Source organism: Methylosinus sp. (assembly GCF_036560965.1).
GTDB lineage: Bacteria > Pseudomonadota > Alphaproteobacteria > Rhizobiales > Beijerinckiaceae > Methylosinus.
Window position 1 is genome coordinate 57,672 of sequence record NZ_DATBQF010000004.1, and the last position, 41,087, is coordinate 98,758.

A 41,087-nucleotide genomic window follows, 5' to 3' on the forward strand; every position below is an offset into this window, starting at 1 on the left:
ACCGCCGAATCCTTGTCGGTGGAGGGCGCCTCGATATTATTGGCCAGCGGCGCGAGGGCGGCGATCGTCGATCGATGGGTCAGGAACTGGCGCGTCGCCTCGCCGGCGACGCTGGCGGGAATCGAGGAGCGGCCGACCAGCAGAACCGTGACGCTGGTGGTCTCGAGCGCCTGATCCGGGCGGGGCGGATCGCCGCCGAAGGCGCCGTGGACGATCTCGGTCTCCTCCAGCGTCGGATAGCGCTTGGCGATGGCCTTCGCCTCGGCGACCGGCAGGAAGACGGGCGGCTTCTTGGAGCCGGCGACGATCTGATGGATCACGTCGCTCGCCGGGCCGATCTGCGGAAGGGTCACGAGGAAGACGGCGTCGATCTTGCCCGCGCGCAGCGCCGCGCCGACCTCGGCGGGCTGGAGCGTGACTGTCGCAAAGCCCTGCTCGGGGATTTCATATTGAGCCAGGATTGTCTCGAGCAGCCGGACATTGCCGCGCGCGGCGACGATCTCCTGGACGACGCCGATCTTCTTGCCGCGCAGATCGGCGACGCGCTTGATCTTGGAGCCGCCGGGCGCGACCAGCAAGGCGGCGTTGCGGTGGAGGATGACGATCGCCTGCGCCGAGGGCGGCAGCGCGTCGCTGCGCGCCACCGCGAGCTCGGCCGAGCCCTGCTCGAGCGCGGCCGCCGCCGCGGCGGTGTCGACGACCGGCACGACCTTCAGCCGCACCGGCTCGTGCTGATGCGAGAAGGCCTGCGCCGCCGCGGTGAGCAGGCGGAAATCCTGCGTCCCCTGCGCGACGGCGACGCGCAGCTCCGCCGGTCGGTTGTAGAAATAGAGCGCCGTCGCCGCCCCGCCGACGAGGGTGAGGCAGGCGATCAGCACCGCGAGAATGGTTCGCAGCATGGGATCAGCCTCGGTTGCGAAGCCGAATGTGCTCATAGAGTGCGCCCGATTCGGGATTTCTCCGCGGCGAAGTCGTGGAGGCTAGGGCTTTTCCTTCGCGCCGCGGGCGCTGCGCTTGGCCAGCGTGCGCAGGCGCAGCGCATTGAGCTTGATGAAGCCCTCGGCGTCGCGATGGTCATAGGCGACGGCCCCCTCCTCGAAGGTGACGAGCTCCTTGTCGTAGAGCGAATAGGGGCTCTCGCGGCCGACGACATGGGCGCTCCCCTTGTAGAGCTTCAGCCGCACGCGGCCGGTGACCAGCTCCTGGCTCTTGTCGATCAACGCCTGCAGCATCTCCCGCTCCGGCGCGAACCAGAAGCCGTTGTAGATCAGCTCCGCGTATTTCGGCATGATCTCGTCCTTGAGATGCGCGGCGCCGCGGTCCAGCGTCACGCTCTCGATGCCGCGATGGGCGATGAGCAGAATGGCGCCGCCGGGGGTCTCGTACATGCCGCGCGACTTGATGCCGACGAAGCGGTTCTCGACGAGATCGAGCCGGCCTACGCCATGGGCGCGGCCGAGCTCGTTGAGCTTGGTCAGCAGCGCCGCCGGCGAGAGCGCGACGCCATCGACGGCGACGGCGTCGCCCCTGTCGAAGTCGATTGTCACATATTGCGCGACGTCGGGCGCCTTTTCCGGATCGACGGTGCGGGAATAGACATAGTCCGGCACTTCCTGCGCCGGGTCCTCGAGCACCTTGCCCTCGGAGGAGGTGTGCAGGAGATTGGAGTCGACCGAGAAGGGGGCCTCGCCGCGCTTGTCCTTGGCGATCGGAATCTGGTTCTTCTCGGCGAAATCGATGAGCGCCGTGCGCGAGGTCAGGTCCCATTCGCGCCAGGGGGCGATGACGGCGATATCCGGCTCCAGCGCGTAATAGCCGAGCTCGAAACGGACCTGATCATTGCCCTTGCCGGTGGCGCCATGGCAGACGGCGTCGGCGCCCATGCGGCGGGCGATCTCGATCTGCTTCTTGGCGATGAGCGGGCGGGCGATCGAGGTTCCGAGCAGATAGAGCCCCTCATATTGGGCGTTGGCGCGGAACATGGGGAAAACGAAGTCGCGGACGAACTCCTCGCGCAGATCCTCGATGAAAATATGCTCGGGCTTGACGCCGAGCAGCTCGGCCTTGGCGCGGGCGGGCTCCAATTCCTCGCCCTGGCCGAGGTCGGCGGTGAAGGTCACCACCTCGCAGCCATAGGTCATCTGCAGCCATTTGAGGATGATCGAGGTGTCGAGGCCGCCGGAGTAGGCGAGAACGACGCGTTTGATGTCTTTCTTGGAGCGGGTCATTCGAGGTTCTTCTTTCGGCGCCGCCTCGCGCGGGCGCGCATCGCGCCGCGACTATAGAGACGCCCCGCGCGCGCGCAAGCCGGAGCCCGACAGCCAACAGCGCTCCCCGGTCTCGTCATCGCCGCCGCGGCGCGCTACAATGGGGCATGACCACGAAGCGAGTCGCGCCCGGGACGGCGGCGCGGGGCCTCACGCCAGCGCGCCGCGCCGCGCTGGACATTCTCACCCGGGCGAACCGACCTGTCGGCGCCTATGAGATGATCGATCTTCTCGCCGACGAGAACGGCAAGCGGCCGGCCCCGATCTCCGTCTATCGGGCGCTCGGCTATCTGCTCGACCAGGGCCTCGCCCATCGGCTGGCCTCCCGCAACGCCTTCGTCGTCTGCGGCCACTCCCATGAGGCGGGCGAGCCGGTGATCTTTCTGATCTGCGACGAATGCGGCGAGGTGAGCGAGGCGACCAGCCCCGAGCTGACGCGCGGCCTCGCCGGCCTCACCGCGGCGGCCCGCTTCCAGCCGCGCACGCGCGTCGTCGAGATCGCCGGACTATGCGAGCGCTGCGCCGCCGCCGCCGCGCGAAAGGAGGCATGAGCCCGCCTCCCCGGCGCCGCCTACTCGAGAACTTTACCATCGGGCAAAGGATTAGTGTCGACGCCGACGCCGATCTTCGTCAATATCGTCGATCGCGCCCCAACTGATGGATCACGCCCCCAGTGACGAGGGAATCAACCGTTACGTCTACCCTGAGCACACATCGATGCTCATATGACAGGAGACGAGCTTCCCGCCGCGGCCGGCACAATCTTTGCCTCGCACTCCCTGAACTCGGTCTTAGACCAGTCGACAGGGGTGGGGCGGTCGACGGCGAAGACCAGAGGCGGCCCGATCGGTTTTCGCGCCGCCGGGATTCGTGAGCCATAGCGCTCGAGCCACAGGTGCCCCATGACGAACTCCGACGTTTTTGCGGATTTTGCGAGATCATACAGAGGCAGACGGGCCGTCGAGATGACGCTGTCCGACTATCTCGACCTATGCCGTGAAAGTCCGAAGACCTACGCGACCGCCGCGGAGCGTATTCTCGACGCCATCGGCGAGCCGGAGCTCATCGACACGTCGCGCGACCCGAGGCTGGGCCGCATCTTCATGAACCGCACCATCCGCGTCTATCCGGCCTTCGCCGAATTTTTCGGCATGGAGGAGACGATCGAGCGGATCGTGAGCTTCTTCCGCCATGCGGCGCAGGGGCTCGAGGAGCGCAAGCAGATCCTCTATCTGCTCGGCCCCGTCGGCGGCGGCAAATCCTCGCTCGCCGAGCGCCTGAAGGCGCTGATGGAGATCGATCCGATCTATGTGCTGAAGGCCGGCGAGGAGATGAGCCCGGTCTTCGAGAGCCCGCTCGGCCTCTTCGATCCGGCCACGGCGGGCGACATGCTCGAGCAGAGCTACGGCATTCCGCGGCGGCGCCTCAACGGGTTGATGAGCCCCTGGTGCCTCAAGCGCCTCGACGAGTTCGGCGGCGACATCACCAAATTCACCGTGGTGAAGATCACGCCCTCGCGCCTGCGCCAGATCGGCATCGCCAAGACCGAGCCGGGCGACGAGAATAATCAGGACATCTCCTCGCTCGTCGGCAAGGTGGACATTCGCAAGCTCGAGAATCTCGCGCAGGCCGATCCGGACGCCTACAGCTATTCGGGCGGCCTCAACCGCGCCAATCAGGGCCTTCTCGAATTCGTCGAGATGTTCAAGGCCCCGATCAAGATGCTCCACCCCCTGCTGACCGCGACGCAGGAGGCCAATTACATCGGCACGGAGAACATCGGCGCGATCCCCTTCTCCGGCATCGTGATGGCCCATTCCAACGAGGCGGAATGGCAGAGCTTCAAGAACAATCGCAACAATGAGGCCTTCATCGATCGCATCTATGTGATCAAGGTGCCCTACTGCCTGCGCGTGACGGAGGAGCAGCACATCTATGAGAAGCTGCTGCACGGCTCCGAGCTCGCCGAGGCGAGCTGCGCGCCGAGCACGCTGGAAATGCTCGCCCGCTTCATCGTGCTCTCGCGCCTGAAGCCGCATGAGAACTCCAACCTCTTCTCCAAGATGCGCGTCTATGACGGCGAGAGCCTGCGCGAGGTGGACCCGCGCGCGCGCAGCATGCTGGAGTATAAGGACGCGGCCGGCGTGGACGAGGGCATGGACGGCTGCTCCACCCGCTTCGCCTTCAAGGTGCTGGCGGCGACCTTCAACCACGATACGGTCGAGGTGGCGGCCGATCCGGTGCATCTCATGTATGTGCTGGAGCAGTCGCTGCGCCGCGATCAGATGCCGCCGGAGACGGAGAAGCGCTATCTCGAGTTCATCAAGGCCGAGCTCGCGCCGCGCTACGCCGAATTCATTGGCCATGAAATCCAGAAGGCCTATCTCGAATCCTATCAGGATTACGGCCAGAACCTCTTCGACCGCTATATCGACTACGCCGACGCCTGGATCGAGGATCAGGACTTCAAGGATCCGGACACCGGCCAGATGCTCGACCGCGATCTCCTGAACCAGGAGCTGACCAAGATCGAGAAGCCCGCCGGCATCGCCAATCCGAAGGACTTCCGCAACGAGGTGGTCAAGTTCGCGCTGCGCTGGCGCGCCGCCAACGAGGGGCGCAATCCCTCCTGGGCGAGCTATGAGAAGATCCGCGACGTCATCGAGCGGCGCATGTTCTCGCAGGTCGAGGAGCTGCTGCCGATCATTTCATTCGGATCGAAAAAAGACACTCAGACAGAAAAAAAACATGCAGAATTCGTAAGCCGCATGATGGCTCGCGGCTACACGGAGCGGCAGGTTCGCCGCCTGGTCGAGTGGTACATGCGCGTAAAACAAGCCGGTTGACCGTAAGGCGGCCGGCGAGAAAACGGGTGATGAAACGATGCACATCGTCGATCGTCGGTTGAACCCCGGAAGCAAGAGCTTCGCGAACCGCCAGCGCTTTCTCCGCCGCGCCAAGGATATGGTGGAGAAGGCGGTTCGCGAGGCGAGCAAGGACAGGGCGATCGGCGACCTCGAGAGCCCCGGCGAGATCTCCATTCCCTCCGAGGGCACGCGCGAGCCGACCTTCCGCCACACACAGGGCTCGCGGCGCGATCTCGTGCTGCCCGGCAATAAGGATTATGTCGAGGGCGACCTCATCGAGCGCCCGCGCGGCGACGGCGAGGGCGACGGAGCCGGCGGTCAGGTCGGCGGCGGCGACGGCCAGGAGGACGCCTTCCGTTTTATCCTCACGCGCGATGAATTTTTGAGCATCTTCCTCGATGATCTCGAGCTGCCCGATCTCGCCAAGCGGCGCGTCGCCCAGACCGAGAAAGAGGGGCTGCGCCGCGCCGGCTTCACCACCACCGGCACGCCGGCCAATCTCGCGCTCCACCGCACGCTGCAAACCTCGCTGTCGCGCCGCATCGCGCTGAAGCGCCCCAAGCAAGGCGCGCTCGACGATCTCGCGCAGCGGCTGGAGGAGGCGCAGCGGCTCGCAAGTCCCGAGGTCGAGCGGCTCGCCGCCGAGCTCGAGGCGCTGCGTCACAAGCGCGCGCGCATCTCCTATCTCGATCCGATCGATCTGCGCTATCGCCGTTTCGAGCGTTTTCCCAAGCCGGTGACGCAGGCGGTGATGTTCTGCCTGATGGACGTCTCCGGCTCCATGACCGAGCATATGAAGGATCTGGCCAAGCGCTTCTTCATGCTGCTGCATGTGTTTTTGACGCGCCGCTACAAGCGCGTCGAGATCGTCTTCATCCGCCACACGGATCGCGCCGGCGAGGTGGACGAGGAGACCTTCTTCCGCTCCGCCGAGACCGGCGGCACGATGGTCTCCTCGGCGCTGCAGGAGATGCTGAAGGTCATTCGCGAGCGCTATGATCCTGGCGTCTGGAACATATACGCCGCGCAGGCCTCGGACGGCGACAATCTCTCCAGCGACAATCCGCAGACGCGCGAGCTGCTGCAAAACCAGATTCTGCCGCTCTGCCAATATTTCGCCTATGTCGAGGTGAGCGGGCCCAACGCCGAGACGCATGGCTATGTGCCCCATCACGGCCAGAGCTCGCTCTGGCTCACCTATGCGGCGCTGCAAAAGGAGAATGAAAAATTCCAGATGCGGCGCGTCTCGCGGCGCGAGCACATTTATTCGGTGTTCCGGCAATTGTTCCAGCGGCGCGCCGCCAAGACCGCGGAGGCCAGCTGATGCGCGGCGAATTGCTCTATGAAGGCAAGGACTGGGATTTCGGCACGATCCAGCGCATCCATGACGCGGTCGCGGGAATAGCGCATAAGGAGCTCGGCCTCGACACTTTCCCCAATCAGATCGAGATCATCACCGCCGAGCAGATGCTCGACGCCTATGCCTCGACCGGAATGCCGCTCTTCTACAAGCATTGGTCGTTCGGCAAGCGCTTCGCCCAGCACGAAGGCGTCTACCGAATGGGGCTGCAAGGCCTCGCCTATGAGATCGTCATCAACGCCGATCCCTGCATCAGCTATATCATGGAGGAAAATTCCGCCACGATGCAGACGCTGGTGATCGCGCACGCCGCCTTCGGCCACAACCACTTCTTCAAGCACAATTACCAGTTCCGCCAGTGGACCGATCCCGAAGGCATTCTCGACTATCTCTCCTTCGCCAAGGCCTATATCGCCAATTGCGAGGAACGCTACGGCCATGCGGAGGTGGAGCGCCTGCTCGACGCCGCCCATGCGCTGATGCCGCAGGGCATCGACCGCTATCCGCGCAAGCGTCCGCTCAATCTGCATATGGAAGAGAAGCGCGAGCAGGATCGCAAGGATGAGCGCGAGCGTCTCTATGACGATCTGTGGCGCACTGTGCCGGGCCGCGCGCGCGGCTCCAAGCAGATGGCCGGCGACAAGCGCCGCGCGCTGCTCGGCCTGCCGCAGGAGAACATCCTCTATTTCCTGGAGAAGGCGGCGCCGCGGCTGAAGCCCTGGCAGCGCGAGGTGCTGCGCATCGTGCGGCTGATCGCGCAATATTTCTATCCGCAGCAGCAGACCAAGGTGATGAACGAGGGCTGCGCCACCTATTGCCACTATCGCCTGCTGGGTCGCCTGCACGAGACGGGGCGCATAGACGACGGCAGCTTCCTCGAGTTCCTCACCTCGCACACCAACGCGACGCGCCAGCCCTTCTACGACAGCCCCGCCTATAGCGGGATCAACCCTTACGCGCTCGGCTTCGACATGATGCGCGACATAGAGCGCATCGTGCGCGAGCCGACCGAGGAGGATCGCTATTGGTTCCCCGAGATCGCGGGAACCGGCGATGAGATGGCGGTGCTGCGCAATGTCTGGGAGAATTATCGCGACGACAGCTTCATCGCGCAATTTTTGAGCCCCAGGCTGATCCGCAACTGGCGGCTGTTCCATGTGGTGGACGATCGCGAGCAGCCGAATCTCGAGGTCTCGGCGATTCATAATGAGCGCGGCTATCGCGATCTGCGCCGCAGCCTCGCCGCCCAATATGATGTGGGCGGCTATGCGCCGGACATTCAGATCGTCGACGTCGATCTCGCCGGCAATCGCAAGCTGGTGCTGCATCACCGCGTCCGCGACGGCAAGATGCTCGAGCTCGCCAACGCCTCGATGGTGCTCGGCCATCTGGCCAATCTCTGGGGCTATGAGGTGCTCTTGCAGGAGATCGACGCCGGCACGGAGCAGGTGCTGAAAGAGCATATGGTGCGGCCGGAGCAGGGCTGAACGCGGCTTTCCGCCTTCTGGAGCCCCTCGTGCTTTTAAGACGCCCGCTATGCGGGCTCCTCGGCATGAGGGGGATTCGGGTTCTCCCATTCTCCCCCATGCCGAGGAGGGCCGCAGGCCGCGTCTCGAAGCGCGCCGGGCTCGACGGCTCTCCTCTCGCGCCTCCCACTTCCCTTCGACGCGAGACTGTGCGACGGCTGCGCGAGACGCCCCTTCGCCTCCACGCATGCCGCAAGAATGACCATCAAGCGCAAATATCACCATGGCGCCCTCAAGGAGGCGCTGGTCGAAGCTGCGCTCGAGCTGCTGGCGGAAGGCGGGCCGGCCAATCTCAGCCTCGGCGAGGCGGCCAAGCGCGTCGGCGTCACCGCGGCCGCGCCCTATCGCCATTTCGCCAGCCGCGACGAGCTGCTGAACGAGGTGGCGCGGCGCGGCTTCCTCTCCTTCGGCTCTGCGATCGAAAAGGCCTGGGACGAGGGACGCCCCGACGCGGCGGGCGCCATGTGGCGCATGTGCGCCGCCTATCTCGCTTTCGCCCGCGAGGAGCCCGGCCTCTACAGCGCCATGTTCGGCTCGGCGGCGTCGCTGGCGAGCGAGCCCTCCGCCGACGCCGCCGATCATGCGCTGGACATTCTCTGGCGCTCGGTCGTCGCTTTTCTCCAGCAGCGCGGCGCGCCGGCGCAGGGTGCGCGCAAGCTCGCGCTGCAGCTCTGGGCGCTCGCCCATGGCGTCGCCATGTTGTCGATCTCCGGCCATCTCGACGCCGCCAAGGGCCTCGATCCCGTCCCCGTGCTCGACGCCGCCGTGCGCAATCTGATGGAGGCCGCCGTCCGCCGCGCCGAGCCCGCGCAAAGCTGACCTCTATGTTTCCGCCCGCCGCGCGAGACGGGCGGAGCGATCCTTCAGCGCGTCATAGATCGGCTCGTTGTGGCACACAGCGGCGATCGCCATCGCCCCGAAGCAGGCCGCCAGCATGGGCAGCAAAAGCTCGGAGCTGTCGGTCATCTCGGTGATGAGGATCATGCCGGTGAGTGGCGCGCGCACCACGGCGGCGAAAAACGCCGCCATGCCGATGAGCGCGAATTTCATTCCCGTCGTCCGCGCGTCATCGCCAGAAATCAGCAGGTCCGGAATCAGCAGGCCGAAGAACAGGCCGATCTCGGCGCCCAGCGCCAGCAGCGGGGCGAACAGGCCGCCGGGCGTCCCCGCCGCATAAGAGACGACGCCGAGCGCGAAGCGCAGAGCGAAGACCAGCGGCAGCACCTCGAGCGAAAAGGCGCCGTCGAGCGTTTTCTGTGTGAGGAGATCGCCGCCGCCGACGAGATCGGGCGCAAAAAAGCCGAGCGCGCCGACGCCGGCGCCGACCAGAGCGGCCTTCGCCTCGGCCGCCCAGGGCGAGCGGTCGGCGATGTCCAGCGCGTGGAGAATGGCGCGATTATAGGCGAGGCTGACGAGCCCCATCGCCGCGCCGAGCAGGAGGCCGAGCGGAACATCGACGGGGCCGGTCGGATAATGCGCGGCGACGCTCAGCTCCGGCGTCGGCCCGTCGATGAGCCGCACCACGGAGATGGCGCCGACCGAGGCGCCGAGCGCGATGGTCGCATGGCGCATGTCGAAGCGGCGCAGCAGCTCCTCGAGCACGAAAGCGGCCCCCGCGAGCGGGGCGTTGAAGGCCGCGGCGAGCCCCGCCCCGGCCCCGGCGGCGAGCAGCGATTGCTGATCGCGCCAGTCGTAGCGGAAGAAGCGGCCGAACTGATGGGCGAGCGTCGCGCCCATCTGCACCGACGGTCCCTCGCGGCCGAGCGCGAGGCCGGCGCCGATCGCCAGAACGCCGCCGATGAATTTCACCGGCAGCAGCAGAGGCGACGATGGCGGCTCGCCGCCGTCGATGACCGATTCGACATGCGGAATGCCGCTGCCGACCGCCGCCGGAACGAAGCGGCGCACCAGATAAGCCGCGAGACCGGCGGCGACCGCCGCGCCGAGCGCCATCGCCGCCGCGCCGAGCGCCGGATTGGCCTGGAACCAGTCCGGGACCGCCGAACGCAAGCGCCCGGCCGCATCGAGGACGAGGCGGAAGACGCCGCAGAGCGTCCCCACCGCGACCCCGGCCGCGAGCGAGACGAGGCCGAGCGAAAACAGCCCGGCCAGCTCCGACGGCGCTCGCGGCGCCGGCGGCGCCGGCGCGGCGGCGGCAATATCGGCCTCGACGACCAGATCGCGCTTTTCGCCGAGCAGCAGCAGGCGCTCCGCCCCCGCGGCGCGGAGCAGAATGAGGCGGCGCGGCCGGCCGAGCGCCAATGCGACCGAAATGGCGGCGCGCGCGCGGCCTCGGCGGGGGCGGCGACGGCCGAAGGCGAGGCGGAACAGAAACGGCAACGCTCCGGCGCCGATGAGCGTCGCCAGAGCGAGGAGCGCGCGCGCGTCATCCTCGGAAATTTCGAACATTGAAGCGATTCGCCTGCCGGATCGGCGCAGGATAGCGCGCGGAGGCGCGAGAAACGAAATCGGCGCCGGACCCTTTCGAAGAGGGCCGCTTTCGAAGACGCCCCCTTGGCGAAACAGCAATGTTAATGTATATTACATTCACATTGCGGCGGCGTCGTTCGGATCGTCCGCGCGAGCCCGCGATGAGCGAAGGAACTGGAGAGTCCGAACATGGGCTGTCATCGTCACAACCGCATGGGCGCCGCCCCTGGCGGAATGGGCTACGACGCGCGCGATCGATTCGGCGACTGCGGACGGCCGTGGAAGCCGCTGGAGATTTTCGCCATGGTGCTCGGCTTCATCGTCTTCTGGCCGATCGGCCTCGCCATTCTGCTGTTTAAGGTCTGGCAGCGCAAACTCGGCTATGAGGGCGATCTCTTCGCCTTCGCGCAGGAGCGCGCCGCCGATGTGCAGGCGCGCTGGCAGGACGCCACGGGACAGCAGAGCGGCCGCTCTTCCGGCGGCTGGCGCGGTCCGGGCTTCATGCGCTCCTCGGGCAATGTCGCCTTCGACGACTGGCGCGAGAGCGAGCTCGCCCGCCTCGAGGAGGAGCGCCGCAAGCTCGCCGAGGCCGAGCGCGAGTTCGCCGATCATATCGACGAGCTGCGCCGCGCGAGAGACCGCGACGAGTTCGACTCCTTCATGCGCGCGCGCCGCGACCGCGGCCAGCCGCAGAGCTGAATTATTAGAAAAGACGAGACGGGCGCGTTCTTCGGACGCGCCCGTCCAAGATCCACAATGCCGCGGCTCGAAGCGTCGTTCATCGGCCGCCGCAGAAGCGCCGGCGGCGAGCAGACCCGTCAAAATCATCGTCGAAAATAGTCGCACCCCCGTCCCGAGCCGGACGCGCCACGCGCCACGCGCCCGAGCGCGAGCCGACTCGATTAAGACGCGCGCATGTCAGTGGGATGTCGGGCGGGAGACACGAGGGGCGCCGCCTCTATCGGCTTTAACCATATTCCTCGACCCTCCTTTAACTCTCCCGCGCCATTGTCGCGGCCATGGCTCGTCGCGTTTCGCCATTGCTGCTTCTCGCCCTGACGCCGCTCGCGGCGGCGGGACTGTCGGGTTGCGGATTCATGTCGAAGCCGCAGCGCCCGGCCTGGCGCGCCACCGCCGAGAACGCCTGCCTCGCCGAGAAGCGCGTGCAGCCCTCGGCCTATGTGCAATTCGCCCCCGAGATCGACGGTCCCGGCATATGCGGGATGACGCGGCCGCTGAGGGTCACGGCGCTGCAAGGCGGCGCGGTCGCCTTCAACGCCAGGGCGACGCTCGATTGCTCCATGGTCGCCGAGCTCGACCAATGGCTCGTCGATGTCGTGCAGCCCTCGGCCATGGCGCGCTTCGGCCAGCCGGTGGCGCAGATCAACTCCATGGGCTCCTACGCCTGCCGCGGCATGAACGCCCAGGCCGGCGCGCCGCTCTCGGAACATTCCTTCGGCAATGCGCTGGACATAGGCGGCTTCGTGCTCGCCGACGGACGCGAGATCTCGATCGTGCGCGATTGGACGCATGGCGATCAGCAGACCAAGGATTTTCTGGCCGAGGTGCATGGCGGCTCCTGCCGGCATTTCACCACCGTGCTGTCGCCGGGCTCCAACGCCTTCCACTACAATCATATTCACGTCGATCTCGCGATGCATGGGCGCAATGGCGACCGGCGCATTTGCAAGCCGGTCCCGCATGATGTCGCGCCGCCGCCGGCTCTGGAGCCGCAGCTCGTCGCCCATGGCCCCGACGACGACGATGTCGACACGCCCGGTCGTCCCCCGCTCGCGGCTTTTCCCGAGCATGTGTCGAAGGGCGCGAGCGATGGCTTCATCCTCGCGGCGCCTTTGCCGCCCGCGCGCCCGCCGGCGCGCGCGCTGCAGCCGGAAGGCGCGACCAGGGACTGGGACGTGACCTCCAGCATTCGCCCCCGCGATCGCTGATCTCCCCGAGACTGCGCCGCTATTCCTGCGCGGCCCCTCTCGCATCGCGCTATTGCGGTTGCGCATCGCGCCCGTTTGTCGATATGGCTATTTATGTCATAGACTAACTGAAAATCGGCTTGCGAGGAGCGACATGCAGACGACGTCCGGCCTTTTCCCGTTTCGTGGGTTTTTGCGCGCGATCGGCCTCGCTTTTTCCGTGACCTTGGCGACGCAGGCGTCCTGCGAGACCCTGCTCAACGTCTCCTATGATCCGACGCGCGAATTGTTCAAAGCGGTCGACAAGGCCTTCGCCGCCGATTGGAAAAAGAAGACCGGGCAGGACATTCAGATTCGCGCGTCGCATGGCGGCTCGGGCGCGCAGGCGCGCTCGGTCATCGAGGGTCTCGCCGCCGATGTGGTGACGCTCGCCCTCGCCAATGACATCGACGCCATTGCGAGCAGGACCGGAAAAATCCCGGCCGACTGGCAGAAGCGCCTGCCCAACAACTCCTCGCCCTATACGTCGACGATCGTCCTCCTCGTGCGCAAGGGCAATCCGAAAGCGATCAAGGATTGGGACGATCTGGCCCGGCCGGGCGTCGTCGTGGTCGCGCCCAATCCCAAGACCGGCGGCGGCGCGCGTTGGAATTTCCTCGCCGCCTGGGCCTATGGCGCGAAGAAATTCGGCGGCGACGAGGCCAAGACGAAGGAACTGGTGAAGGCGATCTACAAGAACGCCCCTGTGCTCGACTCCGGCGCGCGCGGATCGACCACCACTTTCGCCCAGCGCGGCCTCGGCGATGTGCTGATCGCCTGGGAGAACGAGGCGTTTCTCGCGATCGACGAATTCGGCAAGGACAGGTTCGAGATCGTCGTTCCCTCGCTCTCCATTCTCGCCGAGCCGGCCGTCGCCGTCGTCGACGGCAATGTCGACGCCAAGGGCTCGCGCAAGGCGGCGGAAGCCTATCTGAGCTTCCTCTACACGCCGGCGGGCCAGACGCTCATCGCCAAGCACGGCTATCGCCCCTCGCGGCCGGAATTTGCGGCCGCCGACGATCTGAAGCGCTTCCACGCTATCGAGCTGGTCACGATCGACAAGAGCTTCGGCGGCTGGCCGGCGGCGCAGAAGAAGTTCTTCGTCGATGGCGCCCTCTTCGACGAGATGCAGAAGCCCTGACCTCGGCCGCGCGCCCGCAGATCGTGATCTGCGGAGCCACAGGCGCGCGGCTCCGCGCATCGTCCTTGACGCTGTCTCATCGCTTAGCTACGAATCGCGCATAGGTCGCCGCTCCAGGGCGCGCGACCGGGGGATGGGGTCCCCCTCCAACCGCCGCAAAGGCTGATGACTCCTGCTGACGTCCGATGATCGACCGATCGTCGGAGAGAGCGATTTATTCGCTCGGCAGGAGCCGGCCATGATGCAGTCCGCGGTCTTTCGCTGTCCACACATCCTATTCGTCGCACGCAACCTAGTCGTCGCGCGCATCTTATGCGTCGCACGCAACCTATTCGTCGAATGCGCGCGCGCCGCCGCTGCGCTTTCGATCGATCTTCGTCGCCTGCCGACGCGAGCCCACGACCGGGCGGTCACGGCCTATCAAACGCGATTCGAGTGACCGCGTCGATCGGCCACGACCGATGAAGGCGCGGCCGATAACGTAAAAATCGAATCCGAAAGCGCCGGCCGAGATCGCCTCGGTCGAAAAATAAGGAGAGTGAAATGAACAGTCGCACTTTGGGGCTCGCCGCGAGCCTCTGCCTCGCCGCGCTGGTCGGACCGACGCTCGCGCGCGCAGATGACCGCCTGCCGCAGGCGATCTATCATATGAACGAAGCGATCACCCAGGGCTCCAAGCTTCATGACGCCGGCCTGCTCGCCTATCACGCCGATCTCGCGCTCGAGAAGGCCGAGGGCATCCAGAAGTTCAAGCCCAATCCTCACACAGCCGAGGCGATCGTCCATATAAAGGCGGCGATAGAAGAGGGTCAGGCGAGCCACACGGAAGCCGCGACCAAGCAGGCGAAGGAAGCGCTCGCGCATCTCGAGGAGGCGAGCAAGGAGACGGCTCAGTAAGGCTCACGACGCGCGAGGCCGCGGCGGCCTCGCGCGAAACGCCCACCAGCGACAGGCATGCGATGATTTATGTTCTCATCATGATCGGCAGCGCGATCGGCGGCGTCGCGCGTTATTGGCTCTCGGGAGTCGTCTCACGCTGCTTCGGCGAGTCCTTTCCCTGGGGCACGCTGCTGGTGAATATCTCCGGCTGCTTCGTGATCGGCTTTTTCGCCACCATCACCGCGCCGGGGGACGGCCGGCTGTTCCTCGACTCGCAGACACGGCAATTCGTCATGATCGGCCTGTGCGGGGGCTATACGACCTTCTCCTCCTTCGGCCTGCAGACGCTCAATCTGGCGCGCGGCGGCGAGGCTTTCGCGGCGCTCGCCAATATCGGACTGTCGTTCGGGCTCTGCCTTTTCGCCGTCTGGCTCGGACATGTCGCCGCCGCTCATCTCAACGAATTGAAAGGGGCATGACCGATGAAACTGCCACGAGACGCCACTCTGCTTCGCATCTTCATCGGCGAGGACGCCAAATTCAACGGACGGCCGCTGCATGACGCGATCGTGCTGAAGGCGCGCGAGAGCCATCTCGCCGGCGCGACCGTGCTGCGCGGCCCCGTCGGCTTCGGCCACAACAGCCGGATCCGCACGACGAAGATTCTGAGCCTCTCGGAAGATCTGCCGCTCGTCATCGAGATCGTCGACGCGCCGGAGACGATCGACGCTTTTCTCCCCCTTCTCGACGCGATGATGACCAGCGGGCTGGTCACGCTCGAGACGGTGCGAGTGCTGCGCTACGGCGACAGCGCCCCATAAGTCACGCGAGATCGGCGAGCTGCCCGCGCGCCGCGGAGCGGATCAGGCGTTTCTCCGCCTCCCAGCGCGTCGCCTCGTCGACGCTCGTCAGAAATTCGATCTTGCCGCCGGCGAGCGCGGCGATGGGCAGCCCGTCGCGAAACAGCAGCCGATTGCCGGTGAGCGCGGCGAGCTTGCCGCCCGGCGTCAGCACGCCGATGAGATTGAGCGGATCGGCGGCCGACAGCGACACATATTGCCCGTCGGCCGGCCGCCGCCGCACCTCGCGCAGCAGGCCGACCGCGTCCGGCAGCGCATATTGCTCGCCGGAAAATCCGGCGACGAAACGCCCGCCGCGAATTTCGCCGCGCGCCTCGAGCCGCCGATAGACGCGCAGCAGATCGCGCCAGGGCGGCAGCCAGCCGCCTTCGCGCGCCAGCAGCCGCCAGAAGACGACGCCGTAGCGGCGCAGCAGCGCCTGGGCGATATGCTCGACGCAAGCGTGCCGCATCTGCGAGCCGGGCGCCGCATAGGCGCGGCGGATCAGCGACCAGCGGCCGGCGCCCTCCATGCCGAAGGAGAGCACCTTGCCGCGCCGCCGCGCGCCGTCGAAAGGCTTGCGCTTCTCGGACGGCACCAGCAGCGCGCGCAGCCCGCCGAAACTGTCCGACGTCACCAGACCGAGCGCGGCCAGCTCGCCGAGCGCCGTCTCCAGCTCGGAGCGCAGAAGGCGCGAGGCGTCGACCAGCTCCTCGAAGAACAGCGCGCCCTCGGCGCGCAGCGTCTCGACGACTTTTTCCGCGCGGCCGCTCGGCGCCGGCGCCTCGGCCGGCGCGGCCACAGAGGTCCAGTCGCCGAGCCTGCGGCGCTCCAATAGAGCGACCGGCGAGCTCTTCACCGGCGTGACGATGCGGCCGCCCTTGCCCGCAGCCGGCGGCGTCAGCCGCGCCCAGGCGACGCGGCCGGAAAGACAGAGCGAATCGAGATAGGCCGGCTCGTAGTCGGAGAGGCGAGCCGGAAGTATTTCCGTCTCCCAGGCTCCCGCCGGCGCCTCATAGCCCTCGAGCCCCGAGAGCGCGGCGGACAGCGCCTCCGGCCCTTTCAGCCTCGCATCCTCGGCGACATGCTGCCAATCGAAGAGGAAGCGCAGGAAGTCGCGCGCCGCCACCGGCTCGATCTCGGCGCGCAGGCGCTTGATCGTGTAATGATGGATGCGCGCCAGCAGGCGGCGGTCGCACCATTGCTCGTCATTGGCGCCGGGCAGGAAGCGCCCGCGCATGATCGTGCCCTCGGCCTCCAGCGCGACGAGCGCCGAAGCGAGGCTCGCGGGCTCGAGGCCGAGCGCGGCGGCGAGCCCCGTCTGCGTGACCGGGCCGAGACCCTCGAGCCGGCCGCGCAAAATCTCGATCAGCGCCTGCTCCGCCGACCACAACGCCGGCGCCTCGCCCTCGGGCGGCGAAATCGCCGGCGAAAGTCGCGCCTTCGGCCAGAGCGCGTGAAATTGCGTCAGCCGTTCGGCGGCCACCCAAAAGCTCGCCGGCCCGGCCTCGAAGCGCGTCGCGCGCTTTTGCTCGGCCAGCGCCGCGAGCCAGCCGGCCCAGTCCGGCGCGGCGGCGACCTCGGCCACGGTGAGGCAGCCGATCCATAGCAGCGCGTCATGCAGCTCCTCCGGGTCGATCGGCTCGGGCCAGGCCTCGGACTTCACGCGCGCGATCGCCGCCTCGTCGAGCCGGCCGAGATCGGAGGCGCTCTGCGGGTCCTGCCAGCGGCGCGCCATCACCGCCTGCGCGCGGCGCTCCTCGAGCGGCGCGTCGTCGAGGAAGGCGTAGGGCCGCGCGGAGAGCACCTCGAGCGCCAGCGGCGAAGGCTGGGTGAGATCACAGGCGGCGACGCGCAGCTCGCCCGCCTCCATGCGCCGCAGCAGGCGCTCGAGCCCGTCGATATCCATCGCCTCGTGCAGACAATCCCAGATCGTCTGATTGGTCAGCGGATGATCGGGAACCTCGCGCTCGCCGGCGAGATTTTCGGCGCAGGCGATCTGATCGGGAAAGACCGCGGCGACGAGATCCTCCGCCTGCATGCGCAGAAATTGCGGCGGCGTTTTCCGGCCGCCCTGGAAACGCGGCAGCGCGAGCGAGATTCCCGCCGTCCAACGCCAGCGCGTCATGAACATGGGCGCGGCGAGCATCGCCTGCACCAGCACGCCGCGCACGCTGTTGGAATGAAGATAATGCGCGACCTCGGCGAGCTCGAAACTATGCGCCGTGGTGAGCGAGAGCAGTATGTTGTCTTCCGTCGCCGCCGCCTGAAGCTCGAAGTTGAACTTGCGGCAAAAGCGCTTGCGCAGCGCGAGGCCGAAGGCGCGATTGATGCGGCCGCCGAAGGGCGAATGCACGACGAGCTGCATTCCCCCCGCCTCGTCGAAGAAGCGCTCGAGCACCAGAGTGTCCTGCGTCGGCAGCACGCCGCCGAAAGCGCCGAGCGCGCCGGCGAGATAGTCGACCAGCTGCTCCGCCGCGGGCGGCGCGACGCCGACCTCCTCCATCAGCCAGCGTTGCGCCTCGCCGCCGCTGGCGTCCCTGCGCAGACGCTCGGCGATCTCGCCACGCAGCCGCGAGACGGAGAGCGACAGCTCATCGGCGCGCGCCGGCGCCTCGCCGAGCCAGAAGGGAATGGTCGGCGGCTGACCCTGCGCATCCTCGACGCGCAATGTGCCGCGCTCGACGCGCTGCACGCGATAGGAGGCGTTGCCGAGCTGAAAGATGTCGCCGGCCATGCTCTCGACGGCGAAATCCTCATGCACCGTGCCGACGATATGATTCTCCGGCTCCAGCAGCACTTGATAATCGGCGGTCTCCGGAATCGCCCCGCCGGAGGTGAGCGCCGTCATGCGCGCGCCGCGCCGCTCGCGCAGAATATGATTCACCGCATCGTGATGCAGCAGCGCGCCGCGCCTGCCGCGCCGCGTCGCATAGCCTTCGGCGAGCATTTTCACCACATCGTCGAACTCCGCCCGCGTGAGCGCGCGATAGGGCCAGGCGCGCTTGAAACGCTCATAGAGCTCGGCCTCGCCCCACTCCTGCACGGCCACCTCGGCGACGATCTGCTGCGCGAGCACGTCGAGCGGACGATGCGGAATCGTCAGCCGATCCAATTCGCCGCGCCGCACGCTGTCGAGCAGCGCGGCGCATTCGACGAGATCGTCGCGCGACAAGGGAAACAGCCGCCCCTTGGGCAGGCCGCCGACGACATGGCCGGAGCGGCCGACCCGCTGCAGAAAGCTCGCTATGGAGCGCGGCGAGGCGATCTGGCAGACCAGCGTCACATCGCCGATGTCGATGCCGAGCTCCAGCGACGCCGTCGCGACAAGCGCTTTCAGCTCGCCGCGCTTCAGCCGCTGCTCTGCGAGCAGGCGATGCTCCTTCGCCATGCTGCCGTGATGCGAGGTGACAGCCGCCTCGCCGAGACGATCCGACAATTCGCGGGCGAGGCGCTCGGCGAGGCGGCGCGTGTTGACGAAGACCAGAGTGGTGCGATCCTCTGCGATCAACTCGGCGAGACGATCATAGACCTGGCGCCAGACCTCCGCCGACATCACCGCCTCGAGCGGCGCGCCGGGAACCTCTATCGCGAGATCGCGGGCGCGATGATGCCCGGAGTCGACGATGACGGGCGCGCGCGCGGGCGCCCCATCCGCGCCCGCGCCGACCAGGAAATGCGCCACCGAGGCGATCGGATTCTGCGTGGCGGACAGGCCGATGCGTTGCAGCCCGTCGCCGCAGAGCACGGCGAGCCGCTCCAGCGACAGGGAAAGATGCGCGCCGCGCTTATTGGGCGCGACGGCGTGAATCTCGTCCACGATGATCGCCCGCGTCGTCGCCAGCGCCTTGCGGCCCGATTCGGAGCCGAGCAGCACATAGAGCGACTCCGGCGTGGTCACGAGAATATGCGGCGGCCGCTTGCGCATGCGCGCGCGCTCGGCCGAGGGCGTGTCGCCGGTGCGGACCAGCACGCGTATGTCGACATCCGGCAGCCCCGCGAGCCTCAAATTCTCGCGCACGCCGGCGAGCGGAGCCTCGAGATTGCGGCTGACGTCATTGGAAAGCGCTTTGAGCGGAGACACATAGACGATTCGGGTCTCGTCCGGGAGCGTCCCGGCCAGGCCCTGGCGAATGAGATCGTCGATCGCGGCGAGGAAGGCGGCCAATGTCTTGCCGGAGCCGGTCGGGGCTGCGATCAGTATATTTCGGCCGGATTTGATCTGAGGCCAAGCTTCTGCTTGCGCTGGCGTCGCGTTGCGGAAATGATCGGCGAACCACGCCGAAACCGCCGGATGAAAAAGGTGAGACAGGTGCATGGCCGTGAGGAGAGGAGAGGACGCCGTGGAACGCTCAGGCTAGCGGCGATCGGGCCGCAGGCCAATCGCGAGATTTGGGAATTTCGCCGCCGCCCGACAAGCCGGCCGCGGCTCCGACCACATTTCGGGCCGGACAAGGACATGCCGCTCGCGCCGAGCGGATGACTCCGTCATTGCGCCGAGAAGGATGTTCATGCGCAGCAAATTCATCGACACCTCGTCGTTTCTCTATGCGGGCTTCGCCGTTCTCGCGGCCTCGCTGTTCGCCGCCTTCGCTTTCGTCGGCAAGCAGGCGACCGATTATCGCGACGTGCGGCAGCTGATCGGCGAGAGGCAGATCCAGCACCGCATCCTCGATCACCTGCAGGGGGCGGAAGCGGCGCAGCGCGGCTATCTGCTGACCAATGACCACGCCTATCTCAGCCCCCTCGACGCCGCGACGAAACGAATCGACGCGGATTTCGACGTCCTGACCAGCACGACCGAGCCGGGCGAAGGACGCGATGCGCTGGAGGGGTTGCGCGCGCTGGCCGCCGCCAAGCTCGCCGAGCTGCGCCATACGGTGGAGCTGCAGGCCGCAGGCAAGCACGACGAGGCCGTGGCTATAGTGCGCGAGGGCGCCGGCAAGGAGGTCATGGAGCGCCTGCGCAACGGCCTCGACGCCAAATCCACGCATCAGCAGCAGATGATCGATGCGCAATCGCATGTCGTGGACAAGAACAGCGCGATGCTGCGCGCGGGAGCCGCGCTCGCCATCTCCATCACCATTCTCATCGGCGCCGCGACGATCGGCCTGCTGCGCAACCGGCTCGACGCGATCGCCGCCGCGCAATCGGAGCTGCGCAATGTCAATGCGGCGCTCTCCGCGGAAGCGGCGCAGCGCGAGCAGCTCGCCGAGCAATTGCGGCAATCGCAGAAGATGGAGGCGATCGGCCAGCTGACCGGCGGCCTCGCGCATGACTTCAACAACATGCTCGCCGTCGTCATCGGCAGCGTCAATCTCGCCAAGCGACGGCTCGCGACCGACCCGGCGGAGACGCTGCGCTATCTCGACGGCGCGCTGGAAGGCGCCGAGCACGCGGCGACGTTGACGCATCGTCTGCTCGCCTTCTCGCGTCGCCAGCCGCTCGCGCCAGAGCCGATCGACCCCAATAAGATGGTCTCCTCCATGGCCGAGATGCTGCGCCGCACGCTCGGCGAGGATGTGAATCTGGAAGCCGTCTTCGCCGGCGGCCTATGGCGCGCCTTCGCCGATCCGAGCCAGATCGAGACGACGATCCTCAATCTCGCGCTCAATGCGCGCGACGCCATGCCCCAGGGCGGCAAGCTCACGATCGAGACCAGCAACGCCTATCTCGACGAGGAATATGCGGCGCGCGAGATCGGCATACCGTCCGGCCAATATGTGCTGATCGCCGTCACCGACACCGGAACCGGCATGAGCCGCGAGACTGTCGCGCGCGCTTTCGATCCCTTCTTCACCACCAAGCCCGCCGGACGCGGCACGGGGCTCGGCCTCAGCCAGGTCTATGGCTTCGTGCGGCAATCGGGCGGACATGTCCGCATCTATTCGGAGCAGGGGCTCGGCACGACCGTCAAGCTCTATCTGCCCCGCCATCACGGCGCGAGCGCGACGGCGGCGCCGACGACCCATGCGCGCTCCACGCCGCGCAGCGAGACGAGCGAGACGATCCTCATCGTCGAGGACGATGTGCGCGTGCGCGATCTCACCGCCGACACGCTCGAGGAGCTCGGCTACAACGTGCTCGCCGCCGAGAGCGCCGCCGCCGCGCTCCGTCAGCTCGAGGTCAATCCGCATATTTCTCTGCTCTTCACCGATGTGGTGATGCCCGACACCAATGGCCGCAAGCTCGCGGAAGAGGCATGGAAGCGGCGGCCCGATCTGAAGATTCTCTTCACCACCGGCTACACGCCCAACGCCGTCGTCCACAATGGCGTGCTCGATCCGGGCGTCGAGCTCATCGTCAAGCCCTATTCGATCGATCGTCTGGCGCGCAAGGTCCGCGACGTGCTGGACGGCGCGCGCTCCGCCGCGCCGGAGCAGAGAACGGTGCGGCGCAAGGTTTTGATCGTCGATGACGACGCCGCCGTCTGCGAGGCCATGGCCGAGCTGCTGCGCCTCGAGAATTACGAGGTCTGCGTCGCGAGCGATGGATTGCGCGCGCTCGAGGCGGCCCAGAGCTTCAAGCCCGACGTCGCGCTGCTCGATCTCGGCCTTCCCGGCATGGACGGCTATGAGACGGCGCATGCGCTGCGCGCGCTGCCGGAGGGCCGCGATCTGCTTTTGCTCGCCTCGACCGGCGCCGGCGGCGACGATGTGCGCCGTCGCTGCGAGGCCGCGGGCTTCGACCGCCACCTCGTCAAGCCGATCGATCTGGACACGCTGAAGATGCTGATCGACGGCCAAAAGCCGCACCCCACTCGCTCCACATGAGGCGCTTGCCCATATAGGGGGCCGAAGCTTCGACCCTATGTCCGCGCTCATGCATGCGACGCCCGAACAATTGAAGATGATCGTCGAATCCGCCTTTGCGGCGCGATTTCTCTTGAGCGACGATCATATTCTCTACGTCAATCAGGCGACCGAGGACATGTTCGGCTACTCGGCCGAAGAGCTCGTCGGCCGCACGATCGACATGCTGCTGCCCGATGACATGCGCGCACGCGACGCCCATTTGCGCGAGGCATACTATGAATCGCCGCGCCGCATTCTCCTCGGCGTCGACTCGGACGTCTGCGGCCGCAAGAAGAGCGGCGCCGAATTTCCCGTGCATGTCGGCCTCGCGCCGATCCATGACGACGATGGACGCCTGTTCGTCGCCGTCACCGTCTTCGACATCTCGCATCACAAGGAGATCGAGCGTCAGCTCGTCGAGCGCGCGAACGAGCTGCAGCTCGCCAATGAGCGCCTGGCGCGCTTCGCCTATATCGCCTCGCATGATCTGCAGGAGCCCTTGCGCAAGATCGCGGCGTTCGCCGAGATCATGGCCGCCTCGCTCGCCAGACACGAGCCGCGCGAGGCGGAGCATGCGAGCGAGGTGGTGCGGCGCTCGGCCCTGCGGGCGCGGGAGCTGGTGGACGGGCTGCTCGCCTATTCGCGGCAGGTGTCGACGCCGCCGCGGCTACAGCCGCTCGACGTGCGCGAGGAGATCGAAGCGGTCGTCTCGGATTTTTCCGAGCTGCTCCGGCAGACCCATGCGCAGGTCGTCGTCGCGGTTCCGCCGGGCGTGATCGTGAATGCGGACCGGCCGCAATTCGAGCGCTGCCTGGCCAATCTCCTGTCCAATGCGGTCAAATATCGCAAGCCGGACCGCGCGCCCGATATTCGCTTCGCGGTTCAGCGCGGGCAGGAGCTGCGCCTATCGGTCATCGATGACGGCATAGGCTTCGAGCCCAAATACGCCGAGGCCATATTCGAGCCGCTGCGGCGGCTTCACAGCTTCGCGCAATATCCGGGAACGGGCGTCGGCCTCGCCCTGTGCAAATCCATGTGCGAGCGGCACGGCTGGCGCATAGAGGCGCGCTCGCAGCTCGGCGCCGGCGCGACATTCACCATGACGATCCCGCACCCCGACGATCCCGCAGAGCACGGAGCCTAGAGCTCTATGCATCGAAGATGCGCTTAGCGCTCTGAAAGCTTCAGCGTGAGGCATTTGGCGGAGCCGCCCGCCTTCATGAATTCCGAGAGCGGAGCGAGCGCCGGCGCAAAGCCGGCGTCGCGCAGGCGCTTCTGCAGCTGCGGCGAAGCGTCGTTCATCGCGACGCTGGCGTCGAGATCGATGGCGTTGCAGGCAAAGCGCATCGCGTCCGCTTCGTCGATCTCCATGCGCTTCTCGCGCGGAACGATTTTCTCGATCGCCGCGCGCGAGGCGTCGTCGAAAGCGGGCGGATAATACATCAGCCAGCCGCGGGCGAGCGGGCAGAAGCATGTGTCGAGATGATAGAAGCGCGGATCGACGAGCCTCAAGCCGATCACCCGCCGCCCGATGATCCGCTCGAGCGCCGCCGGCGCCTCTGCGGCCGAGCGCATGCCATAGCCGCACCAGACGACATCCGCGCCGCGGTCGATGAGCGCGTCGCCCGCGCCCTCGAAGGGAATAGGCTCGGGCCAGGGCGCGACATCGTAGCCCTGCGCCTCGAAGAAGGCGCGAAACAGCGGCTCCTCGGGCCGCCGCTGCTCGGCGCGAAAACGGCTGACCACCGCTATAGCGCCCAGCACGAAGCCGGCGTTGGCGGTGAACACCATATCGGGCAGGCCGGCCGCCGGCGTGACCTGCTCGACCTCGGCGCTCTGCGCGACGAGCGCGCGAAGATTGCGCCATTGCTCGCGCGCCAGCGACGGCGTCGTGCGGCCGATCTGATGCTCCATCCAGGGATTGATGACATAGCGCACGTCGAAATCGTCCGGCGCGCACATCAATATGCGCTGACGCGTCTCGTCGTGCGGCGCGCGGGCGGCTCCGTGCAGATCGTGCGGCTGCGTCATCCTCGTCCTTTCTCTTCGTGTCTCGCACGAAGACGGCGCCGAGACGTCTATCTTCGCCTCGGCGCCGCAATGATGACAGCCGATCAGCTCGCCAGAGCGCGCTTGGCCGGACGCGCGCGCTCGACGCATTCGGCGAGCGTCTCCTCGAAGCGATCGAGCGCCCAATCGAGATCCTCGCGCGCGATGACCAGCGGCGGCGACAGGCGCACGACGCTGTGATGCGTCACCGTCGAGAGCACGCCCTTGTCGCAGAGGCGCTCGCAGACCTCGCGGCCCGTGGCGTAGCGCGGATCGATCTCGGCGCCGGCCCACAATCCCTTGCCGCGCACGTCGCGCAGCGCCGGACTGTCCATGTTGCGCAGGCGGCGCAGCATATGATCGCCGAGCGTGCGGCTGCGCTCGACGAGATTCTCGTCGCGCATCACATGCAGCGCCTCGAGCCCGACCGCGGCGGCGAGCGTGTTGCCGCCGAAAGTGGAGCCGTGCGAGCCGGGCGTGAACATATCCATCAGCGCGCGCGTGCCGACAAAGGCCGAGACCGGCAGCACGCCGCCGCCGAGCGCCTTGCCGAGCATGACGCCATCCGGCTTGATGTTCTCGTGCTGGAACGCGAACCAGGCGCCGGTGCGCCCGAGACCCGCCTGCACCTCGTCGACGATGAGCAGCAGCCCGCGCGCGTCGCACATCTTGCGCAGGCCGGCGAGCCAGCCGACCGGCGGCACGATGACGCCCGCCTCGCCCTGCACGGGCTCGACCATGATGGCGACCGTATCGGAGCCGATCGCCGCTTCCGTCGCGGCGAGATCGCCATAGGGAACCGCGCGGAAGCCGCCGCCGTAGGGACCGAAATCATCGCGATAGGAAGGCTCCGACGAGAAGCCGACGATCGTCGTCGTGCGGCCGTGGAAATTGCCCTTGGCGACGATGATCTCGGGATTCTTCAGCCCGCGCACGCGGCGGCCGTAGCGGCGCGCGGCTTTGATCGCGGTCTCCACCGCCTCGGCGCCGGTGTTCATCGGCAGAGCGACGTCGAGCCCGGTGAGCGCGCATAATTCCGTGAGAAAATCGTCGAGACGATCGTCGTAATAGGCGCGCGAGGGCACGGCGAGACGCTGCGCCTGCTCGGTGAGAACTTTGAGAATGCGCGGATGCGCATGGCCGTGGCTCACGGCGGAATAGGCGCTCATCATATCGACATAGCGCCGACCGTTCACATCGAACAGAAAGGCGCCTTCGCCGCGCGTCAGCGTGACGGGAAGCGGCGCATAATTGCGAGCGCGATGCGGATTGTCGACGGATTTGACGTTGGCGTTCATGAACGAATGACCTCGCTTGTTCGTTATGTGGGCGTCGCCTCGACGATTGTCATCAGTGCGGGCGATCGGCGGCTCACGGACCCGAAGCCTCTGCGAGCCATTCTGGCGGGACGCGCGTCGTTACGCCGCCCCGACGTTCGCATTGCAAATACATCGAACACGAGCTATTTGCGAGATAAATAAAGCAGCAAAACGGCGAGATGGGAAGCACAACCATGGAATCTCGTACAAAACACAACGATATAGCAGCACGAGCTGAAGAGCTGCTATCGCGTATTACTGTTCCGCCCGCGCTATTCCGCGATGGACAATTGCACAGCAAATCGCCGATTACCGGAGATGTGATCGCCAGAGTGAAAACACGAGACGGCGATGCTTTAGACGTCGCGATCGGCGAAGCTCACGCCGCCTTCCTCGAATGGCGCAATATTCCCGCTCCGCGGCGCGGCGAATTGGTGCGGCTGCTCGGCGAGGAATTGCGCTCGGCCAAGGACGAGCTCGCCGAGCTCATCACCATCGAGGCCGGCAAGATCGTCTCCGAAGCGCGCGGCGAGGTGCAGGAGATGATCGACATTTGCGACTATGCCGTCGGCCTGTCGCGCCAGCTCTACGGCCTCGCCATAGCGACCGAGCGCCCCGGCCATCGCATGATGGAGACATGGCATCCGCTCGGCGTCGTCGGCGTCATCACCAGCTTCAACTTTCCCGTCGCGGTCTGGGCCTGGAACGCCGCCATCGCGCTGGTCTGCGGCGACGCTCTCGTCTGGAAGCCCTCGGAAAAGACGCCGCTGACGGCGCTCGCGACGCAGGCGCTGCTCGACCGCGCCATCGCGCGCTTCGGCAATGCGCCGAAAGGACTCTGCGCCCTCGCCATCGGCGGGCGCGAGCTCGGCGAGAGGCTCGTCGACGATCGACGCGTCGCGCTGGTCTCGGCGACGGGCTCCACCGCCATGGGCCGCATCGTGGGGCCGCGCGTCGCGCAGCGTTTCGCGCGCTCGCTGCTCGAGCTCGGCGGCAATAACGCCGCCATCGTCTGCCCTTCGGCTCCGCTCGATCTCGCCGTCCGCGCCATCGCCTTCGCGGCGATGGGGACGGCCGGCCAGCGCTGCACGACGCTGCGCCGCCTCATCGTCCATGAATCGGTCTATGACCAGCTGATCGGCCGGCTCTCGCTCGCTTACGCTTCGGCGCCGGTCGGCGATCCGCGCGAGGGCAAGACGCTCATCGGCCCGCTCATCGACAAGGCCTCCTACGACGCCATGCAGAAGGCGCTGGACGAGGCCGTGGCGATCGGCGGCAAGGTCTATGGCGGCCAGCGCCTGCTCGCGCAGGAGCGCCCCGACGCCTATTATGCGCGGCCGGCGCTGGTGGAGCTGGCGGAGCCCGCGCCCGTCGCGCGGCGCGAGACTTTCGCGCCCATCCTCTATGCGATGAAATATCGCGATCTCGACGAGGCGCTGCAGATGCAAAACGACGTGAGCCACGGCCTCGCCTCGTCGATCTTCACCACCGATCTGCGCGAGGCGGAGCGCTTCCTCTCGGCGGAGGGCTCCGATTGCGGCATCGCCAATGTGAACATCGGCCCCTCGGGCGCCGAGATCGGCGGCGCTTTCGGCGGCGAGAAGGAGACCGGCGGCGGCCGCGAGGCGGGCTCCGACGCCTGGAAGGCCTATATGCGCCGCGCCACCAACACGATCAATTATTCGAGCGCGCTGCCGCTCGCGCAAGGCGTCGTCTTCGACGTCTGACGCAAGGGAGTAAGTCCGACATGACCGACGCCCATGTTCCCGCCGATACGATCCGCTCGATCTTCTCCGCGGCGATGACGCAAATGTATCGCGACGAGGTCCCGCGCTATCTGGAGATGACGCGCATCGTCGGCGAGATCGACGGCGAGACGCTCGCCCGCGACGCCGCGCTGGAGGCGCGCCTTCGCCGCTCGCACGGCTACGATCTGATCGGCGTCGAGCGCCATGGCGCCATTCGCGTCGGACGGCCGGAGGAGCTCGCCGGCCTGCGCCGGCTCTTCGCCGTCATGGGAATGTATCCGGTCGGCTATTACGATCTCTCGCCCGCCGGCGTGCCGGTTCATTCCACCTGCTTCCGGCCGATCGAGGCGGAATCGCTGAATCGTTGCCCCTTCCGCATCTTCACCTCGCTGCTGCGCCCGGAGCTCATAGAGGGCGAGGATCTGCGCCGCGAGGCGCAGGAGATACTCTCGCGGCGGCGCATCTTCACGCCGCGCTGCCTGCATCTCGTCGAGATTTTCGAGACCAATGGCGGGCTCGGCGAGGCGCAGGCGATCGAATTCGTGCATGAGGCGCTGCACACATTCCGCTGGCGCGGTGAGGCGACGGTGACGGCCGGCGTCTATGAGGCCTATCGCAAGGCGCATCCGCTCGTCGCCGACGTGGTCTGCTTCCCTGGGCCGCATATCAATCATCTGACGCTGCCGACGCTCGACATGGATGCCGCGCAGAAGGCGCTCGCCGAGCGCGGGCTCGATCCGAAATCGATCGTCGAAGGCCCGCCGCCGCGCGCGTTTCCGATTCTGCTGCGGCAGACCAGCTTCAAGGCCATCGCCGAGCCGGTGCGCTTCGCCGGACGCGACGACGCGCGCGGCGAGCATCGCGCGCGCTTCGGCGAGATCGAGCAGCGCGGCGCGGCGCTCACCGCGAAAGGCCGCGCGCTCTATGACAGGCTGCTCGCCGAAACGCTCGCCGCCGCGCCGCCGCGCGAGGGCGCGATCGCGGATTACAAAGCGGAGCTGAAGCGCCGCTTCGCCGCCTTCCCCGACGACGCCGCGGCCTTGCGCGCGCAGGGCCTCGCCTTCTTCCGCTACGCGCCCGGCGACAAGCAGCGCGCGAATTCGGGACGCGGCGATGTCGAGACGCTGCTGCGTGACGGCGCGCTCATCGCCGAGCCGATCACCTACGAGGATTTCCTGCCGGTGAGCGCCGCGGGCATCTTCCAGTCCAACCTCGGCGAAGGCGGACGTCGCGCGCTATCGGCCGAGGCCAATCGCGAGGCGTTCGAGCATGCGCTCGGAACCAAGGTCGCCGATGAAATGGCGATCTATGCGCATGAGGAGAAGCGCTCGCTCGAGCGCGCTCTCGCCGCGCTCGGCGTCATTTCACCAATGGCCGAGAATGCAGGCCGATAGCGGATAGCCCATGGCGAGGCCCATGGTCAGCCCGCCGAGCACGTCGCTCGGATAGTGATGCGCGGTGGCGATGCGCGACCACGCCATCGAGAGAACCAACACTGCGGCGGAAGCGGCGGCGGAGGGCCAGGCGAGAACGATCGGCGTCAGCACGCCGCTGAGCGTCATCATATGACCGCTCGGAAAGGAGTGCTCGTCGAGGATCTTCAACAGCGACGTCAGCCGCGGATCGACATGGAAGGGCCGCTTGCGTCCGATGCGCTTCTTGATGATCGGGAACAGCGTATGCAGCAACGCGGCGTTGAGTCCGCCGAGCGCGATGACGGGCCAGCCTTCGAGGCCGACGAGCGAGAAGATCGCCACGGCGAGGATCGGATAGATCCACCCATTGCCGAGCTTGCTGATCGTGATCGCGAGCATGCGACCGAATGTGAATTTCGTGGAGAGCGTCACGAAATGCACGCCCGCGAGATCGGCCTGCGACAGGCGATCTCGCCACGAGAGCAGCGTCTCGGCGAGGACGAGGCGTTCGAGAGAGAGACGGCGGTTCGATGCGAGCAGCATGGCGAAAACGCTAGGCGCCGCGTGCTGCTGTTTCGTGACACATGAACGACGTTTCGATTGCAACGATCGCGACGATCGTCACATCAATGTCAACTCACGCGTGAGGCCCCGCGAGCAGAAAGGGATAGATCGCGAGCTTCGGCGTAGCGCAAAGCGCGAAATATTTTCGCGCCTCCCGATTTTTTCGACGATCGTCGCGCGTCGCCGAGCGCGCGCCCCTCCGCATGGCGACGCGAGCGCGACGTGGCGCGAGGGCGCGAGGGCGGAGACGAGGCGGGGCGATTCGAATTGGGGCGGCTCGGCGGCGGTGTCCCGTTTCTGTCCAGAAAACGACACGAGACGCCCGCCACTGTGCCATTCCGGGGGGCTCCACGCGCTCTCGACGTGAATTTTTCCCGACCGCGCCGACGAAAGCTCATTCTTCTGCGCCCGCCCCTCGCGACGCGGACGAGGCGCGCCGAAGCGCGGGCGCGAGCTTATTTTCGCCGTGTCTTGGGCTTGGCTGGTGGAGGCTCGGGATCGAAAGTGAAAGAGCGGCCGCCCAATGATCCCTCGAAAGGCGCGGCCTCGCTCGCGCGCCGCAACTCGAAACGGATCACCGTATTGGGAACGAGCACGCGAAGCGTCGTCTCGGCGAGCCGTTCGATTTCTACTTCCAGCGGCTCGTCCGGCCGGTCGATGTCGGTCAGTTTGATACGCCTTTCCATCTCGTTCCTTTTCGAGTCCATCATCCATGGATCGTCCCGGATCGCATCGTCGATCGGAGCCGATCACGCCGTCTTGAAATGGAACGAATGGCCATCGGCCGCGCCTCGGCTTCAAAGGCCATGCCACTTTGTCAACATCGCGGCGCGACGGGGGCGGGAACAGGATGTCTGCTCAAGTGAAGTCGTGATGAAGGAGCGGCGCTTATGCCGATTCTTCCCGCGTGAGATTACCGACAAATCATACAGACAGAGACGCGGCCGAAAACCTATATCTCGCCGGCCCCAGACCTCGTTTTTTCGGGCCTAAGCGTCACGACGACATCGAGGCCGGAGGCCGACAAACAAGAATGGCTCGAGTAAATCACGAGCCGTTGTTTCACGAGGCGACATCTCCATTCCGCTCTGCGATTCGCCGAGCGATGGCTGTTGCAGGAGGACTCGTCGATGAGGAAACTACTGAATTCGGTATCGCTGCTCGCCGTGCTGACGGTGGCGCCGATCGGCGTCGCGTCGGCCAACGACAAGCTCGATCAGCTGTCCAAGAGCGAAGACAATTGGGTGATGCCGGGTAAGAACTATCACTCGGACAACTACAGCACGCTGACGCAGATCAACACCGACAACGTCAAGAATCTGAAGGTGGCCTGGAGCTTCTCGACGGGTCTCTTGAACGGCCACGAGGGCGCGCCGCTCGTCGTCGACGGCAAGATGTATGTCCACACGTCTTTCCCGAACAACACTTTCGCGCTCGACCTCGACGACCCGACGCGCATTCTGTGGCAGGACAAGCCGAAGCAGAACGCCGCCGCGCGCGCCGTCGCCTGCTGCGACCTCGTGAACCGCGGCCTCGCTTATTGGCCGGGCGACGCCAAGACCCCGCCGCTCATTCTCAAGACGCTGCTCGACGGCCATATCGAGGCGCTCAACGCCAAGACCGGCGAGCTCCTCTGGAAGGTCGAGAACTCCGACTATAAGGTCGGCTCGACGCTCACCATCGCGCCCTATGTCATCAAGGACAAGGTCCTGGTCGGCTCCTCCGGCGCCGAGCTCGGCGTGCGCGGCTATGTGACCGCCTATGACGTCCACACCGGCGAGCAGTCCTGGCGCGCCTATGCGACGGGTCCGGACGAGGATCTGCTGCTCGGCAAGGATTTCAACAGCAAGAATCCCCAATACGGCCAGAAGGGCCTTGGCACCTCGACCTGGGAGGGCGACGCCTGGAAGATCGGCGGCGGCACCAATTGGGGCTGGTATGCTTACGATCCGGGCACGAACCTCTTCTACTACGGCTCGGGCAATCCGGCGCCGTGGAACGAGACGATGCGTCCGGGCGACAACAAATGGACGATGACCATCTTCGGCCGCGACATCGACACGGGCGAAGCCAAGTTCGGCTATCAGAAGACCCCGCATGACGAGTGGGACTTCGCCGGCGTGAACTTCATGCTGCTCACCGAGCAGAAGGACAAGGACGGCAAGGAGCGCAAGCTTCTCACCCATCCGGATCGCAACGGCATCGTCTACACGCTCGACCGCACCAATGGCGATCTGATCTCCGCGGACAAGATCGACGACACGGTCAACGTGTTCAAGACGGTCGATCTGAAGAGCGGCCTGCCGGTTCGCGATCCGGAGTATGGCACCCGCATGGATCATCTCGGCAAGGACATTTGTCCCTCCGCGATGGGCTATCACAACCAGGGCCACGACTCCTACGACCCGACCAAGCAGCTGTTCTTCCTCGGCGTGAACCACATCTGCATGGATTGGGAGCCCTTCATGCTTCCCTATCGCGCGGGTCAGTTCTTCGTCGGCGCGACGCTGAACATGTATCCGGGTCCCAAGGGCGATCGTCAGAAGGGCGAGGGCCTCGGCCAGATCAAGGCCTACAACTCGATCACCGGCCAGTTCAAATGGGAGAAGGCGGAGCGCTTCGCCGTTTGGGGCGGCACCACCGCGACGGCCGGCAATATCGTGTTCTACGGAACGCTGGACGGCTTCATCAAGGCTCGCAACAGCGACAATGGCGAGCTGCTGTGGAAGTTCAAGCTTCCCTCCGGCGTGCTCGGCTATCCGATCGTCTATAATCACAAGGGCGTCGAATACGTCGCGATCATCTACGGCGTCGGCGGTTGGCCGGGAGTGGGACTCGTGTTCGACCTTCAGGACCCGACTGCCGGCCTCGGCGCGGTGGGCGCGTTCAAGCAGCTCGCCAACTACACGCAGATGGGCGGCGGCGTCATGGTCTTCTCGCTGAATGGCAAGGGCCCTTACGACGACGTGAATCTCGGCGAATATAAAGCCCACTGATCGTCGGCGGCGTCGGTCGCGCCCTCCCCTGTTCGCGACCGACACAGCACGCCGCCCGGATGCGTCAAAGGCGTCCGGGCGGCCTTGCCTCACGATGCAAACCCATCGGATCGATCCCATGTCGCGTATCACCTCTTCGAGTCTCGCCGCCTCCGGCCTCGCTCTGGCGATTCTGTCCGCCGCCGCCGGCGCTTCGGCGCAAGAGACGAAGCCCACGGCCGCCGCCGCGGACACGCTGCGCATCTGCGCCTCCGAAGCGCAGTCGCCTCTCTCCCTCAAGGACGGAACCGGCCTCGAGAATCGCATCGCCGTCGCCCTCGCCGAAGCGATGGGCCGCAAGGCGCAATTCGTGTGGACGTCGAAGCCCGCGATCTATCTGGTGAGGGATTATCTCGACAAGAGCCAGTGCGACGTGGTCGTCGGACTCGACGCGGGCGATCCCCGCGTGCTGACGAGCAAGCCCTATTTCCGCAGCGGCTATGTGTTCGTGACCAAGGCCGAGAAAAATCTCGACATCAAATCCTGGTCCGATCCGCGCATAAAATCCTTCAATCACATCGCCGTGCCTTTCGGCTCTCCGGCGGAAGTGATGCTGAAGGAGATCGGCGAATATGAGGGCGACATGGCCTATCTCTATTCGCTGGTGAATTTCCGCTCGCCGCGCAATCAATATACGCAGATCGATCCTGCGCGCATGGTCGGCGAAGTGGCCAGCGGCGGCGCCGAGCTGGCGTCGGCCTTTGCGCCGGACGTGGCGCGTTTCGTCAAATCCTCGCCGACTCCTCTGCGCATGACGATGATCGACGACGATTCCAAACGCAGCGACGGCCAGAAGGTCGGGCAGCACTACGACCAGTCGGTCGGCGTGCGCCTCGCCGACAAGGAGCTCCTCGTGCAAGTGAACGCCGGCCTCGAGCGCGCCAAGCCGAAGATCGACCAAATCCTCACGGCGGAAGGCGTTCCGTTGCTGCCCATCGTCAATCCGGTCGCGGCGCATTAGAGCGTCTATCGCTCCGAGCGAAAAACGATACCGGCGAACATTCGAAGAGACCGACACAAATGAAATCGACCAAGAAAAAGGCCTTTGTCCTGGCCGGAGGCGCCTTCGCCAGCATGATCGCCCTCGCGGCGATCGCGCAGGACGCCGGCATCACCTTTCGCAACACGATCACCGGCGAGGTGCTGAATTTCGACGACGCGCTTCCCGAGGGCAAGGACACGAAAGGCGTGAAGCAATTCATGCAGACGGGCGTCAATCCTTATAATGAGGATGTGAGCTGCCTGAAGCAGGGCGAGCAGATCTTCCTCTCCGCCTGCTCCGGCTGTCACGGCCATCTCGGCGAAGGCAAGATCGGCCCCGGCCTGAATGATTCCTATTGGACCTATCCGCAGAACGCGACCGACGAAGGATTCTTCTCGACCATCTTCGGCGGCGCGCAAGCGTCCATGGGTCCGCAATACGCCAATCTCCAGCTCGACGAGATGCTGAAGGTCATGGCCTGGGTCCGCCATCTCTACAAGGACCCCGTTGCTGGAACGACCTGGCTGACGCCTGAGCAGCGCGCGAAGTTCAAGCCCTATCCCGGACATGAGACATTCCCCGACGATCCGCCCGGTCAGTGCAAGACCTCGGGAAAATAAAAGACGTCGGGAAAATGCGAGGCCTCGGGAAAATGAAAGTCGCGCACGCGTGAGCGGCGCGGCGGCCGCGGCGAGAGCCGCGCATAAATTGGAGGAAGCACGATGGGAGTTTTGAAGATTGCGGCGGCCCTCGGCGTCGCGTTCGTCATGAACGCGGCTGCGATCGGCGCGGCCTCGGCCTATGACGGAACCAAGTGCAAGGCGCCCGGCGATTGCTGGGAGCCCAAGCCCGGCTTTCCGGACAAGGTCGCCGGCTCGAAATACGACCCCAAGCACAACCCGACAGAGCTCGCCAAGAACCAGTCCGCCGTCGCGGCCATGGAAGAGCGCAACAAAAAGCGCGTCGAGCACTTCAAGAAGACCGGCAAATTCGTCTATGACGTGAGCCAGATCCCGTAAGCGATCGAATAAAAAGCCGCCCCCGCGCCCGGGGACGGCAGTCATGCGGCCACGGTCCGGATCCGGCGTCATTCGACAACAACGCGTCGGACCCTTTCCCGGGATCGTGGCTGCAATGCTTTTCCTTCCGACGAGACGTTGGACTCGCTCAGCGTGACAGAGACCGCCGAAACCGACGCGACCTTGGCCGACTGGCGCGCCAAGGCGCAGGAATTCGAAACGCGCGTCGCACGCGCCGTCATCGGCCAAAGCCGCGTCATCCGCCTGGTGACGATCTCCATTTTCGCGCGCGGCCATGTGCTGCTCGAAGGCGATGTGGGCGTCGGCAAGACCACGCTGCTGCGCGCCGTGGCGCGCGCGCTCGGCGGCGCCTATTCGCGCATCGAGGGCACGGTCGATCTGATGCCCAGCGACCTCATCTATCACACCTATCTCGCCGATGACGGCCGCCCGCGCGTCGAGCCCGGCCCGGTGCTGCGGCAGGCAGAAAATCTCTCCATCTTCTTCTTCAACGAGATCAATCGCGCGCGCCCGCAGGTGCATTCTCTGCTGCTGCGGCTGATGGCGGAGCGCAGCGTCACCGCCTTCGATCGCGACTATTCCTTTCCCGCGCTGCAGGTCTTCGCCGATCGCAATCTCGTCGAGCGCGAGGAGACATTCGAGCTCCCCGCCGCGGCGCGCGACCGCTTCCTCATGGAAATCTCCATGAAGACGCCGAGCGATCCTGACGCGCGCCGCGCGCTGATCTTCGATCCGCGCTTCCATGACGTGGACCGGCTGCTCGACGACATCGGCGAGCCCGTCTTCGACTATCGCGCGCTCGCCGCCGTCGCCGAGCTGATCCAGACGCGCGTCCGCGCGAGCGAGACGTTGCAAGCCTATGTGGCGAAGCTCTGGGACGCGCTGCTCGATCCGCTCGCGGCGGGGGTCACGCTGCCGGACGTCGAGATGCGCGGCCTGGTGCGCGGCGGCGCCAGCCCGCGCGGCCTCGCCTTTCTGGTCCGCGCGGCGCGCGTGCGCGCCTGGCTCGAGGGTCGCGACGCGCTGACGCCGGAGGACATTCGCGAAATCTTCCTGGAGACGATGGCGCATCGCATCTTCGTCGATCCGATCTATGCGATGCGCGGCGACGACATCGTCCGCGATCTGTGCCGCGCGGCCTTCGCCACGGTCCCGGCGCCCTAGTGGAAGGCGCGTGATGGCCGAGCTCCTCGACATCGCCTATCGTCCCCGCGGCCGCGTCTCCAACGGCTCGGTGGGCGCGCATGGCGGCGTGGACGTCGGCGGCATCGGCGTGTTTCGCGATCACGCGCGCTTCATTCAATATCCAGACGCGCGGCGCATCGACATTCGCGCCACCATGCGCGATCCGACCGGCGAGACACATGTGCGCCGCTTCGAGCAGCGCAATTCCATCGACGTCTATGCGCTGGTCGATCTCTCCGCCTCCATGGGATTCCAGGGAGCGGCGCGCCGGCTCGATCTCGTCGCCGATCTTTGCGCCGCGCTCGGCTATTCGGCGACGCGCGTCGGCGACCGCTTCGGCCTCCTCGCCTGCGACGCGACGCTGCGCAATGATCTCCTGCTGCCGGCGACGCGCGCGCGCGGCGCCGCGCGCGGGGCGGCCGAACGTCTGCGCGCCTCGACGCCGCGCGGCGCATCGGCGCAAGGGCTGACGGAAGCCGCGGGCTCCATCGCCGGGCGCCGCAAGCTCGTCCTGCTGATTTCCGATTTTCGCTGGCCGGCGCGCTTTACCGCGCATTTGTTCGGCCTGTTGGCGCAGCATGATCTCGCGCCCATTCTTCTCGTCGATTCCGCCGAGGAGCGCGATCTTCCCCATTTCGGCCTCGTCGAGCTCGACGATCTCGAGAGCGGCGCACGGCGGCTCGTGCTCATGCGCCCCGCCCTGCGTCGCCGCTGGCTCGCGCGCGAGGCCGAGCGGCGCGACGCATTGCGTCGTCTCGCGCTCGCCCATGGGCGTCCGCCCTTCGTCATCCGTGACGCCTTCGACGCCGACGCGCTGTCGCGTCATCTGCTCGGGCTCTGACGATGCGCGCCGCCCTTCTCGCCCTTTCGCTTCTTCTCGCGCTCGCCGGCGCAGCGGCCGCGGAGCAAGTGAAATCCGTGCGTCTCTACGCCGATCGCAGCTTCGGCTTCTTCGTCGGCGATCTGGTGACGGCGCGGCTCGAGATCGTCGCCGAGTCCACGCTGCAACTGCAGACGGCGTCGCTGCCGCGCCCCGGCCCGCTCGACTATCGGCTCGATCTGCGCGACATTCGGCTGCGCGAGGACTCCGCCGGCGCCGGCCTCACGCGCTGGAGCATAGAGCTCACCTATCAGCTCTTCTATGTCGCGCTGGATGTGCGCGATCTGCAAATTCCGCCTTTCTCGCTGCGCTTCACGCGCGAGGGCGCGACCGAGACCGTGCAGGCGCCCGCCTGGATGATCGGCGTGTCGCCGCTGCGCGAGGTGCTGCCGCAGCGCCGCGACGATCCGACCGACTATATGCGTCCCGACGCCAGCGTCACGGCCGGCGACGCGACGACGCCGGCCATTCGCGCCGGCGTCTTTGTCGCGCTCGCATTCGGCGCGCTGGTTCTGGTCGCGCGTGATCGCGGCTGGCCGCCTTTCCATCGCCGGCGCGCCCGCGTCTTCGCCGCCGCCGCGCGTCGCATCGCAGCGCTGGCGCGACGCGGCGACGAGCCGGCGCGACGGGACGCCATGCTCTCGCTGCATCGCGCGATCGACGAAACCGCAGGGCGGCGGATCTTCGCCGAGGATATCGGCGCCTTTCTCTCCCACAAGGCGGAATTCGTCCCTGCGGGAGACTCGCTCGACCGTTTCTTCGGCGCCTCGCGCGCGCTCTTCTTCGGCGTCGCCGATTCGGGCCCCGATCTTCCCCTCGCGGACATTGCCGCGCTGGCGAAATCGCTGGCGACGCTCGAGCGGGGCGCGCGATGAGCTTTGGCGTCGCCTCTCCTCTCGCGCTGCTTCTGCTGCCGCTGGCGCTGGCGCCGCTGGTCTTCTCGGCGCTGCGGCCCTCGCCGATCTCATCCGTCGCCGCCGCGCCGCAGGACACGCTATCGGGCCTCGTCGCCGCCGCCTTGCGCCTCGCGGCCATGCTCGCCATCGGCGCCTGCGCGGTCGCCGTCGCCGGCCCCTATCGCGAGGGCCGCTCGATCCCGCGCTCTGGCGTAGGCGCGGAAATCTCGCTCCTCATCGATCGCAGCGCGAGCATGAACGAGACCTTCGCCGGCCGCACGCCGGCCGGCGGCGAGGAATCGAAAGCCTCCGCCGCCAAGCGCTTCATGAGCGACTTCGTCGATCGCCGGGCGCATGATCTGTTCGGCGTCACCGCCTTTTCCACCTCGCCCATATTGGTCATGCCGATGACCGATCATCGCGCGGCGGTGCGCGCCGCCGTTCAGGCGATCGACCGGCCGGGCCTCGGCTACACCAATATCGGCCGCGGCCTCGCAATGGCGCTTTCCCAGCTGCCCGCCGGCTCTGATGTCGAATCGCGCGTGATATTGCTCGTCTCGGACGGCGCCGCGGTCATCGATCCGCGCATACAGGATCAGCTGCGCGCCGATTTCCGCAAGATCATGCCCAATCTCTATTGGCTGTTCCTGCGCACGCAGGGCTCCAAGGGCTTCAGCGACAAGCCCGATCCGGGCGAGCTGGACACGCCGCAGGCGCTGCCGGAGCGCCATCTCGACCTCTTCTTCAAATCGCTCGGCGTCTCCTATCGCGCCTTCGAGGCGGAAGGCCCCGCCGCGGTGGCGGAGGCCATCGCCGAGATCGACCGGCTCGAGCGCCGTCCCTTCCGCTACGCCGAGCGCATCCCGCGCAAGGATCTGACCGGCGAGACGCTGCTCGTCGCCGCCATCGCCTCATCCTTGCTGCTCGCCGCGAAATTCGCCGAGACCGGATTGAAACAGGCCGCCTCGGCGCCGCGACGGCCCGCGAGGAGGCTCGCATGAGCGAAGCGGCGTATGCCGAGACGGTGCGGAAAGCCCTCGCGCGTCTTCTCGCGCGCTGGCGCTCGAGCCTTTTGCTGCTGCTGCTCGGCGCGGCGCTCGCCGGCGCGTTGCAAGCCACGCTCGCCACATGGCGCGCCCGCGCCGACAATGCGGCCCTGGGGGCGCTCGCCGCCGGCCACGACGTCGAGACCGACGCCTCCTCGGCGCCGGAGCTGCTCGCGGCGCGCGCCGGCTTGCTGGCGAAGCGCGACGAATTCGACAAGGCGCGCGCTCTGCTGGAGCCGCTGGGCGCCGCCGGCCGCGACGATCTTTCCGCTCTCGCCCACTATGATCTCGGCAATGCGCTGCTGCGCCACGCCTTCGATCTGCTGGAGCGCGGCCAGCTCGAGCCGGCGGGCCCCTTCGTCGAGCTGGCGCGGCGCGAATATCGCCGCGCGCTGCAATATCGGCCGGACTTCTGGGACGCGAAATATAATCTCGATGTCGCCGCCCGCCTCGTGCGCGACAATCCGCAGCTCGAGCGCTCCGGCGGCGACGAGCTTCCCGCCGATCCGAAGAAAATCTGGACCGACATTCCCGGCGCGCCCAAGGGGCTGCCATGATCGCGGCCATGATCGCAGCCGTGATCGCCCGCCTGCGCGACGCGCGTTTTCTGTCGCTCGCCTTCGCAGGGGCGATGCTGGGCGCGGCCTTTCTCTTCCCGCGCGCCGAAGCCGTGCGCAATCGCGCCGATCTGCTGCTGACGCTCGACATCACCGGCAGCATGAACACGCGCGATTATACGCTGGACGGCGCGCCGGCGAGCCGCATCGAATACGCCAAGCGAGCCCTGCGGCGGCTGGTCGCCGATCTTCCCTGCCCGTCACGCGCGGGGCTCGCCATCTTCACCGAGCGCGAGCCCTTTCTTCTGTTCGAGCCGATCGACGTCTGCACGAATTTCGCCGCCATCGACGCGGCGATCGGCGCGCTCGACTGGCGCATGGCCTGGGAGGGCGACAGCCGCATTTCCGCGGGCTTCTTCCGCGCGGTGGAAATGGCGCGCCGCATCGACGCCGATCTCGTCTTCGTCACCGACGGACAGGAGGCGCCGCCGCTTCCGGCCTATGGCGCCCCGGTCTTCGAGGGCAAGCGCGGCGAGGTTCTCGGCCTCATCCTCGGCGCCGGCGGCTATGAGCCGGCGCCCATTCCCAAATTCGACGATCGCGGCCGCGAGATCGGCTTCTATGGCGCGGACGAGGTCCCGCATGAGAGCCGCTTCGGCCTGGCGCCGCCGGGCGCCGAGCAGCGCGAGGGCTACAACCCGCGCAATGCGCCCTTCGGCGGCGCCATGACGATCGGCACGGAGCATCTCTCCTCCGTGCGCGAGCCCTATCTGCGCCAGCTCGCCGAAACCACCGGCCTCGCCTACGCCCATTTGGAGAAGCCGGACGGGCTCGCCGCCGCGCTTCTCGCCGTCGCGCATCCGCGGCCGAGCCTCGCGCCCGTCGATCTGCGTCCCGCCTTCGCCGCGGCGGCTCTGGCGGGCTTCGCCATCCTCTATCTGGTCATTCCGCTCGCCGAAATTTTGCTCATGCGGCGCCGGCGCTCCCGTCTCGCAACCGCACTTCCGAGGAGACTAACGTGAAACCGACAATCGCCCTCTTCGCCTTCCTTCTGTCGATCGCGCCGGCGTTCGCGCATGGCCCGACGCCGATCAAGGTGGACGAGAAGATCACCGTCGCCGCCGACCCCAAAACCGTCTGGGCGCTCGTCGGCCATTTCGGCTCGCTCGACTGGCATCCCGATGTCGCCGGCGTGAAGGCCACCGGCGGCGACGGCAATGGCGCCGTCCGCGAGATCACGCTGCGCAAAGGCGGCGTCGTGACCGAGAGCCTCGACGAATATGATCCGCAGCAGATGAAGCTCAGCTATCGCATGTCGGACCCCAATCTCGACGCTCTGCCGGTCAGCTCCTATTCGGCGACGCTCGCGGTGAAGCCGGCGGCCGGCGGCGGCAGCGAGGTGCAATGGTATGGCCGCCTCTATCGCGGCGACACCAGCAACGAGCCGCCGGACAATCTCAACGACGACGCCGCGCGCGAGGCGATGACCACATTTTTGAAGGACGGCCTGCAAGGACTCGCCAAGAAGCTGCAGGGCAAGTGACGATGCGAGCGCCGCGTCTCGCCGCCCTTTGCGCGACGCTCGCGGCGCTGCTCTGCGCCTGCGGGGACACGACCCCGCAGCGCCCCGCCGTCGAGGTGAAGCGCAAGGACGAGCTGCCCAAATGGCTGACGCCGATCGACCGCGTCGATCCGGCCTATTGGCTCGCGGCGCGCAAGAATGGCGGCGCGCCGGTCGCGGAAGCGCGGGTGGCGCGACTGCGCGCGGCGCTCGAAATCGGCGGCGCGCATTTTCTCGAATCGCCGCGCATGCTCGCCAATCGCGCCGGCCAGCTCGCCGACATGCTCGCGGAGATCGGCGCGGCCGAGGACGAAGCCGAGCTGATCGAAAATCTCGCGCGCATTTCCGCCGTGACGCCGAACAAGCAGACCTTCGGCGATCTCTGCCAGCATTATTTCAACCTGCGCAAGCAGGGCGCGACGCCGGAGTCGGCGCTCGCCGATCTGCGCGAGCGCTATGGCCTGCAGAATCGCGGGCAATAGGACGGGGCGGAAACGATGCGAGCCTGAAGGCTCGCAGTCCAGGGCGCATATTGGACCGCGAGCCTTCAGGCTCGCCTATCATCGCTCGCGTCAGCCGCGGTTGTAGACGTCCTGCAAGCGCACGATATCGTCCTCGCCGAGATAGGAGCCGGTCTGCACCTCGATGAGCTCGAGATCGATCTTGCCGGGATTGGTCAGGCGATGAATGCAGCCGATCGGCAGATAGACCGATTCATTCTCATGCACGAGCAGCGTCTC

General features: G+C 66.6%; 35 protein-coding genes, 1 pseudogene and 1 riboswitch (1 of these 37 only partly in view). Of the genes and pseudogenes, 27 read left to right on the forward strand and 9 right to left on the reverse strand.

All coding sequences use genetic code 11. The features are described 5' to 3' along the window. Both VIF40_RS00445 and VIF40_RS00450 read right to left on the reverse strand, forming a co-directional pair. Positions 1-899, reverse strand: the 5' portion of a protein-coding gene (locus VIF40_RS00445) for a TAXI family TRAP transporter solute-binding subunit (protein WP_331935543.1). 472 nt of this gene lie to the left of the window's left edge; only the first 899 of its 1,371 coding nucleotides appear in the window; it begins with the start codon at positions 897-899; the stop codon falls past the left edge of the window. 81 nt (positions 900-980) lie between these two features. Beyond that, positions 981-2,228, reverse strand: coding sequence for an argininosuccinate synthase (locus tag VIF40_RS00450; protein WP_331935544.1), 1,248 nt, complete (start codon positions 2,226-2,228; stop codon positions 981-983). A gap of 146 nt (positions 2,229-2,374) precedes the next feature. Between VIF40_RS00450 and VIF40_RS00455 the strand changes: the two genes are divergently transcribed. The 5 genes from VIF40_RS00455 to VIF40_RS00475 all read left to right on the forward strand — a co-directional run bounded on the left by VIF40_RS00455 (position 2,375) and on the right by VIF40_RS00475 (position 8,839). After that, positions 2,375-2,818, forward strand: a complete 444-nt coding sequence (locus VIF40_RS00455; protein ID WP_331935545.1) for a Fur family transcriptional regulator — start codon at positions 2,375-2,377, stop codon at positions 2,816-2,818. 351 nt (positions 2,819-3,169) lie between these two features. Then, positions 3,170-5,113, forward strand: a complete 1,944-nt coding sequence (locus tag VIF40_RS00460; RefSeq protein WP_331935546.1) for a PrkA family serine protein kinase — start codon at positions 3,170-3,172, stop codon at positions 5,111-5,113. A gap of 37 nt (positions 5,114-5,150) precedes the next feature. Beyond that, positions 5,151-6,458: a YeaH/YhbH family protein gene (locus VIF40_RS00465; RefSeq protein WP_331935547.1), complete on the forward strand. Its 1,308-nt coding sequence runs from the start codon at positions 5,151-5,153 to the stop codon at positions 6,456-6,458. Beyond that, on the forward strand, positions 6,458-7,981 hold the full coding sequence (locus tag VIF40_RS00470) for a SpoVR family protein (RefSeq protein ID WP_331935548.1): 1,524 nt from the start codon (positions 6,458-6,460) through the stop codon (positions 7,979-7,981). Before VIF40_RS00465 ends, VIF40_RS00470 begins: the two co-directional genes overlap by 1 nt. Before the next feature lie 237 nt (positions 7,982-8,218). Then, entirely contained in the window at positions 8,219-8,839 is a 621-nt protein-coding gene (locus VIF40_RS00475; RefSeq protein ID WP_331935549.1) for a TetR/AcrR family transcriptional regulator, read from the forward strand. A 3-nt stretch (positions 8,840-8,842) separates the two neighbouring features. Here the strand turns inward: VIF40_RS00475 and clcA are convergent, their stop codons facing one another. Continuing rightward, complete coding sequence (gene clcA / locus VIF40_RS00480) at positions 8,843-10,429, reverse strand: H(+)/Cl(-) exchange transporter ClcA (protein ID WP_331935550.1); 1,587 nt, start codon at positions 10,427-10,429, stop codon at positions 8,843-8,845. 210 nt (positions 10,430-10,639) lie between these two features. Here clcA and VIF40_RS00485 point away from each other — a divergent pair, with 210 nt between their 5' ends. From VIF40_RS00485 to VIF40_RS00510, 6 genes are all read left to right on the forward strand, one after another. Beyond that, entirely contained in the window at positions 10,640-11,149 is a 510-nt protein-coding gene (locus VIF40_RS00485) for a DUF2852 domain-containing protein (protein WP_331935551.1), read from the forward strand. Between the two features lie 320 nt (positions 11,150-11,469). Continuing rightward, positions 11,470-12,399, forward strand: coding sequence for an extensin family protein (locus VIF40_RS00490; protein WP_331935552.1), 930 nt, complete (start codon positions 11,470-11,472; stop codon positions 12,397-12,399). 133 nt (positions 12,400-12,532) lie between these two features. Beyond that, positions 12,533-13,558 carry a sulfate ABC transporter substrate-binding protein gene (locus VIF40_RS00495; protein ID WP_331935553.1) on the forward strand — a complete coding sequence of 342 codons (1,026 nt, stop codon included), beginning with the start codon at positions 12,533-12,535 and terminating at the stop codon, positions 13,556-13,558. Between the two features lie 120 nt (positions 13,559-13,678). Continuing rightward, positions 13,679-13,740, forward strand: a riboswitch (Fluoride riboswitch). Between the two features lie 361 nt (positions 13,741-14,101). Beyond that, positions 14,102-14,455 carry a small metal-binding protein SmbP gene (gene smbP / locus VIF40_RS00500; RefSeq protein ID WP_331935554.1) on the forward strand — a complete coding sequence of 118 codons (354 nt, stop codon included), beginning with the start codon at positions 14,102-14,104 and terminating at the stop codon, positions 14,453-14,455. A gap of 62 nt (positions 14,456-14,517) precedes the next feature. Then, complete coding sequence (crcB, locus tag VIF40_RS00505; RefSeq protein ID WP_331935555.1) at positions 14,518-14,916, forward strand: fluoride efflux transporter CrcB; 399 nt, start codon at positions 14,518-14,520, stop codon at positions 14,914-14,916. A 3-nt stretch (positions 14,917-14,919) separates the two neighbouring features. Then, positions 14,920-15,258, forward strand: coding sequence for a DUF190 domain-containing protein (locus VIF40_RS00510; RefSeq protein ID WP_331935556.1), 339 nt, complete (start codon positions 14,920-14,922; stop codon positions 15,256-15,258). A gap of 1 nt (position 15,259) precedes the next feature. On the opposite strand, the gene VIF40_RS00515 is transcribed toward VIF40_RS00510, so the two are convergent. Continuing rightward, a complete protein-coding gene (locus VIF40_RS00515; protein WP_331935557.1) occupies positions 15,260-19,594 on the reverse strand; it encodes a DEAD/DEAH box helicase in 4,335 nt (1,444 codons plus the stop codon). A 193-nt stretch (positions 19,595-19,787) separates the two neighbouring features. On the opposite strand from VIF40_RS00515, the gene VIF40_RS00520 reads away from it, so the two are divergent. Together VIF40_RS00520 and VIF40_RS00525 are read left to right on the forward strand one after the other, a co-directional pair. Next, positions 19,788-22,049: a response regulator gene (locus VIF40_RS00520; RefSeq protein WP_331935558.1), complete on the forward strand. Its 2,262-nt coding sequence runs from the start codon at positions 19,788-19,790 to the stop codon at positions 22,047-22,049. 37 nt (positions 22,050-22,086) lie between these two features. Further along, entirely contained in the window at positions 22,087-23,214 is a 1,128-nt protein-coding gene (locus VIF40_RS00525) for a sensor histidine kinase (RefSeq protein WP_331935559.1), read from the forward strand. A gap of 23 nt (positions 23,215-23,237) precedes the next feature. Here VIF40_RS00525 and VIF40_RS00530 read toward each other — a convergent pair whose 3' ends face one another. After that, positions 23,238-24,101, reverse strand: a complete 864-nt coding sequence (locus tag VIF40_RS00530; protein ID WP_331935560.1) for a dimethylarginine dimethylaminohydrolase family protein — start codon at positions 24,099-24,101, stop codon at positions 23,238-23,240. A gap of 83 nt (positions 24,102-24,184) precedes the next feature. Beyond that, entirely contained in the window at positions 24,185-25,417 is a 1,233-nt protein-coding gene (gene rocD / locus VIF40_RS00535) for an ornithine--oxo-acid transaminase (protein ID WP_331935561.1), read from the reverse strand. A gap of 215 nt (positions 25,418-25,632) precedes the next feature. Between rocD and VIF40_RS00540 the strand changes: the two genes are divergently transcribed. Together VIF40_RS00540 and hglS are read left to right on the forward strand one after the other, a co-directional pair. Then, on the forward strand, positions 25,633-27,165 hold the full coding sequence (locus VIF40_RS00540) for an aldehyde dehydrogenase family protein (protein WP_331935562.1): 1,533 nt from the start codon (positions 25,633-25,635) through the stop codon (positions 27,163-27,165). A 20-nt stretch (positions 27,166-27,185) separates the two neighbouring features. Next, complete coding sequence (gene hglS / locus VIF40_RS00545) at positions 27,186-28,580, forward strand: 2-oxoadipate dioxygenase/decarboxylase HglS (protein ID WP_331935563.1); 1,395 nt, start codon at positions 27,186-27,188, stop codon at positions 28,578-28,580. On the opposite strand, the gene VIF40_RS00550 is transcribed toward hglS, so the two are convergent. Both VIF40_RS00550 and VIF40_RS00555 read right to left on the reverse strand, forming a co-directional pair. Next, complete coding sequence (locus VIF40_RS00550) at positions 28,551-29,144, reverse strand: phosphatase PAP2 family protein (RefSeq protein ID WP_331935564.1); 594 nt, start codon at positions 29,142-29,144, stop codon at positions 28,551-28,553. The genes hglS and VIF40_RS00550 overlap by 30 nt on opposite strands. A gap of 476 nt (positions 29,145-29,620) precedes the next feature. Next, entirely contained in the window at positions 29,621-29,851 is a 231-nt protein-coding gene (locus VIF40_RS00555; RefSeq protein WP_331935565.1) for a hypothetical protein, read from the reverse strand. A gap of 444 nt (positions 29,852-30,295) precedes the next feature. On the opposite strand from VIF40_RS00555, the gene VIF40_RS00560 reads away from it, so the two are divergent. From VIF40_RS00560 to VIF40_RS00615, 12 genes are all read left to right on the forward strand, one after another. Continuing rightward, positions 30,296-32,161: a methanol/ethanol family PQQ-dependent dehydrogenase gene (locus tag VIF40_RS00560; protein WP_331935566.1), complete on the forward strand. Its 1,866-nt coding sequence runs from the start codon at positions 30,296-30,298 to the stop codon at positions 32,159-32,161. Positions 32,162-32,279: 118 nt separating this feature from the next. Next, positions 32,280-33,161 carry a methanol oxidation system protein MoxJ gene (gene moxJ / locus VIF40_RS00565; protein WP_331935567.1) on the forward strand — a complete coding sequence of 294 codons (882 nt, stop codon included), beginning with the start codon at positions 32,280-32,282 and terminating at the stop codon, positions 33,159-33,161. A gap of 59 nt (positions 33,162-33,220) precedes the next feature. Next, complete coding sequence (gene moxG, locus VIF40_RS00570; protein ID WP_331935568.1) at positions 33,221-33,802, forward strand: cytochrome c(L), periplasmic; 582 nt, start codon at positions 33,221-33,223, stop codon at positions 33,800-33,802. A gap of 147 nt (positions 33,803-33,949) precedes the next feature. Next, positions 33,950-34,201, forward strand: coding sequence for a methanol dehydrogenase (locus tag VIF40_RS00575; RefSeq protein ID WP_331935577.1), 252 nt, complete (start codon positions 33,950-33,952; stop codon positions 34,199-34,201). 153 nt (positions 34,202-34,354) lie between these two features. After that, positions 34,355-35,386 carry a MoxR family ATPase gene (locus VIF40_RS00580; protein WP_331935569.1) on the forward strand — a complete coding sequence of 344 codons (1,032 nt, stop codon included), beginning with the start codon at positions 34,355-34,357 and terminating at the stop codon, positions 35,384-35,386. Between the two features lie 13 nt (positions 35,387-35,399). Then, positions 35,400-36,248, forward strand: a complete 849-nt coding sequence (locus VIF40_RS00585; protein WP_331935570.1) for a DUF58 domain-containing protein — start codon at positions 35,400-35,402, stop codon at positions 36,246-36,248. Between the two features lie 2 nt (positions 36,249-36,250). Then, positions 36,251-37,162 (forward strand): nonribosomal peptide synthetase MxaA, encoded by a 912-nt coding sequence (locus VIF40_RS00590; protein ID WP_331935571.1) that lies wholly within the window; start codon positions 36,251-36,253, stop codon positions 37,160-37,162. Further along, complete coding sequence (locus VIF40_RS00595; protein WP_331935572.1) at positions 37,159-38,184, forward strand: vWA domain-containing protein; 1,026 nt, start codon at positions 37,159-37,161, stop codon at positions 38,182-38,184. Before VIF40_RS00590 ends, VIF40_RS00595 begins: the two co-directional genes overlap by 4 nt. Then, positions 38,181-38,786 carry an MxaK protein gene (locus VIF40_RS00600; protein ID WP_331935573.1) on the forward strand — a complete coding sequence of 202 codons (606 nt, stop codon included), beginning with the start codon at positions 38,181-38,183 and terminating at the stop codon, positions 38,784-38,786. Before VIF40_RS00595 ends, VIF40_RS00600 begins: the two co-directional genes overlap by 4 nt. Before the next feature lie 8 nt (positions 38,787-38,794). After that, a complete protein-coding gene (locus tag VIF40_RS00605; protein WP_331935574.1) occupies positions 38,795-39,808 on the forward strand; it encodes a vWA domain-containing protein in 1,014 nt (337 codons plus the stop codon). Then, positions 39,805-40,329 (forward strand): SRPBCC family protein, encoded by a 525-nt coding sequence (locus tag VIF40_RS00610; protein WP_331935575.1) that lies wholly within the window; start codon positions 39,805-39,807, stop codon positions 40,327-40,329. The genes VIF40_RS00605 and VIF40_RS00610 overlap by 4 nt, the downstream gene beginning before the upstream one ends. A gap of 2 nt (positions 40,330-40,331) precedes the next feature. After that, a complete protein-coding gene (locus tag VIF40_RS00615; RefSeq protein WP_331935576.1) occupies positions 40,332-40,829 on the forward strand; it encodes a hypothetical protein in 498 nt (165 codons plus the stop codon). Between the two features lie 90 nt (positions 40,830-40,919). Here the strand turns inward: VIF40_RS00615 and cpsB are convergent. After that, positions 40,920-41,087: pseudogene (cpsB, locus tag VIF40_RS00620) on the reverse strand (mannose-1-phosphate guanylyltransferase/mannose-6-phosphate isomerase); the annotation flags it as partial.

Bases quoted from the DNA above. Each gene is read 5' to 3' on its own strand.
- VIF40_RS00450 (WP_331935544.1), bottom strand. From the start codon at position 2,228: ATGACCCGCTCCAAGAAAGACATCAAACGCGTCGTTCTCGCCTACTCC.
- VIF40_RS00455 (WP_331935545.1), top strand. From the start codon at position 2,375: ATGACCACGAAGCGAGTCGCGCCCGGGACGGCGGCGCGGGGCCTCACG.
- VIF40_RS00460 (WP_331935546.1), top strand. From the start codon at position 3,170: ATGACGAACTCCGACGTTTTTGCGGATTTTGCGAGATCATACAGAGGC.
- VIF40_RS00465 (WP_331935547.1), top strand. From the start codon at position 5,151: ATGCACATCGTCGATCGTCGGTTGAACCCCGGAAGCAAGAGCTTCGCG.
- VIF40_RS00470 (WP_331935548.1), top strand. From the start codon at position 6,458: ATGCGCGGCGAATTGCTCTATGAAGGCAAGGACTGGGATTTCGGCACG.
- VIF40_RS00475 (WP_331935549.1), top strand. From the start codon at position 8,219: ATGACCATCAAGCGCAAATATCACCATGGCGCCCTCAAGGAGGCGCTG.
- clcA (WP_331935550.1), bottom strand. From the start codon at position 10,429: ATGTTCGAAATTTCCGAGGATGACGCGCGCGCGCTCCTCGCTCTGGCG.
- VIF40_RS00485 (WP_331935551.1), top strand. From the start codon at position 10,640: ATGGGCTGTCATCGTCACAACCGCATGGGCGCCGCCCCTGGCGGAATG.
- VIF40_RS00490 (WP_331935552.1), top strand. From the start codon at position 11,470: ATGGCTCGTCGCGTTTCGCCATTGCTGCTTCTCGCCCTGACGCCGCTC.
- VIF40_RS00495 (WP_331935553.1), top strand. From the start codon at position 12,533: ATGCAGACGACGTCCGGCCTTTTCCCGTTTCGTGGGTTTTTGCGCGCG.
- smbP (WP_331935554.1), top strand. From the start codon at position 14,102: ATGAACAGTCGCACTTTGGGGCTCGCCGCGAGCCTCTGCCTCGCCGCG.
- crcB (WP_331935555.1), top strand. From the start codon at position 14,518: ATGATTTATGTTCTCATCATGATCGGCAGCGCGATCGGCGGCGTCGCG.
- VIF40_RS00510 (WP_331935556.1), top strand. From the start codon at position 14,920: ATGAAACTGCCACGAGACGCCACTCTGCTTCGCATCTTCATCGGCGAG.
- VIF40_RS00515 (WP_331935557.1), bottom strand. From the start codon at position 19,594: ATGCACCTGTCTCACCTTTTTCATCCGGCGGTTTCGGCGTGGTTCGCC.
- VIF40_RS00520 (WP_331935558.1), top strand. From the start codon at position 19,788: ATGCGCAGCAAATTCATCGACACCTCGTCGTTTCTCTATGCGGGCTTC.
- VIF40_RS00525 (WP_331935559.1), top strand. From the start codon at position 22,087: ATGTCCGCGCTCATGCATGCGACGCCCGAACAATTGAAGATGATCGTC.
- VIF40_RS00530 (WP_331935560.1), bottom strand. From the start codon at position 24,101: ATGACGCAGCCGCACGATCTGCACGGAGCCGCCCGCGCGCCGCACGAC.
- rocD (WP_331935561.1), bottom strand. From the start codon at position 25,417: ATGAACGCCAACGTCAAATCCGTCGACAATCCGCATCGCGCTCGCAAT.
- VIF40_RS00540 (WP_331935562.1), top strand. From the start codon at position 25,633: ATGGAATCTCGTACAAAACACAACGATATAGCAGCACGAGCTGAAGAG.
- hglS (WP_331935563.1), top strand. From the start codon at position 27,186: ATGACCGACGCCCATGTTCCCGCCGATACGATCCGCTCGATCTTCTCC.
- VIF40_RS00550 (WP_331935564.1), bottom strand. From the start codon at position 29,144: ATGCTGCTCGCATCGAACCGCCGTCTCTCTCTCGAACGCCTCGTCCTC.
- VIF40_RS00555 (WP_331935565.1), bottom strand. From the start codon at position 29,851: ATGGAAAGGCGTATCAAACTGACCGACATCGACCGGCCGGACGAGCCG.
- VIF40_RS00560 (WP_331935566.1), top strand. From the start codon at position 30,296: ATGAGGAAACTACTGAATTCGGTATCGCTGCTCGCCGTGCTGACGGTG.
- moxJ (WP_331935567.1), top strand. From the start codon at position 32,280: ATGTCGCGTATCACCTCTTCGAGTCTCGCCGCCTCCGGCCTCGCTCTG.
- moxG (WP_331935568.1), top strand. From the start codon at position 33,221: ATGAAATCGACCAAGAAAAAGGCCTTTGTCCTGGCCGGAGGCGCCTTC.
- VIF40_RS00575 (WP_331935577.1), top strand. From the start codon at position 33,950: ATGAACGCGGCTGCGATCGGCGCGGCCTCGGCCTATGACGGAACCAAG.
- VIF40_RS00585 (WP_331935570.1), top strand. From the start codon at position 35,400: ATGGCCGAGCTCCTCGACATCGCCTATCGTCCCCGCGGCCGCGTCTCC.
- VIF40_RS00590 (WP_331935571.1), top strand. From the start codon at position 36,251: ATGCGCGCCGCCCTTCTCGCCCTTTCGCTTCTTCTCGCGCTCGCCGGC.
- VIF40_RS00595 (WP_331935572.1), top strand. From the start codon at position 37,159: ATGAGCTTTGGCGTCGCCTCTCCTCTCGCGCTGCTTCTGCTGCCGCTG.
- VIF40_RS00600 (WP_331935573.1), top strand. From the start codon at position 38,181: ATGAGCGAAGCGGCGTATGCCGAGACGGTGCGGAAAGCCCTCGCGCGT.
- VIF40_RS00605 (WP_331935574.1), top strand. From the start codon at position 38,795: ATGATCGCAGCCGTGATCGCCCGCCTGCGCGACGCGCGTTTTCTGTCG.
- VIF40_RS00615 (WP_331935576.1), top strand. From the start codon at position 40,332: ATGCGAGCGCCGCGTCTCGCCGCCCTTTGCGCGACGCTCGCGGCGCTG.